Source organism: Ignisphaera sp. (assembly GCA_038735125.1).
Taxonomy (GTDB): domain Archaea; phylum Thermoproteota; class Thermoprotei_A; order Sulfolobales; family Ignisphaeraceae; genus Ignisphaera.
In genome coordinates this window covers 1-57,671 of the sequence record JAVYNU010000008.1, presented here as the reverse complement: position 1 = coordinate 57,671, position 57,671 = coordinate 1, and the positions used below count along the sequence as shown (strand labels likewise).

Annotated in this window: 64 protein-coding genes (1 of these 64 running past the window's edge); 29 read left to right on the top strand and 35 right to left on the bottom strand. The window is 41.7% G+C overall.

From position 1 onward, the window contains the following. Both QW284_08350 and QW284_08345 read left to right on the top strand, forming a co-directional pair. Nucleotides 1-467, top strand: the 3' portion of a protein-coding gene (locus QW284_08350) for a hypothetical protein (protein MEM0339676.1). The gene continues 178 nt to the left of window position 1, outside the view; 467 of the gene's 645 nt are visible here — the last part of the coding sequence; the start codon falls outside the window, past its left edge; its stop codon occupies nt 465-467. A 60-nt stretch (nt 468-527) separates the two neighbouring features. Beyond that, nucleotides 528-1,262 (top strand): 7-cyano-7-deazaguanine synthase, encoded by a 735-nt coding sequence (locus QW284_08345; GenBank protein ID MEM0339675.1) that lies wholly within the window; start codon nt 528-530, stop codon nt 1,260-1,262. Between the two features lie 14 nt (nt 1,263-1,276). Here the strand turns inward: QW284_08345 and QW284_08340 are convergent, their stop codons facing one another. The 3 genes from QW284_08340 to QW284_08330 all read right to left on the bottom strand — a co-directional run bounded on the left by QW284_08340 (nt 1,277) and on the right by QW284_08330 (nt 3,155). Continuing rightward, nucleotides 1,277-1,852, bottom strand: a complete 576-nt coding sequence (locus QW284_08340) for a hypothetical protein (protein ID MEM0339674.1) — start codon at nt 1,850-1,852, stop codon at nt 1,277-1,279. Further along, the gene (locus QW284_08335; GenBank protein ID MEM0339673.1) at nt 1,809-2,546 is read right to left on the bottom strand and encodes an ABC transporter ATP-binding protein; all 738 of its coding nucleotides are present in this window, start codon (nt 2,544-2,546) and stop codon (nt 1,809-1,811) included. The genes QW284_08340 and QW284_08335 overlap by 44 nt, the downstream gene beginning before the upstream one ends. Nucleotides 2,547-2,627: 81 nt before the next feature. Beyond that, nucleotides 2,628-3,155, bottom strand: a complete 528-nt coding sequence (locus QW284_08330; GenBank protein ID MEM0339672.1) for a QueT transporter family protein — start codon at nt 3,153-3,155, stop codon at nt 2,628-2,630. A 94-nt stretch (nt 3,156-3,249) separates the two neighbouring features. On the opposite strand from QW284_08330, the gene QW284_08325 reads away from it, so the two are divergent. Then, a complete protein-coding gene (locus tag QW284_08325) occupies nt 3,250-4,269 on the top strand; it encodes a hypothetical protein (protein ID MEM0339671.1) in 1,020 nt (339 codons plus the stop codon). Here the strand turns inward: QW284_08325 and QW284_08320 are convergent. The 14 genes from QW284_08320 to QW284_08255 form a co-directional block, all read right to left on the bottom strand. Continuing rightward, entirely contained in the window at nt 4,262-5,716 is a 1,455-nt protein-coding gene (locus QW284_08320) for a THUMP domain-containing protein (protein MEM0339670.1), read from the bottom strand. The two genes, QW284_08325 and QW284_08320, sit on opposite strands and share 8 nt — an antisense overlap. 88 nt (nt 5,717-5,804) lie before the next feature. Beyond that, the gene (locus QW284_08315) at nt 5,805-6,449 is read right to left on the bottom strand and encodes a class I SAM-dependent methyltransferase (protein MEM0339669.1); all 645 of its coding nucleotides are present in this window, start codon (nt 6,447-6,449) and stop codon (nt 5,805-5,807) included. Nucleotides 6,450-6,451: 2 nt separating this feature from the next. Then, entirely contained in the window at nt 6,452-7,435 is a 984-nt protein-coding gene (locus QW284_08310) for a complex I subunit 1 family protein (GenBank protein ID MEM0339668.1), read from the bottom strand. Then, nucleotides 7,435-7,773 (bottom strand): hypothetical protein, encoded by a 339-nt coding sequence (locus QW284_08305; protein ID MEM0339667.1) that lies wholly within the window; start codon nt 7,771-7,773, stop codon nt 7,435-7,437. The genes QW284_08310 and QW284_08305 overlap by 1 nt, the downstream gene beginning before the upstream one ends. 9 nt (nt 7,774-7,782) lie before the next feature. Further along, on the bottom strand, nt 7,783-8,286 hold the full coding sequence (locus tag QW284_08300) for a Na+/H+ antiporter subunit E (protein ID MEM0339666.1): 504 nt from the start codon (nt 8,284-8,286) through the stop codon (nt 7,783-7,785). 2 nt (nt 8,287-8,288) lie between these two features. After that, a complete protein-coding gene (locus QW284_08295; protein MEM0339665.1) occupies nt 8,289-8,690 on the bottom strand; it encodes a sodium:proton antiporter in 402 nt (133 codons plus the stop codon). Then, on the bottom strand, nt 8,683-9,489 hold the full coding sequence (locus QW284_08290) for an MnhB domain-containing protein (GenBank protein ID MEM0339664.1): 807 nt from the start codon (nt 9,487-9,489) through the stop codon (nt 8,683-8,685). The genes QW284_08295 and QW284_08290 overlap by 8 nt, the downstream gene beginning before the upstream one ends. Then, the gene (locus tag QW284_08285; protein MEM0339663.1) at nt 9,476-9,724 is read right to left on the bottom strand and encodes a DUF4040 domain-containing protein; all 249 of its coding nucleotides are present in this window, start codon (nt 9,722-9,724) and stop codon (nt 9,476-9,478) included. The genes QW284_08290 and QW284_08285 overlap by 14 nt, the downstream gene beginning before the upstream one ends. Next, nucleotides 9,721-10,095, bottom strand: coding sequence for a monovalent cation/H(+) antiporter subunit G (mnhG, locus tag QW284_08280; GenBank protein MEM0339662.1), 375 nt, complete (start codon nt 10,093-10,095; stop codon nt 9,721-9,723). The genes QW284_08285 and mnhG overlap by 4 nt, the downstream gene beginning before the upstream one ends. Beyond that, complete coding sequence (locus QW284_08275) at nt 10,092-10,376, bottom strand: monovalent cation/H+ antiporter complex subunit F (protein ID MEM0339661.1); 285 nt, start codon at nt 10,374-10,376, stop codon at nt 10,092-10,094. Before QW284_08275 ends, mnhG begins: the two co-directional genes overlap by 4 nt. A 7-nt stretch (nt 10,377-10,383) precedes the next feature. Continuing rightward, the gene (locus QW284_08270) at nt 10,384-10,845 is read right to left on the bottom strand and encodes a 4Fe-4S binding protein (GenBank protein ID MEM0339660.1); all 462 of its coding nucleotides are present in this window, start codon (nt 10,843-10,845) and stop codon (nt 10,384-10,386) included. Between the two features lie 5 nt (nt 10,846-10,850). Continuing rightward, nucleotides 10,851-11,966 (bottom strand): NADH dehydrogenase subunit D, encoded by a 1,116-nt coding sequence (locus QW284_08265; GenBank protein MEM0339659.1) that lies wholly within the window; start codon nt 11,964-11,966, stop codon nt 10,851-10,853. Continuing rightward, complete coding sequence (gene nuoB, locus QW284_08260; GenBank protein MEM0339658.1) at nt 11,944-12,999, bottom strand: NADH-quinone oxidoreductase subunit NuoB; 1,056 nt, start codon at nt 12,997-12,999, stop codon at nt 11,944-11,946. The genes QW284_08265 and nuoB overlap by 23 nt, the downstream gene beginning before the upstream one ends. Beyond that, nucleotides 12,989-14,515: a proton-conducting transporter membrane subunit gene (locus QW284_08255; protein MEM0339657.1), complete on the bottom strand. Its 1,527-nt coding sequence runs from the start codon at nt 14,513-14,515 to the stop codon at nt 12,989-12,991. Before QW284_08255 ends, nuoB begins: the two co-directional genes overlap by 11 nt. Nucleotides 14,516-14,717: 202 nt before the next feature. Here QW284_08255 and QW284_08250 point away from each other — a divergent pair, with 202 nt between their 5' ends. Further along, nucleotides 14,718-15,110 carry an aminopeptidase P family N-terminal domain-containing protein gene (locus QW284_08250; protein ID MEM0339656.1) on the top strand — a complete coding sequence of 131 codons (393 nt, stop codon included), beginning with the start codon at nt 14,718-14,720 and terminating at the stop codon, nt 15,108-15,110. A gap of 57 nt (nt 15,111-15,167) precedes the next feature. On the opposite strand, the gene QW284_08245 is transcribed toward QW284_08250, so the two are convergent. Further along, a complete protein-coding gene (locus tag QW284_08245) occupies nt 15,168-15,311 on the bottom strand; it encodes a hypothetical protein (protein ID MEM0339655.1) in 144 nt (47 codons plus the stop codon). A gap of 75 nt (nt 15,312-15,386) precedes the next feature. On the opposite strand from QW284_08245, the gene QW284_08240 reads away from it, so the two are divergent. The 3 genes from QW284_08240 (at nt 15,387) to QW284_08230 (ending at nt 17,764) form a co-directional block, all read left to right on the top strand. After that, entirely contained in the window at nt 15,387-16,616 is a 1,230-nt protein-coding gene (locus tag QW284_08240) for an RNA-guided endonuclease TnpB family protein (GenBank protein MEM0339654.1), read from the top strand. 57 nt (nt 16,617-16,673) lie between these two features. Beyond that, nucleotides 16,674-17,375, top strand: coding sequence for a M24 family metallopeptidase (locus QW284_08235; protein ID MEM0339653.1), 702 nt, complete (start codon nt 16,674-16,676; stop codon nt 17,373-17,375). A gap of 176 nt (nt 17,376-17,551) precedes the next feature. After that, on the top strand, nt 17,552-17,764 hold the full coding sequence (locus QW284_08230; GenBank protein ID MEM0339652.1) for a hypothetical protein: 213 nt from the start codon (nt 17,552-17,554) through the stop codon (nt 17,762-17,764). Between the two features lie 672 nt (nt 17,765-18,436). Here QW284_08230 and QW284_08225 read toward each other — a convergent pair. Further along, the gene (locus QW284_08225) at nt 18,437-19,297 is read right to left on the bottom strand and encodes a hypothetical protein (GenBank protein ID MEM0339651.1); all 861 of its coding nucleotides are present in this window, start codon (nt 19,295-19,297) and stop codon (nt 18,437-18,439) included. Nucleotides 19,298-19,566: 269 nt separating this feature from the next. Here QW284_08225 and QW284_08220 point away from each other — a divergent pair, with 269 nt between their 5' ends. The 5 genes from QW284_08220 (at nt 19,567) to QW284_08200 (ending at nt 23,862) form a co-directional block, all read left to right on the top strand. After that, entirely contained in the window at nt 19,567-20,037 is a 471-nt protein-coding gene (locus QW284_08220; protein MEM0339650.1) for an NUDIX hydrolase, read from the top strand. Nucleotides 20,038-20,359: 322 nt separating this feature from the next. Continuing rightward, a complete protein-coding gene (locus QW284_08215) occupies nt 20,360-21,025 on the top strand; it encodes a biotin transporter BioY (GenBank protein ID MEM0339649.1) in 666 nt (221 codons plus the stop codon). Further along, nucleotides 20,967-22,283 carry an ATP-binding cassette domain-containing protein gene (locus QW284_08210; protein MEM0339648.1) on the top strand — a complete coding sequence of 439 codons (1,317 nt, stop codon included), beginning with the start codon at nt 20,967-20,969 and terminating at the stop codon, nt 22,281-22,283. The genes QW284_08215 and QW284_08210 overlap by 59 nt, the downstream gene beginning before the upstream one ends. Continuing rightward, entirely contained in the window at nt 22,280-22,885 is a 606-nt protein-coding gene (locus QW284_08205) for a hypothetical protein (GenBank protein MEM0339647.1), read from the top strand. The genes QW284_08210 and QW284_08205 overlap by 4 nt, the downstream gene beginning before the upstream one ends. Nucleotides 22,886-22,902: 17 nt before the next feature. Then, nucleotides 22,903-23,862, top strand: a complete 960-nt coding sequence (locus QW284_08200; protein MEM0339646.1) for a biotin--[acetyl-CoA-carboxylase] ligase — start codon at nt 22,903-22,905, stop codon at nt 23,860-23,862. A 297-nt stretch (nt 23,863-24,159) separates the two neighbouring features. Here the strand turns inward: QW284_08200 and gltA are convergent, their stop codons facing one another. Then, on the bottom strand, nt 24,160-25,536 hold the full coding sequence (gltA, locus tag QW284_08195; protein MEM0339645.1) for an NADPH-dependent glutamate synthase: 1,377 nt from the start codon (nt 25,534-25,536) through the stop codon (nt 24,160-24,162). A gap of 3 nt (nt 25,537-25,539) precedes the next feature. Further along, on the bottom strand, nt 25,540-26,385 hold the full coding sequence (locus QW284_08190; GenBank protein MEM0339644.1) for a sulfide/dihydroorotate dehydrogenase-like FAD/NAD-binding protein: 846 nt from the start codon (nt 26,383-26,385) through the stop codon (nt 25,540-25,542). A gap of 238 nt (nt 26,386-26,623) precedes the next feature. On the opposite strand from QW284_08190, the gene QW284_08185 reads away from it, so the two are divergent. Together QW284_08185 and QW284_08180 are read left to right on the top strand one after the other, a co-directional pair. Beyond that, entirely contained in the window at nt 26,624-27,700 is a 1,077-nt protein-coding gene (locus QW284_08185; GenBank protein ID MEM0339643.1) for a hydantoinase/oxoprolinase family protein, read from the top strand. Further along, nucleotides 27,697-28,350, top strand: a complete 654-nt coding sequence (locus tag QW284_08180; protein ID MEM0339642.1) for a hypothetical protein — start codon at nt 27,697-27,699, stop codon at nt 28,348-28,350. The genes QW284_08185 and QW284_08180 overlap by 4 nt, the downstream gene beginning before the upstream one ends. Before the next feature lie 15 nt (nt 28,351-28,365). Here the strand turns inward: QW284_08180 and mch are convergent, their stop codons facing one another. The 10 genes from mch to QW284_08130 all read right to left on the bottom strand — a co-directional run bounded on the left by mch (nt 28,366) and on the right by QW284_08130 (nt 39,863). Then, entirely contained in the window at nt 28,366-29,337 is a 972-nt protein-coding gene (gene mch, locus QW284_08175) for a methenyltetrahydromethanopterin cyclohydrolase (GenBank protein MEM0339641.1), read from the bottom strand. Further along, nucleotides 29,334-30,182 carry a formylmethanofuran dehydrogenase subunit C gene (locus QW284_08170; GenBank protein ID MEM0339640.1) on the bottom strand — a complete coding sequence of 283 codons (849 nt, stop codon included), beginning with the start codon at nt 30,180-30,182 and terminating at the stop codon, nt 29,334-29,336. The genes mch and QW284_08170 overlap by 4 nt, the downstream gene beginning before the upstream one ends. A gap of 5 nt (nt 30,183-30,187) precedes the next feature. Then, nucleotides 30,188-31,909 carry a formylmethanofuran dehydrogenase subunit A gene (locus tag QW284_08165; GenBank protein MEM0339639.1) on the bottom strand — a complete coding sequence of 574 codons (1,722 nt, stop codon included), beginning with the start codon at nt 31,907-31,909 and terminating at the stop codon, nt 30,188-30,190. After that, nucleotides 31,906-33,633 (bottom strand): formylmethanofuran dehydrogenase subunit B, encoded by a 1,728-nt coding sequence (locus QW284_08160; GenBank protein MEM0339638.1) that lies wholly within the window; start codon nt 33,631-33,633, stop codon nt 31,906-31,908. Before QW284_08160 ends, QW284_08165 begins: the two co-directional genes overlap by 4 nt. Before the next feature lie 6 nt (nt 33,634-33,639). Continuing rightward, nucleotides 33,640-34,569, bottom strand: coding sequence for a formylmethanofuran--tetrahydromethanopterin N-formyltransferase (gene fhcD / locus QW284_08155; GenBank protein ID MEM0339637.1), 930 nt, complete (start codon nt 34,567-34,569; stop codon nt 33,640-33,642). Between the two features lie 17 nt (nt 34,570-34,586). Further along, entirely contained in the window at nt 34,587-35,498 is a 912-nt protein-coding gene (locus tag QW284_08150) for a methylene-tetrahydromethanopterin dehydrogenase N-terminal domain-containing protein (protein ID MEM0339636.1), read from the bottom strand. A gap of 908 nt (nt 35,499-36,406) precedes the next feature. Further along, entirely contained in the window at nt 36,407-37,522 is a 1,116-nt protein-coding gene (locus QW284_08145; protein ID MEM0339635.1) for a sugar phosphate isomerase/epimerase family protein, read from the bottom strand. Nucleotides 37,523-37,844: 322 nt separating this feature from the next. Continuing rightward, the gene (locus tag QW284_08140; GenBank protein MEM0339634.1) at nt 37,845-38,855 is read right to left on the bottom strand and encodes a hypothetical protein; all 1,011 of its coding nucleotides are present in this window, start codon (nt 38,853-38,855) and stop codon (nt 37,845-37,847) included. A 7-nt stretch (nt 38,856-38,862) separates the two neighbouring features. Continuing rightward, nucleotides 38,863-39,162, bottom strand: a complete 300-nt coding sequence (locus QW284_08135; protein ID MEM0339633.1) for a hypothetical protein — start codon at nt 39,160-39,162, stop codon at nt 38,863-38,865. A 110-nt stretch (nt 39,163-39,272) separates the two neighbouring features. Continuing rightward, the gene (locus QW284_08130) at nt 39,273-39,863 is read right to left on the bottom strand and encodes an adenylate kinase family protein (GenBank protein MEM0339632.1); all 591 of its coding nucleotides are present in this window, start codon (nt 39,861-39,863) and stop codon (nt 39,273-39,275) included. Nucleotides 39,864-40,036: 173 nt separating this feature from the next. On the opposite strand from QW284_08130, the gene QW284_08125 reads away from it, so the two are divergent. From QW284_08125 to QW284_08105, 5 genes are all read left to right on the top strand, one after another. Beyond that, nucleotides 40,037-40,699, top strand: a complete 663-nt coding sequence (locus QW284_08125; GenBank protein ID MEM0339631.1) for a Snf7 family protein — start codon at nt 40,037-40,039, stop codon at nt 40,697-40,699. A 134-nt stretch (nt 40,700-40,833) separates the two neighbouring features. Further along, the gene (locus QW284_08120; GenBank protein ID MEM0339630.1) at nt 40,834-41,112 is read left to right on the top strand and encodes a 50S ribosomal protein L35ae; all 279 of its coding nucleotides are present in this window, start codon (nt 40,834-40,836) and stop codon (nt 41,110-41,112) included. Between the two features lie 132 nt (nt 41,113-41,244). After that, nucleotides 41,245-43,053 carry an ATP-dependent DNA ligase gene (locus tag QW284_08115; GenBank protein ID MEM0339629.1) on the top strand — a complete coding sequence of 603 codons (1,809 nt, stop codon included), beginning with the start codon at nt 41,245-41,247 and terminating at the stop codon, nt 43,051-43,053. 95 nt (nt 43,054-43,148) lie between these two features. Continuing rightward, nucleotides 43,149-44,495: a Glu-tRNA(Gln) amidotransferase subunit GatD gene (gene gatD, locus QW284_08110; GenBank protein MEM0339628.1), complete on the top strand. Its 1,347-nt coding sequence runs from the start codon at nt 43,149-43,151 to the stop codon at nt 44,493-44,495. Nucleotides 44,496-44,573: 78 nt separating this feature from the next. Then, nucleotides 44,574-45,611, top strand: a complete 1,038-nt coding sequence (locus QW284_08105; GenBank protein ID MEM0339627.1) for a thioredoxin domain-containing protein — start codon at nt 44,574-44,576, stop codon at nt 45,609-45,611. 35 nt (nt 45,612-45,646) lie between these two features. On the opposite strand, the gene QW284_08100 is transcribed toward QW284_08105, so the two are convergent. Beyond that, nucleotides 45,647-46,411, bottom strand: a complete 765-nt coding sequence (locus QW284_08100; GenBank protein ID MEM0339626.1) for an ATP/GTP-binding protein — start codon at nt 46,409-46,411, stop codon at nt 45,647-45,649. A gap of 330 nt (nt 46,412-46,741) precedes the next feature. Here QW284_08100 and QW284_08095 point away from each other — a divergent pair, with 330 nt between their 5' ends. Genes QW284_08095 through QW284_08050 form a run of 10 tightly spaced genes read left to right on the top strand, consistent with a single transcriptional unit; the run spans nt 46,742 to nt 56,181 of the window. Further along, nucleotides 46,742-47,563: a 1-deoxy-D-xylulose-5-phosphate synthase N-terminal domain-containing protein gene (locus tag QW284_08095; GenBank protein ID MEM0339625.1), complete on the top strand. Its 822-nt coding sequence runs from the start codon at nt 46,742-46,744 to the stop codon at nt 47,561-47,563. Further along, nucleotides 47,553-48,509: a transketolase family protein gene (locus tag QW284_08090; protein ID MEM0339624.1), complete on the top strand. Its 957-nt coding sequence runs from the start codon at nt 47,553-47,555 to the stop codon at nt 48,507-48,509. Before QW284_08095 ends, QW284_08090 begins: the two co-directional genes overlap by 11 nt. Continuing rightward, entirely contained in the window at nt 48,502-49,548 is a 1,047-nt protein-coding gene (locus QW284_08085; protein MEM0339623.1) for a bifunctional chorismate mutase/prephenate dehydrogenase, read from the top strand. The genes QW284_08090 and QW284_08085 overlap by 8 nt, the downstream gene beginning before the upstream one ends. Further along, a complete protein-coding gene (gene aroF, locus QW284_08080) occupies nt 49,533-50,525 on the top strand; it encodes a 3-deoxy-7-phosphoheptulonate synthase (GenBank protein ID MEM0339622.1) in 993 nt (330 codons plus the stop codon). The genes QW284_08085 and aroF overlap by 16 nt, the downstream gene beginning before the upstream one ends. Then, nucleotides 50,522-51,595, top strand: a complete 1,074-nt coding sequence (gene aroB, locus QW284_08075) for a 3-dehydroquinate synthase (GenBank protein MEM0339621.1) — start codon at nt 50,522-50,524, stop codon at nt 51,593-51,595. The genes aroF and aroB overlap by 4 nt, the downstream gene beginning before the upstream one ends. Next, nucleotides 51,583-52,386: a shikimate dehydrogenase gene (locus tag QW284_08070; GenBank protein MEM0339620.1), complete on the top strand. Its 804-nt coding sequence runs from the start codon at nt 51,583-51,585 to the stop codon at nt 52,384-52,386. The genes aroB and QW284_08070 overlap by 13 nt, the downstream gene beginning before the upstream one ends. Beyond that, complete coding sequence (gene aroC / locus QW284_08065; GenBank protein ID MEM0339619.1) at nt 52,364-53,536, top strand: chorismate synthase; 1,173 nt, start codon at nt 52,364-52,366, stop codon at nt 53,534-53,536. The genes QW284_08070 and aroC overlap by 23 nt, the downstream gene beginning before the upstream one ends. Next, entirely contained in the window at nt 53,509-54,306 is a 798-nt protein-coding gene (locus tag QW284_08060) for a shikimate kinase (protein MEM0339618.1), read from the top strand. The genes aroC and QW284_08060 overlap by 28 nt, the downstream gene beginning before the upstream one ends. 5 nt (nt 54,307-54,311) lie before the next feature. Continuing rightward, entirely contained in the window at nt 54,312-55,538 is a 1,227-nt protein-coding gene (aroA, locus tag QW284_08055) for a 3-phosphoshikimate 1-carboxyvinyltransferase (protein MEM0339617.1), read from the top strand. Then, nucleotides 55,528-56,181, top strand: coding sequence for a type I 3-dehydroquinate dehydratase (locus tag QW284_08050; GenBank protein ID MEM0339616.1), 654 nt, complete (start codon nt 55,528-55,530; stop codon nt 56,179-56,181). The genes aroA and QW284_08050 overlap by 11 nt, the downstream gene beginning before the upstream one ends. On the opposite strand, the gene QW284_08045 is transcribed toward QW284_08050, so the two are convergent. From QW284_08045 to QW284_08035, 3 genes are all read right to left on the bottom strand, one after another. After that, the gene (locus QW284_08045; GenBank protein MEM0339615.1) at nt 56,139-56,375 is read right to left on the bottom strand and encodes a hypothetical protein; all 237 of its coding nucleotides are present in this window, start codon (nt 56,373-56,375) and stop codon (nt 56,139-56,141) included. The two genes, QW284_08050 and QW284_08045, sit on opposite strands and share 43 nt — an antisense overlap. Nucleotides 56,376-56,784: 409 nt before the next feature. Beyond that, nucleotides 56,785-56,955, bottom strand: a complete 171-nt coding sequence (locus QW284_08040) for a hypothetical protein (GenBank protein ID MEM0339614.1) — start codon at nt 56,953-56,955, stop codon at nt 56,785-56,787. A gap of 67 nt (nt 56,956-57,022) precedes the next feature. Continuing rightward, nucleotides 57,023-57,671: ABC transporter ATP-binding protein (locus QW284_08035; GenBank protein ID MEM0339613.1), on the bottom strand; the 649-nt coding region annotated here is incomplete at its 5' end.

Below are 57,671 nucleotides of genomic sequence, written 5' to 3'. Positions count from 1 at the left end.
TTCTAAAGGGTATTCAGGATCTGAGGAAAGCAGGGTTCGACACAAGCTACAGCATTGTAGCTGTTCTTGCAGGGTCACAGAATACCCCGGATCTGCTTAGGCTAAGCCAGGAGATAAAAACTGTTAGGATATCTGATGAAGAGATATACGAAGCGCTGAAAACGCTTGCCCAAAGGGGTATCAAAGCCAAGCCGATATCAGCTATAATCTACTACATAGCTGAGAACATAGGCAATTCTATAGCTATACTCAGTGGCGGGATAAAACATGTTGTGAGGAGTGGGAGGCACAGTTTATTGAAGAGCCGTATAATAGAGACTCTCTCTAGGAAATCTCTTGCAACTGCCTATGAGATTTGGAAAGAGAATGGAGAGTACACATTAAGGGGTGTTTACAAGGCTCTAAAGTCTATGGAGAAAAACGGAGAGGTGTGCTACGAGGTTATGTCAAGGGGAAGAGAAAGATAAAGCTTTATAAGCTATGCTAAACATGAAGACAGGACTGTATCAGCTGGGGTGGCCACGTTTATGAAGACAAAGGTTATAGCTGTTGTTAGCGGCGGGCCAGACAGCTTCTGTAGCATGGTTTTCTGGTTGTCAAAAGGGTTCAACGCAGAGGTTCTCTACTTTGACTATGGACACAAAGCTAGGTTTAGGGAGATGGAAACTGTCAAGAGACTTGTTGACAAGGTTAATAGGGTTGCAAAGGAAAGGGGTTGGGGAACAGTTGAAAAGATCCATATACTGGACATGTCTTTCATGAAGAGGCTTTGGAGGGGGACACAGCTAACAGATGAGAGTGTTACTGTCGAGGAGGAGTATAGACCTTCTGTTGTAGTGCCAATTAGAAACGTTGTTATGGCGACTATAGCAACAGCATATGCATACACCGTTGCAGAGGAAGAGGATACAAATGTCGTTGTTGTTCTGGGCTCTCAATACGATGATGTTGCTCCCGCAGAAGACTGGGGACCTAAATACCCAGACTGCGCTCCAGAATGTTTCCACTCTCTCCAGGCCGCGTTTAGAATCTGCCACTTTAGAAAGTACTCCTCTAGGGTATCCATATGGACCCCCAGCATAGAGATGATGAGGAAGAGAGATGTTATAAGAAAATGCTATGAGCTTGTCGGGGACTTGATATTTGAGACGTGGAGCTGTTACCAGGGTTTTGAGAAGCATTGTGGTAAGTGTGAAAGCTGTTTGAATAGAAAGAGAGCTTTTAGAGAGGCTGGGGTAGAGGACAAGACAGAGTATATGTGATAGAATAAATGTTTCTACTCCGTGACCTCAATCCCTCTAGCCTTTAGTGAGTCCACAAGCGTGCTTGTCCTAGCTATAGCCATTGCTATGGAAGCCACCACAACTTGTAAAACGTATCTTAGCCCCCTGGAGCCCCTAGCCCTATAAACAGTTGCAATATCTACAACCTCTTTCAATGTGTTTGCAAAAACTATTGAGAATAGATATAGAGTTGGCCACCTTCTAAGCATCGATGGCTTTGTTGTCGATGCTATTAGTATTATTGTTGATAGCGATGATGAGGCCAGCAGAGTTAGCCTAGTTATCCTCTCCAAGTCTCCGTGGAATAGAAAAGCAGTGGAAAACATTATTAGATATAGGATTGCGGCTGTGAAGACGGTGTAGACAGCGCTTCTTCTAAGCCCCAACACAGCTAGGAGTATCACAAGAGATGTTACGAGACCAAGCGAAGCAGCTGTTGGCGCTACCACTGGAACCACTATAGATAGTATAAACAGGACTATCTTCGCTATTGAGAACCACTTTGAAAACGCAATTCTTGGTGCCTTAACCCTGTACCCCAAGACCTCTTGGACCACAGAGAGTATCACATATCACACCCCTTGGCACTAAACCCGCTTTGACCAGCTCATCATCGCTGAGACTGCTCCACCTACCAAAAAACTTTATTGTGCCACCATCTATGATTGCATATGTGTCTGGCTTTATGAGATTGGCGTAGAATATCTCGTGGAGTGTAACAATTATTGTCTTCCCCCTTCTCCTCCCATAGTCGATGAGGTTGGCAACAGCTTCAACACCATCTCTATCAAGATATGTGAACGGCTCGTCTAGAAGCCATATGGGCTGGTCTGCAACTAGTATAGAGGCCATAGAAACCCTTTTAGCCTCTCCACCGCTAAGTGTCGATGGATCTCTATCCATGTACTCTCTAGGCACTAGAAGCTCGACTATTCTCCAATCACCTGAAACCCCAAGTATCCTAGTGATAGCCTTTATCTCATCCTCTACAGTTGCCTCTACAAAGCCATAGTATGGATTTTGCCAGCAATACCCAATCAGCATAGCTATCTCTTTTCTACTCATCTTCTTAACGCTCCTACCCCCAGCAAGCACATCACCATCGAACCTCACTAGATTGGCCAAAGCCCTCAAAAAAGTTGTTTTGCCAGCTCCATTCCTACCCAATACAATGTGGACACCACTATCAAAAACTATTGAAATGCCCCTCAATATCTCGATGCTGTTGAAAGAAACCCTAAGGTTCCTAGCCTCTATAATCAATTAAACCACCTATTCACTAAGGCAGGAAATTCTTTGCTTAAAAGCTGATAGAGGTATTACTATAGACAGCCTCTTAACAATTTACTTCACTAACCTCTGGTAGTATTTTCTAATGAGTGGAACAAGCAGGAGAGCTCCAGGCATGGTGGCTACGAGGTTTTCGCCTGTCAGCAAAGCGAATAGGTATATGGGCTCGCCAGCATTGTATACAACGCCAAGTAGGATAACCCCTATGAATATCCCTACAACAAGAGCGTCCACCAATGCTACTACAGGTAGCAGCCATTTTCTATATCCAAAGACCCTGCCAAGCAACCAGTTTATAGAGCTGAAAACAAATGTGCATAGAGTACCTATAACCATATCAAGAATCCCATAAGGCGATACAAAATTTCCGATTAATGTGCCTAGAGTCAGGCCAAGAACACCCTCAAATCCTGTGACATAGGTTATAGGAGATAGCATGTCGGCTACTCTAATCTGGATTGGGCCAAAGCTAATAAACTGTAGCACTATGACTAAAGATGAGTATGTTGCTGCAATCACTATTGCCGTAATAAGTTTCAAAGATATCTTGTACTGCATATAGGATCTAATGGGAAATTGCATAGGCCAACATAAAAAGTGTTTTATCTACATGCCTATGTATGGTTAGATAAACTGAAATAACTCTAAAATTTTTAGAATTAGTTTGGGAGAGTCTATGCGTAGTGTCACCATAGTATCTTCTGCTAGAATTCACTTCGGCTTCTACAATTTTCTAGATGATAATATTGCTTGGGGTGGGGTTGGAATAGCCATCGACAACCCCAGAATCATTGTGAGGGTTTCTGAGTCTGAAGAGATTAAGGTGGATAATAGAACAAATATTGATGTTTCTGATGTTGTTAATGCTGTTAGGGATGGTCTAGGGGTAAAAGGGTTCAGTGTAGAGGTTCTAGAGGCTTATCCTAGACATGTTGGACTTGGTTCAACAACACAACTAGCACTAGCAATAGGTTATGCTGTCTCTCTTCTATACGACCTTGGACTCGAGATTAGGGATGTCGCATTTAAGCTTGGTAGAGGCAAGTACTCAGGCATTGGCATAGCCGCCTTTGAGCTCGGTGGTTTTATAGTTGATTCTGGAAGGGTGGTTTCATCAGAAGGTGTGGTAAGTCCTCCCTCCAACGTAGACGATGTTCCATATCCGATATATAGACAAAGGATTCCGAAGGGATGGATATTTGTGGTCTCTATAATCAAAAATGCGAAGGGATGTGGCTTGAATAATCATGACAAGCTCCTTGAAAAACCAGTGCCACTTCCAAAAGATACACAGCTAGAGTTCTATAAAACGCTCATGCTATATATATTGCCATCGATAGCCAGAAAAGATCTTGGAACATTCGCAGTTGCCCTCACAAAGTTTCAGAGAATGGTTATAGAGAATCTTGAGAAGGTGCTGGAAACTTCGATACAATGTGAAGAAGCGAAAGGTGTGATGGACATAATGGCTAGGCATGGTCTGATAGGTGTTGGTCAGAGCATCTGGGGGCCCATGGTATACGGCATCTATCCATATCACTATAGAAAAGCTCTCGGAGTTGCAAATAGCATTACTAAAGAGGCTAAGTGGAGGGGGTATAGGATAGAGAGTTTTGTTGCAGAGCCTAGGGCAAGCGGTGTTGAGATAACTATTGCGAGGAGCCGCTCAAACAGAACATGGAGATTGATTAAGTAGTCTTGGAATTTTCTGCAAAAACTTTGCAAGCCTTTGCTCCGCCGCGAAGACTATAGGCCTTAAAGCCTTTTTCCCTAAGTTCTTTCGCAATTATGTAGCTTAGACCACCTGTATCACATATGATGATTATTGGCTTGTCTGGGGGGATGCTACTAAAATCTACCTTGTTAAGAGGTATAGCATTACCTATAGGCAATTCGCCTACGCCAGTCTCCTTCCTAGCATCAATAATCAGCGCATTGCTTGGTATAAAATCTATTTCTATATCTGTTTCTGGAATCACATCCTCAGACCTGGCTTCTAACACACTAACAATTATCCTCTTCTTCAATGCTTCCTCAACAACTTTCATATCTATAGATCCAAGCCTCTTAGATAGACCATCAGATGTTGCAGCTGTCACCACCTTTGATGGAGCTATTGCACAAGCCTCAACAACCTTTGAAGACAACTCATATAGTCCGAGCCTCCTTGACAACTCTATAATCTCCTCCTTATCAAATGATATCAAAGGTCTTAGAATAGGTTTAGACATTCTTATGCAGCTCTCTATAGCCGCTATATTCTTGAGTGTTTGGCTAGATGCCTGACCAAGAGACTCGCCAGTTACAATAGCGTCGTAGCCAAGCTCCTCAACTATCTTTGATGCGGCTAAATACATTAGAGCTCTTAGGACAACCTGTCTATAGCTCCAATCAACCTTCTCCACAATCTCCTTCACAACATCTCTAAAGTCTATCGCTATGAACTTCGGCCTGTAGCCATAGAGCCAATCGAAAGACAGTTTCTTGGCAACAACAAATGCATTGTATGTTGATTCTAGAGGCCCTAGTATGAAATGTAGAAAGCCTATCTCAACACCTCTTCTAGCAGTGTACCAAGCTGCTACGGGGGAGTCGAAGCCCCCTGAGAAGAGCACAAGGGCCCTTCCCTCAACCCCTGTTGGGAGACCGCCAGGCCCTTTGACAGAGTCTCTATAAAGAAAGGCTTTCGAGCCCCTCACCTCTACCTCAACAACAACCTCTGGGTTATCTAGATCAACACCAGATGAAAACGGTTTGAGAAGAGCCCCAACCTCCCTGGCAACATCAATCGATGTGAAGCTGTGAACACCGCTTCTCTTAACCCTTACAGCGAATCTTCTCCCCACAACAACGTCCTTGGAGTTCTCTGCTACCCACCTAGTCAAGTCGCTTAGATCCCTAAACTCGTATACAAGAACTCTGCCAACTCTATAGACCCCAAAAACCCTGGAAATAGCGTCGATAGCATCGACATCTGTTACAAGATGTATCTTAGCCTCGACAACATCAATGCTAATTACCCTGCCACCAGCTCTCGAAACAGCGTCGGAGATGTTTCTAATCAGAGCATTGAAAAACTTTGGCCTAGACCTACTAGACTTGAGTATAGCCTCGCCAGACACAGTAACGAGGTAGTTTGGCAAGTGTTGGCACCGCAAAAATTACTCAATGTGCTCTTCACCATTACTGTGTCCATACTTAGCTAAAAAGTTTTGCATAGCTCATAAAAACTCATTCCTTTGCCGCTTCATAGCATACAAAAGACCCTTTATCACCCTCGACAGGCTCTTCGGCGACAGGCTCCAAGCCTGTTTTTGTTAGTGTGTTTGCAACTCTCAGTATCCTTAGGTTTAGACTTGTCAGCATTTCTACCAACTGGCTTTTTGTATAGAATGTGGCGTAGCTATAGAATACACTCTCTTTTGTTATCTTCTTTCTATGGTATGTCAAACCAAGTGACGAATCCAATGGTATTATGCATACCACTAGCCTCCCACCCTTCTTCAACACCCTTACAGCCTCTTCCAATACCTTATGCGGGTTTTCGACAAAGCATAGTGTCACTATTATGTATACCGTTGAAAAGCTCTCGCTTCTAAATGGGGTCATCTCTCCAAAGCCCGAGGCTACAAGAACACCTCTTCTGTGGGCTATCTTCAACGCCTCTACAGATGGGTCTAGACCAATCTCTACATCTAGTGGCTGGGCAAATCTACCTGTGCCAACACCTATCTCAATACATGGTCTTCTGCATGGAAAGAACTTTCTGAAAAGAGAAATCTCGTTTTCATAAACAATTCTGTTTCTGTCAAACCACTGATCATATTTAATAACATTCTCATCGAATACAACATAAGATGGCTTCCCAACATCCATAGCTACTTCACTATCACCAGCAAGAGGCTTGCTATAGACATTGGATAAATATATTTCAGTATGAATGAAACGGCTTGGTCCGGTCTATACCTCGGCAATATAGAGTCTACAACAACAGTAGCTACAAACACTATGAGAGTCTTTAGATATACCGTCAATGCATTTGCAAACCAGTTAAATGAGTTTGTAGGCCACACACCCCCCAGAAAAAGCGCTGCATATATCATTGGGAATAGTATCCTCTCAGCAAACTTCATGAAAAATGCTAGTGCCAGTCTAGGCCCCCCAACCTCTGTGAACATACCCCAGTAAATCTCTGATTCAGCTTCCGGAGCATCAAAAGGCTTTAGACCTAGGATGGCAAACATTGATATGAAGCCTGCAATGGCAGATAAAATCATTGCGATTGTTTTAAATGGATCCACGGCCCAAAGAAGATGAGATACAACACTAGTTCCATATATACTATATTCAGTGCCAAACCTTTGAGAAGCTATCAGCACAGGCACCAGAACACTAATTGCAAATGCGGGTTCAGCGACAAACAATATTGCTAGGTATCTGGCAACACCTATAGTTGTATAGGGATTTGGATGCCCAGCAGCTAGATAGGCTAGTGCAAATGGTGCCAACAGCAAAAAGTAGAGCAATGCAATAACATCGAAAGATGAGTATATAGGTCTATAGGCTACGGGGAGAAACAGCTGTGCAACAACTATGAACCCCGTTGCAATTGAAACTAACACAACTGGGCTTACACCCATGGAATACCTGTTTACAAGATCCCTCTTAAGCACAAGCTTAAATAGATCAGCAAGCGGCTGGAGAAAGCCGGCTGGGCCTGCATATACCGGCCCCCTCCTATACATTATTCTAGCAGACAGTTTCCTAGCTATCCACTGTGTAAACACTATGAAAAATATTGTTGTGACAAGCCCTGGATAGATAAGGGATTCTAATATTAGATCCAGAGCCTCCAAATCCATCACCCAAATAAATACGCTAATACAACAACTATTGCAAGCAGTATTAACGCTGCTATGTACCAGATGCTAAAGTTTCTAGACAGTTCGTAGAGCGATCTCGCTCTTTGTGCACCAAGAGATCTTTTTATTATGTCTCGAATGATTCTGGTCACCGATGTTCTCGGCAATTCTGCATATATGAAGCCTCCCATGACAGGAAGCTCTGAAACCTCATCCCGTTGTGTAGGAGCTCTTCTCTCTACATAGTATTGCATCGCAAGGTAAAATACTGCGTATATAACCAACCCTGTTAATGTTCCAAGGCCTGTGTACAAAGCTATTAGAGTGTATATATCCATTCTATACACCTACTCAAAAATCTTCTTTATATAATCCTCAAACTCTTGTGAAACACTCTTCTTAGCCTCTTTATCCTCTATGGCCATGGCATCTATCCAGTGAACATAGTAGTACTTCCGCTTTTCATCAATATCTATAACAACAGTGCCAGGCGTGTTGGTTATCGAGTTTGCTATAAAGACTATTGAATAGGTGTTGCTAACATCGTAGGGAACCCTCACAATAGCTGGGCTATACCTAGCTTTTGGATTCAGTATCAGTTTCAATACACCCATATGGGCATTGTACTCTATTATGGTAAAGTATTTGAGCAGATAAAACAGAGCATAGCCCAATCTCTTAATAGATATTTTGCTGTAGTCCTCTATCAAATCAGCCGCAAAAATATATGCTACTGTGGCCCCGGCTACAACGGCTATTAGAGCCTCTAGCAGGTTGTATGATCCTGTATACACCATGTATATAGCTGCAAAGATTATTGTGAATATAGCTATCGACAAGCTTTTCCTCATTGTCACTCACCCTCATCTATTTTATTCAGCATTAGAGTGCCCTTCTCCTCTACCATTCTAATCGATATTATTACCATGAGTATGAACACTGCCAAGCCAATCACAATCGCTGTAACTATTAAAACCTGTGGAACGGGGTCGACAACAGTCTTAGCGAATTGCTTTAATGCTGAACCCGATGGAAGTTCAGGGTTTGCCAGGCTTCCATTTGGGTAGACAGGAGGGTTGGTAGCACCTATTGTGTAGCCTAGGTACACAAGTAGAATGTATACAGCATCGCCTATTATCGTAAATAGAGTCAGCTTTTTCACAATGTGAGGTCTGCTTGCAATACCGTAGGCTGCAACAGCTATGGTTAGCGAGACTATCACTCCTATATAGTACCACAGAGCCTCCTCAAGCACTGTCTCCACCCTCAAAATACTTTGTTAGGTAGTACAAGGCTATGGTGAAACCCGACAGCACTGCTATGTACTCCATGGAATTGAATATTATTAGCGTTCCCGATAACAACATAGTGGCAAACCCGAGATATATTGTTGCAGGGTATGTGAAGACAGAATCTGGCTTAGCGAGGTTCTGGAATAGATATGCATAGTTAGATGCTGCAATATAGTATATCAGTGGGGCAAGTCCTGTGAGAGCTATTACAGTAACACCCAACCCCCTCATAAATAACATTCTATTCTCTTTCAACTCCCTCCCAGATATATAGCTACTTGAATAGGCTAGCATTAGTAATAATGGGGCTATTGCAAATACTGACCCTCCCTGGAAGCCTCCACCAGGGGTTATGTGACCATGCAAAGCAATGGAAACGCTAACAACTACAACAATTGGCGCCACCAATCTTGATATAAGCCTCACTATAATTGTTGATTCTCTATAGTGTATTAGACGCTCTTCAATCGCCTTCCCAGCTTTTGTGGCAACACCTACGGCAGCTATAATCGCTATGTAGAGCACACTAGTCTCAAAATAGGTGTCAAAGCCTCTCTGATCCCATATAACAGAGGTGACAATTTCAAAGCTCTTGGATGTGAATGGCGATTGTGAATCGGGAACCAGCTGTGCATAGAGTTGTGCAAGTGTTGTCAGCTCTTTGTCTATTCTAAACATGTCTGTGTAAAACATTATAGCATATAGTGAAAGCCCTATAGCTATTGGAATTATGATCTCTAGAAATGTTCTATATCTCTTCATATCTCTCACCCTTTGAAAGGAGGTAAAGAAGCAGTACAGTGTTCATGCCAAGACCAATAGCTATGTAAGCTATTAGGAGATCTGGTGCTAGGAAAACAGACAAAACTATTGCATAGAAGGCAGACTCTATCCCGCCTATTACAACAGCTTTGGCAACATCCTTTGTGCGCACCACAACAACGGTTGCCACAAATGCTAGGGTAGAGGCTATAGCGGCTAATATGAGGGGTATCACTCCATATCACCCCTCTCCAAATCCTCCTTCAACCTATCCACAGACACCATCGGCTTTGCCTCCCCACTTCTATAAACAGCTCTTGCAAGTATGTGAGAACCGGCTGGAACACCCAAGGCAACCAATAATGCAGTAATGAATGAGACTCCTGCGAAAACAGCCTTCATGTAGACATCTGTGTCAAGTCCTAGAACCATTATAGCTATTCCAATTAGTGGATAGAAGCCACCGCCTATAGTCGCTATAGTAGCTGCATGGAGTCTTGCATAAAACTCCTTAAATTTGAAGAACCCTATGGCAGCAATAACATTGAGTATACCTCCAATAACCAGTATTGCAGCACCTAGATACACAAGAATCAAATCGATCATCTTCTACCACCCCTCTTCTCTAAATACCTTGAAACAACAAGATCTGTGAGGAAGATCCATGAGGCAAGTGGTATAGCGCCGATTAGAAGCATCGAAGATCTGTAGTACAGTGCTATGAGTATAAGTATGACCACTAGAGTCGATGTGAGTGCATCAATGGCTAGTGTAACATCTCCAAGGTTTTTTGCTGTAAATGCTCTTATAGAGTATGTAATCATTGCTACTGTGAACATAGACATTGCAGCAGTTACAAGAGGCTCAATAGATTCGAAGGTGACCATAACACAATCACCTTGCGGCTTGTCCCTTCTTCTGCTTTTCGTAGGCACCCAAGAAGAGTTCTCGCGAAACTGTAATGGTCTTTACATCGCCTTTGAGCTGTGTAGGCTCTTTAAATGTTTTTGATTTGTCTGTGGTGAACAGTTCAAAGCCTGTTGCCATTGTCATGAACAATGCGTTGAAGGGGCAGTACTCAACGCATAGACCACAGAATGTGCATTTGCTCTGATCTATTCTCGGAAATCTCTTCTTCGGATTCTGGGGATAGTCGCCCTCTACAACAACAAAGTCTATACATGCAGCTGGGCACATAATCTGGCACATACCACAACCTGTACACTTGTTCATATCGAGTATGTGGGCACCTCTCAAAACACTTGTTTTAAACGGCTTGTCTATTCTTGGTACCTGCCTAGTATAAGGCCTTGCCACCAAATACTTAATCGATTTAGCGAATGTTGCCCAAACCACTCTAATCACCTATCCAAATCTGGTGCACATGGATCTAGAGAGGCTAGTAAAACGGGGAAATCAGCTATGGTGATCTCCTCTTTCCTAATAATATGGTCAACAACTGTTGTGAGCAAGGGCATTGAGACGCTCTTCAGTCTGACCCTATATGGGTTTCTACCCCCACGGCTTATAATATGAATCATATATTCTCCACGAGCGCTCTCAACACGTGCTACTCCCTCGCCTGGCGGAGCGGCCATAGGTACCTTAACTCTCAGCGGTTCACCAAGTCTTATGTTTTCCAATGCCTGTCTTATTATCGAAATAGACTGGTATATCTCCTTGAACCTTACAGCAGCTCTGTCATAGGAGTCTCCACTTGAACCTGTTGGCACATCGAATTTCACCTTATCATAGTTGAGGTATGGAACATTGAGTCTAGTGTCATATTTTAGTCCAGTTGCCCTTAGAACAGGGCCTGTGACACCCAGTTGTATGGCCTCATCTGGTGTGAGCCTCCCCAATCCAACTGTTCTAGCCCTGAATACCCTATTTTTAAGCAGAGCGGCTTCAACATCTCTTGTCCTCTCTTCCACAAACTCCAAAACCTTTAGAGTATCGTCTACAAAGTTTTCTGGGAGTTCATATCTAATCCCTCCAGGAACACTGATGTTGTGATATATTCTATGTCCCGATATCCTGGCAAACCACTTCAGAATCTCTTCTCTAGCTGCCGAAGCCCAGAAGGCGGGGGTTCTCAAACCTGTGCTCCCAGCCATGAAGTGAACCCAGAACATGTGGGAGGCTATTCTACTCATTTCAGACTGTATCATTCTAATCCATTTTGCGTTCTCTGGGATACTAACCTTGAATATCTCTTCTACGGCAAGCGCATATGCAATCTCTAGGTTGTCTGGGTCTTCAACACAGAATCTGTAGCTTAAAACGATGTTCATCTCCCACGTTCTGTTCTCCAACATTTTCTCGAATCCTCTATGCAGAAAACCTGGTATTAGCTCGGCTCTCACAACCCTCTCACCATCTAACCACAGTTTGTAGGCTATATTACCTGGTGCTCCTGGGTGTTGTGGACCGAAGTATACTACGGTATATTCCCTACCTTCCATACCTATAGCCATTGTACATCACCTTCACAACAAAGTCAGCAGTGTTAACGTCTTTTCTAAGTGGTGGTGGGCCCTCCCAATTACCATCTAGAATCCATTTCCTGAGGTCTGGATGACCTTTGAATACTATCCCCATCATTTCGTATACTTCCTTCTCTATGTAGAATGCCAATGGGGTTAGATCGTGTATAGTGTCCATCTCGGGGTTTGTCCTTGTAACAAAAGTCTTTATCCATATTTGCTCGCCTGAATAGGGATTCTCAAATATGTAGTAAATTTCTATAACGTTTTTCTCTGGGTAGTCAACAGCGTTGATATTCACCAATATTTTGTATCCTTTTTCAAGATAGTATTTAACTGCGTCCCTTACCCTATCTCTTTCAATGCTTGTCTTACATATTTTACTCTTCTCTATTCTCTCATAACATTCTGGAAACGTTGACTTGAATTGATAGTCTATGGGCTTCTGGCTTGAGGCAGCCAGCTTTTCCATGTATTCCTTTAGAAACCTCTTCTCAAGCTCTTCGTAAGTTGCTATCTTATTGAATGCTTCAGGCTTTATCCTAGAAATTACCTTTGCCTGGTCTGATTCGCCAATTCTGTTTCTCAGATACTCTATTAGGCTGAGGTAGTCGTCTGGCATTGGCATGCATCCTGGTACCCACCCCTCAACCTCAACAAATTCATCCAACCTCTTATAGGTTGCATAGCTATCCCAGTAAAGCCCGCCTGTTGCAGTACAGTTACACCCAGCGGCAACATATCTCGGTTCGGGTATCTGTCTATACATATTCAAGACAAGTTTAACTGTTTTCTTAGTCAGATATCCCATGCCGATGAATATATCTGATTGCCTTGGTGTCGGCGCTGGCATATAACCATATCTCTCCCAGTCAAGCGGAGACATCACAAGCATTGGGAACTCCACAGCGCCACAAGCTGAGCAGTAGTGAAGCATCCAGATGCTTCTACTTCTAGCCCACCTTGCCAAAGCCTCAATAACCTTTATAATTATGTCGCCCAAGCCCATTTTGCTATCCACCATAGAGAAAACCTTTAATTATCTGTAGGTAATAGTCTCTACCATGTACAAGAGCATCAGAAGTATATCTAGTAACAGGTTCGAGTATCCCGCTGTAGAACAGACCGAGGACTATGGCTAGCACAGCGAAAACAGCTATATAGGCTCTTAGTGTAAATGGCGGAGATAGCTTTACCTCATTCTGCGGTGGTGCAAGAACAGTTGATGCAATCAGCTTTGCGAAAGCAGCCAAAGCTAGGGCAGAACCCATAAATGCCACGGCTAGCGCTATAGGTATTGTGAAATCCTTTGACAGCAAAGTGAAGAGAGATTCGTAGACGCCAAGCTTAGCTAAAAACATGATCGTTGGGGGCACGCCGATAACCGAGAGAGCGGCTATCAAAAGCCCCATCTGCATGATTGGAGAGCTTCTCAGAGCGCCTTGGATGTTCTCGAGAGAGTCGTCAGCATACATCTTCTTTATCCATCCACTTGACAGGAATAGAATGGGCTTTACAATCATATGTGCAACAATGTATGTGAGAGCAATTTGGATAGCGCTTGGCCCAAGAGATAGTGCAAGTGCTATGTAGCCTGTGTCTAGAACCACGGTGTAGGAGGCTATATAGCTAAATCTGTTGGAGTATAGAGCACCAAGCCCACCAACAACAATTGTTGCCATGCCTAAGATGCGAAGCATGTACTCTATAGCTGGGCCCAGCCCATTTAGCACTGTATAGACAATTCTTAGAAGGGCGTAGTATGCTATTCCCTCAGAGACCCCGGCTAGAAGAGAGGCTACAGCTGGGTTTATAGAAGAGTATGCAGGTGGGAGCCAGAAATGCAGGGGGGTCAGAGCCTCATCAACTACAAGACTCCACATAAGCATTGAAACAAAAATAGTCATGGCTGTAGCCACATTAGCTGTGTAGCCTCTATATGAGGTGCTTAGACCGCTTAAGATGAGCCCAAGATGACCAATGTTAACAGTGCTGGTGGCAAAATATATTAGAACCACTCCCATAAAGAAGAAAAGACTTGAAACACTTGCAACAATCATGTAGTTGAAAACTGCTTTGTAGTTATTTCTCGACCCTGTCAAGACCATAAGGCTATAGGTTGATATAAGCGTAACCTCTAGCATAACAAACATGTTAAATAGATCGCCTGTGTATAGAATCCCAGTAAAACCTGCTAACAAACCAAGGTAGCTAGCCATGGTATACTCATCAACAGATTCAGAGAAAATCAGTGTAAGTGGAAACAGAGCTAGTGCCAACAAAGTTGTTAGAAATGCTATGAAAGATGAGAATTCATCGACAGCATAGGTAATGCCTATTGGTGGTGGGAAGCCACCAAGAAAATAGTATAGAAGTCTACTTGAAGTTGCATCAACATAGATTATAGCGGAGAAAATAGTTGCTAAGGCGAGGAAAAACAGTGTATAGATGGCAGAATATATCTGCTTTACCCTAAAAACCTTAAAGAATATCAGTGTGAACGAGCCTAATATGAGCAGATATGGAGTCAATGCAATCAAGGCGCTTGACTCAGCTATAGTTCAACCCCCTGCCTATACGAAATTCAACAAATTATTTGACTAGATCATTTTTAAATTTGATTATGTAACACTATGGCTTTGAATACCTTAGTTTTTCATTACCTAGATTATGTAGACTCAGATTTGTTATGACAAAGTTTATTAGTAACTTCTATGTGTAATATTGGTTGGTGCTACATGAATGTCTCTATCTCCATCCATTTTTAAATCTAGGGTTGAAAGGCTTCAGTGCTTGCTTAGGGAGAAGGGGATAGACTGTGCCATGATTCGCACACTATCAGATTTCAAGTACCTTGTTGGTGTTAAGTGGCTTAGACCCGCGCTCTTAATTCCTTCTGATGGCAATCCAAAGGTTTTTGTGGCTGTAGGTGAGGAGGAGGGGTTCTTGTCTCTATCGAAGCTCAGGGAAGTCGATGTTGTTGCATATACCGATGGCGGAGACCTCATGAACAAGGTTGTAACGAGTATAAAGTCTTTAAAGGCTAGGAGAGTTGGCATGGTGTTTGGCACTGAAAGAGATGCCTACATACTATTCTACGAAATGTTTAAGAGAGCCGTAGCAAAATTTATATGACTGCATATAAAAGCATATGCTCTTCGTGGCTTAGCTTATGTTCCCATCTGATTGTTTTTAATCACTTTCTTCTATTACCACTACCTTAACCTTCTTTCCGTGTAGCTTTGATAGCTTTTCTTGATATTCTTTTGGTGGGTATATCAGGTATTTCCTCATGGTTTTAACAATCTTTGCTTCAAACACATATATAGAGACCATCACTTTCACCATATAGGTAATAGAGTGTAAAAACTTATAAATTTGCACTCTGAATAACTAATGTTGTGAGCTCCGATGAAGGCGTTTATCCGCCTAGGCTGTAGGTGGATGTCTGAGGGTGCATATCGCAAGGCTCTCAAGACAGGGGCTGAGGTGGTCGAATGTAGTGTTAGTGATTTGCTGTGGGACTTGGCGGTATATAGGTATGCTCTGCAAAAGGTTGTAGACGCTCTATGGGATTTGGATGGGCTTCCAAAGAAAAGCCAGTTGCATCAAATGTTCTACCCAATGCTTAGAGAATATGGCTTTAGAGCACACGTAGCTAGAAATATCTACAGCTATGCGCTAGCTCTAGTGAAATCGGCTAGGAATAGCAATGGCGACAAGCCGAGTGTCAGAAAACTATCTGCTAGACTAGACTACCAAGATGCAAGAGTTGAGTTAGACAAAGGAGTTGTCAAAGTTGTCTTGAGAGACAAGCAATATACTCTTAGATTAAAGCATAGGAGGGAGTACATCGAGAAATTCAAAAACTTGAGGTGGAAGGAAGTTCATGTAAAGTATGAGAACAAGAAAATCTATATCAGTATAGTCTTCGAGGTCAGGTACAATCCATATGCTCCAAAAGGCTTCACAGCAGTTGATGTGAATCTGAGAGCTGTTACAACATTCGATGGCTCTGAGGCTAGAAGGTATAGAACAAGATTTGTCGAGGCATTGAGCAAGAGGGCTAGAGCCGAGGAACTTCAGAAGAAGTATCCTAAGAGGTGGAGATACAACGAGAGGATTCTAAACAGGGTTAGAGCTCTCCATAGAAGAGCTAGGAACATCATCAACGATTTCTGCTGGAAACTAGCAAAGGAGGTTGTAGTTAAAGCATATAGAAGAGGACACGCAGTTGTACTAGAGGATTTAGAGCATCTGAGAGAGTCTATCAATGGCAAAAACAATGGTGTTAGGTGGAGGCTAACGCTATTTGCCTATAGAAAGCTTCAACATACTATTATAGCCAAATCCATTGAGTACAACGTTCCAATACTCATTATAGACCCAAGAAACACATCATCAACATGTCCAAGGTGCGGCACAAAGTTAAACTACATACATAGACTGGCAATCTGCAGGAAATGCGGATTCAAAAGAGACAGGGATTTTGTTGGAGCAATAAACATCTACCTACGGGGGATGTGGGGAAGCCTTGGGTCTTCCCCCAACGGGGATGGAATGAAGAATGAAACCCGACAAACCACCCCAAACGGAAATGAGCCGATGACCACCTATATAAAATCATATACAAGCATATAAAGAGGTGAACCCAATAGAGATGTTGAGGTTGTTGATATTGGGCCGATATTAACTGAGATGAGATCTATTAAGGATAGCCACGAAATTGAGGCTATATCGAAGGCTGCTGAAATATCGACGAGGGTTCTCGAAAAAGCTATGAGCTTTGTTAAAGAGGGTATGCCAGAGCTGGAGCTGGCTGCGGAAGCATATAGCACAGCTTATAGGCTGGGATCAGAAGAGCCGCACATATACATAAATGTGGGTCCACATCCTAGAATACATGCAGAACCACTTAGAGGTGTCGTAATAGAGAAAAACGTTCTTGTATCCATGGTAATTGGTGCAGACTACAATGGATATTACGCAAATTGCTCAGCATCAATATTTGTAGGCGATTCAAAACCAGATAAAATTAGAAAAGCTTTCAACTGTGCTAAGGAGATCTACGAAGAAGCTGTCTCCATGACTAGACCTGGCACAAGATTTATTGATGTGATGAAACGCCTAGACTCTATCTACTCTAGGTATGGACTCCTAGACAAGAGGATTGTTGGATATATCCACGGTGTTGGACTGCAAGTGGAGGAGTATCCAATAACAACAATAGTCCCTGCACACAGAGCTGCAGATGCTAGGGCAAATATGGTTGTTGCAATGGTGCATTCACCACTTATGCTACCAGGCTATGGAAGTGTGAAGGTAGAAGACGCTTTTGTTATAAAAGAAAGTAGATGCCAAAGACTGAGCAAAGCTATTGAACTTATTGATTGGAGCTAAACAATTTTTGTATAAATTCAATCAAATATGCAAATTCGAATAATGTTGCCTACTCGGTTTAGATACAGACTTTATCCGGGTATACTGTGACTAAAGCTGTATATAACTGATAATAATTTTATAGGAGGCAAATTTATTAGAGTGTTAGCAGTATAACTAGACTTGAGGTGAAAACTGTGAGATTAGACCTAGGTATACTCAGACTAGTTAGAAACATCAGAAGAGAGTACCTGGGCAAGCATGCTGTGGAAAATAGTGAGGTAGATATCAACAATAAGGCTGACAACGAAACTATCAGCAATAATGGTGGTAAAATAGTCTGTACATATATGGTCAACTCTATGCTATGCTATAGAAAACTTGAAAACGGTTTAATAGAGGTACTGTAGCTTTTTGAAGACATAGAAACCCCTGTATCTAAGTAACTAATCGATACTTACCAAGATATTTAATAAGAGTCGCTTATCTAAGTCTCAAGACTTTTAATGTTAAACATAGTCATATTTTTCAACTGTTTCTAGCTCCATCTGCTTATCGATAGCACAGCACTCTTTAGTCTATAAGCATTTTATTTTGATTGGAAGATACATGGTATTTGAGACCTCGTTGCACTACTTTCAAAGTAGTGAGCTTTGTAGTCCAGGGGCAGAAACAATATTTAGGGTTGTTTAAGTTCTTTTAGGGCTATGAGTTATGCTGATGCCATGTGCTTATCTAATCCACATCTCTTTATTACTTCATTGTGTTTTTCGGAGTTTGTTGTTTTCTTTGGGTCTAAAGGCATATCCTGAACTTGTACCTCATAGCCGTGACTAAGACAGAAATATTTATTAGGGTGGTTTAGTTCGGTTTGGTATTGACTAGAGCCCGCCTAGGCTTGGAGCGTTGCTCCCATCGCCTAGGCGGGTCTACCCTAGATGGGAGGTGCGTTCCATTCACCTCGACAGCCACTCATGAGCCCATGAGATGGGCTGGGAGAGTCCTCTGGACGAGGTAGAAGCCCCTAGAGGCGACCATAAAAAGCCATAAAATACATGGGATGACCCTCTAGAGACAAACGGCTACATACCCAGCTGTGTTCTCTCTTTGCCTGATTCAATAACCCATATACCTAGTCTGCTAGCCTCTTCTATGGCATCTGGTGTTGCTCTCATACAGTATATCACTACAATTGTTTTTCCTGGAAATTTCTCTGGCTGAATTTTTCTAGCTTCCTCAACTCTCTCAATAAGTTTTCTAGCAGTCTTAGCCCCTGCCCTTGTCTTAGCCTCTCCAACAACCGTTATAACACCATTAGTTCCATAGACATCAAATTCTCTTTGACCAATAACACTAGGCTCAGTCTTTATATCTATTCCTCTTTGCTTTAAGAGGTAACTAATAAACTCGTTTGCCTCATCCTCAATAGATATGGCAAGTCTATTAATAGTTGTGTCAATTCTCTGAATAGATTTTTTGACTGATCTCATATCGCGTTTCAATACATCGACATCTTTTTTCAACGTTACAACATCTTTTCGAAGATCTTCATAATCTTTTCTCATTAATTTTATCTCTTGCCAGATCTTGTGGATCTCCTCCCAAATCCTCCTACTCTCTTCCCAAAGCCTCTTCTGATCCTCTCTAAGAGCCTTCAACTCATTTTCTATAGCCTCAAACCTCTTGTATGCCTCCTCCCACCTCTTGCTGTTTTCCTCCCATTTTCTGTTATTTTCTTCCCAACGCCTATTATTCTCCTCCCACCTCCTCTCCTGCTCCTTAACGAAAATGAGAAAGTCTTCTCTTAGTTTTTTCAACTCGCTTAGGATAGTGTCTAGGCCAAGCAAACCAGCTACAGCATACCTAAACTCCTCATCTTCTCTAAGCAAACGTAGAAACCCGCTCTTGAGGCTACTGTTGCTAGTAGTTGATGCTGCACACATCTAGCACAGCCCAACAAACCCCACAACTTATAAAATGAATTAGCTTCTTAGAAAAATAAGCATTTTGCTCACCACAGCCACTGCAATACTGAGCTGTGGTATATTGATTAATGTAAGCAATGGAATTTGTGTTGGCTCCGTAGCATCTATGAAGATGTGTGCATTGTGAGCATCTGATCTAGAGAATTTTTGGGTTTAGGGTTGATATGGATAAGAGTTTAAAAGTCTAGAGAGATTATTAGGTGCGTTGCCGTGATTTGGTGTTGATTGTGATAAGCAATAGAGTCTATCCGCATTATGCTATTGCAGCAGTTGGATGTGTTGTTATTAGAGATGGCAAGATTCTTCTTGTTAAAAGGGGTTATCCACCGAGAGCAGGTTTTTGGTCTGTACCTGGTGGGGCTATAGAGGCTGGGGAAGACATTGCTGAGGCAGCTGTTAGAGAACTTGAGGAAGAGACTGGCATAAGGGCTAAGCCCATAGGTATTATAGATGTTTATAACGCTGTTACAAAGGATGAATTTGGGAGGGTTCAGTATCACTACGTCATTCTAGATGTTCTATTTGATCAAAACAGTATCCAAGGTGAGATAAGGCCAGGCGGAGACGCTGTTAATGTATCCTGGACCCCTCTAGAAGATGTTTTGAGGAGAGATGATGTAACCATCACAACAAAGACTCTTGTTAAAAAACTTATCGAGAAAGAGAATTGTTTTCTTCCTTTGCAACAACAATTATAAAAATGTTGTGAATGATAATCAATAGAAAGGGATACAATACTGTTTCTGTTGTCGGCTATCATTTGCATAGCCGAGGTTGCACAATCTTTGGTGGTACTGCTTTATAGTTATGTTGTAGTTATGTTGCTGAGCCCTCATATACAATGTTGTGACATGCCATGTGGTTATTGTGCGACTAAGCCCCGGCTTTAGCTGTACTGGGTTTGGCTTATCGTAGTACTACTTCCTATCTGTTCAATTTGAAACGGTTTCATCTATACATTGATATACTTTCGAAAGTCTTATATATCTCCATCTTGAACTGTTTCATATAGTGATACCAATGAACGACAACAGAACAATGTCTATAGGTGAGAAGGTCTACTACCTTGTTGTATCTGTTGTGCTAGCTGTTGTAACTGGTATAATGGCTCAGGCAAGTTTCTATCTAGGGCCTGTCCCATACACCATGCAGAATGTGGGGATTATCTTATCTGGTCTGCTTCTGCCACCAAAATACGCATTGTTTTCCCAGTCTCTGTACATTCTTTTGATTGCTGTTGGCCTGCCTGTTGCAGCTGGGTTTAGAGGTGGACTGTATGTTTTGATTGGGCCTACAGGCGGCTATATAACTGGTTTCCCAATTGCATCTCTCTTGATGAGCATCTTATCGAGGTTCTATCTTAGGAGGAGAAGCATTAGATTGAGCGATATCGGTTTTAGAGATGCTGTTTCTCTGGTTTTGCTATCTGCTGTGGCTGTCCTACCAGTCTATATCCTGGGTTTTGCTGTCTTCACATGGTATGTCCTATCCAATGCCAATTTGTTTAATTGGGCTTCGAAAATTGCTAGCTTTGTTGGTGTTTCTGGAAACAAGATTCTAGTACTGTTCATTGCCACAGTAGCTGTTTTTGTTCCGCAGGATATGCTCATGGACCATGTGATTGCAGTTGCCGTTGCAAAGGCTTTGGCTAGATATTTCGAGGGCAGGGGCATTGTCTTCGGGTAGAATCCTCGATGTTAACAATCTGTCTGTTTGGTTTAGAGAAACACAGATTTTGAAGGAGGTCTCGCTAAGTATTGGCGAAGGTGATGTTGCATGCGTTTTTGGTCCAACAGGCTCCGGCAAGACAACTCTTCTCAAGGTTGTTACAGGTGTTTTGCAGGAGCTGTACAAAGGGTTTAGAGTTGAAGGTAGTGTCAGAGTCTGTGGGCTGAGCCCGTCAGAGGCTTTGCGTAGAGGGCTTGTAGCATATGTTCCCCAAGATGTTTACAGTTTCTTCATAGCTTCTACCCCTAGAGAAGAGCTTGCAATCCTAGGGATAGACAAATGCGATTGCGGTCCTAATCTAGATAGAGATATTAGCAGGCTTTCTGATGGCCAGCTATACAGATTCCTACTCTACTCGGCACTGGCAGGTGGTGCTAAGCTTATAGCCATAGACGAGCCATCTTCACATATCGATTGGTGGAGCATAGAAGAGGTCTTCAACTACTTAAAGGTTTTTGCTAAAAGGAATGGCGTCGCCATAATGTTGGTTGATCATCGGATAGACCTCGTTAAGAGGTTCTGCAACATCTTTATAGAGATTGGGAAAACACCATTTACATGCAGTGGAAATACGATTCTTAGAGGCGTTGGCACAGGAGATGCAGTTATATCGGCCGAGAACATAGGTGTTGTGCTCAGCGGCAGACATATTCTCAAGGGGGCCAGCATTTCAGTGGGTCTTGGGGAGGCTGTGGCAATTGTTGGTAGAAACGGATCGGGAAAAACAACACTGTTAAATGTGTTGGCCGGCATCATAAAGCCGTCTAGTGGTAGGGTGGCTGTCTACAGAGAAAAGAAGATTTTTGTTATTCCTCAAAACCCTGTCTACTGGTTCCCAAGCGACACTGTAGAAGGAGTTGCAAAGCTTTTCGCCAATAGACACAGGTTTAGAGATAGCGTAGAAAATGTCTTGGAGATGTTTGGACTAGGCAATGAAATGTATAGAAATGTTTACAGTCTTAGCATTGGAAAGGCAAGGCTATTGTCGCTGGCACTAGCATATATATCAAAAGCCGATGTGATTATAGTTGACGAGCCCACGCTAGGGCTTGACTGCATAGCTAGGGAGTCTATGCTAAAATCATTTAACAACATGCTTGAGGAAGACAAGGCAATTCTTGTGGCATCACATGACCTAGATTTTGCGAAGAGGCTTCACAAGGTTTATATAATTGATGATGGTGTTGTAAAACCATTGAATGGGAATGGTAATTGAGCGGCACTTCCTGTAGAAAGACTCTGCATCCAATACAAGCAATATCTGTTGCAGTTGCGATAGCAATAGCTGTATCGATGCTTAGCAACACACAGCTTCTACTCGCCATCCTCGTCGCCGTCATCGTATCGTCGATCTTTATAAATCTAGGGGCGCTAGCCAGTGTTGCAAAGGTTGTTACACCTCTTGCTACTATCTACACGCTACTCGCATCTATCATTCAATTCATTGTGATCGGCTTTGTAGATGTCAGCATTATCCTTATAAACATTCTCAGAATTGCTGCTGTTGCAACAGTATCAATATCTTTGATAAGCTGTGTAAACATACCGAAGCTCTTAGAGTTTTCATATAGGCTATCCCCAACGTTGGGCATATCCCTAGCACTATCAGTGAAAATGCTGAAGTCTCTTCCCATGCAGTGGACATTTATATACAGGCTATACAGAAATAACCTGCCTTGCAACTCCTATCTAGATAGGATTGAAACTTTTGTATTATCTGTAAAGGCGTTTCTATTCCTGGCTCTCTACTCCTCTATACAGAGTGTAGAAGCTATTTTAACGAGGTCAAAAATTCTTAGATTAGACAGGCAAAGATAATATCTCGGGTTTGGTGCATGGCGATTGAGGACGAGGTTTTGAGGATTCTTCTGATGAGCAGAGGTTATGTATCTGGAGCCTCGATAGCCAAGTACCTGGGGGTTTCAAGAGCAACTATTAACAGAGCTATTAAGAGGCTTATCTCCAAAGGCTTTATAGTTGAGATTCATCCGAAGCTCGGCTATAGACTTGCCGACCTCGACAATATTTCACATGCACATAGATATGTCGAGTTCATTGACACAAGCCTTAGATACTATATACACTATCTAGACTCGTGCGACTCAACACAAGATGTAGCACATGCCCTAGCGTCTAGTGGTGCTCCAGAGGGTACTGTCGTCATTGCTGAGGAGCTTAAGCGTGGAAGAGGCAGGATGGGCAGGCAATGGATAGCGTCTAGAGGGGGGCTATGGCTCTCAATAATTCTCAAGCCAAAGCATCTTAGAAACATGCATCTACTAAGCCTTGCCTCATCTGTTGCTGTTGCAAAGGCTATAAAAAGTCTGCTTGATATCGAGGCAAGGGTTAAGTGGCCAAACGATGTTCTGGTTAGTGAAAAGAAGGTCGCTGGAATACTCATAGAAGGTGTTTTAGAAGCTGATCAGATTCGCCATATAGTTCTTGGCATAGGTGTCAATGTCAATAATGATCTTCCTCACCACCTCTTGGACACGGCAACAACATTAAAGAAGGTCATGGGTTCTGACATACCCAGGATACCACTTCTAATCAACATAATCAAGAATACTGACATTGTCTATACAAGGCTTAGACAAGAGGAAAAAGAAATTTTAAATGAGTGGAGAAAACTCTCATCAACAATAGGTAGAAAAGTAAAGGTAATATCATTTAATCAAGAAATAGAGGGCGTTGCAGAAGATATAGAGGATGATGGAGCTCTAAGAATAAGAACGAAAGAGAATACCATAACCAAAGTATATGTTGGAGATGTCATACATCTGATTAATACATAGCCCAGAAAAGAAAATTATTATCATTAGTACCAACATTGAAACATGTGAATGTCTATCTTATAATAAAATGTCTGTACTATAACAATAAATTCTTAGGAACTATAGCCGATTAACACATAGAAATTTAGTGACTTCAAAGCTTTTCAAATTATAAAATCTTCTTGTTTAAAGATACCAGTTATAGACTATGATATATAGCTTCATAAAATAAGGCCAGAAGACCAATTTGCATTAAATATGTAGTTACTACATATACCTAGAATACAGAATAATGAGAAAAGGTGTTAGTGATGTTTGCTATGCTGTTGTAAGGTCTTTGTGTATTGTTTTTGCAGCAATTCTTCCCCACCCCATTGCCTCTATTACTGTTCCCTCTCCAATTACTATATCCCCTCCTGCATACACCCTAGGCATAGTTGTTCTAGCCTCTTTGTCTACAATTATCCTTCCATGTTTATCGATCTTTATCTCTGGCGTCATTTTTGGTATGAGGGGATTGGGATTAAACCCTATTGCTGTAATTGCTATGTCTATGTCTATTGTTATTGTTTCTCCTGTTGGTATTGGTCTTGGTCTGCCAGTTTCATCTGGTTCTCCAAGCTTCATCTTTTCAAGCTTTAGAGCTTCAACCTTTGACTTTCCCAAAAACTCTACTGGCTGTACTAGGAAGAGGAATTTTATGCCCTCTTCCTCAGCATTAGCGATCTCTTCTTCTCTAGCTGGCATCTCCCTTCTTGTTCTTCTGTAGACTACGTATACTTCCTCTGCCCCTAGCCTCAGAGCAGTTCTAGCAGCATCCATTGCTGTGTTCCCGCCGCCTATTACGGCAACTCTTTTTCCTCTGTGAATTGGTGTGTCGTAGGCTGGGAACATGTATGCCTTCATTAGATTGACTCTTGTTAGATATTCGTTTGCTGTGTATATTCTTCCAAGGTTTTCGCCAGGTATGTTAAGGAACTTTGGATTTCCAGCACCACTTCCAATAAACACAGCGTCGAATTCTTTTAGAAGATCATAAACAGTTATAGTCTTTCCAACAATAACTCCTGTCTCTATATTAACTCCAATATCCTTGAGGTTCTTGAGCTCCTCATACACAATCTTCTTGGGTAGTCTGAATTCTGGTATCCCATATACTAGAACGCCCCCTGGAACGTGAAGTGCCTCGAAGACTGTTACCTGGTACCCAAGTCTAGCGAGATCTGAGGCTACTACAATCCCAGCTGGTCCAGAGCCAACAACTGCAATACTTTTACCCATAAGCTGATTAGGCTTCTCGTCAATGCTTATCCCGTGCTCTCTAGCCCAATCAGCAGCAAATCTCTCTAGAGCGCCTATAGCAATTGGTTGACCGATTTTTGCAAGTCTGCACATCTTTTCGCATTGCTTCTCCTGGGGGCACACCCTCCCTGTTATTGCTGGTATTGGGCATTTCTCTTTTATAACTTTGTATGCCTCTTCAAACTTCTTCTCTCTAACAAATTTTATAAACCTTGGAATGTCTACCCCGACAGGGCAACCAGTTACACATGGTTTGTCGGGGCACTGAATACATCTACTAGCCTCCTCAACAGCCTCCTTTTCTGTATAGCCTATAGCTACCTCGTTGAAATCTTTTATCCTCTCTTCAGCAGGTCTTTTAGGGATTGGTATTCTTGTTTTTGGCTTAACCATCCTTTATCCACCTTTAACCTTCCTACTCTCTAAAAACAGCTTCAATGCATAGGACTCTTCCTCTCGATAGGCAGAAAGCCTTTGGATCAGCTCGTCCCAGTCCACATCCCACGCATCGAATTCGGGTCCATCAACGCATGTGAATCTAATCTCGTTTTTAATGCGAACCCTACAAGCACCACACATGCCCATGCCACAAACCATAATAGGATTCAAGCTGGCAATAGTCTTAATCTCAAACCGTTTTGTCACAACACTACAGCTTCTCATCATTGGTGCAGGACCAACAACCCATACAAGATTTGGCTTGAAGCCCTCTGCAAACCTTTTTTCAAGAAGCTGCGTAACAAATCCTTTGAAGCCCTCAGAACCATCGTCAGTGGAGATATGCATCTCATCGCTAATCTTTGTAATGTAGTCTCTGTATATGAGTAGCCTAGAGGTTCTTGCACCAATAAAAGACACGACAATATTGCCAGCTTCTCTAAAAGCCCTGGCAATCGGATATGCGGCCGCTATAGCAACACCACCAGCAACAACAGCGACAACACCAAATTTCTCAACATGTGTAGGGTTGCCCAAGGGTCCAACAACATGATAAAGCCTATCACCCACATTCATCATACCAAGTTTATATGTTGACACACCAACCTCCTGGAAAACGAGTCTAATCCATCCATCCCTACAGCTCCAGTCAACAAGTGTGAGAGGTATTCTCTCACACTCTTCGCATGCCATAACAATAACAAATTGGCCAGGTCTCGCAGAACAGGCAACTCTAGGGGCATGGACATCCATCTCCACAATACCTTCAGCAAGACTCTTCTTACCGATTATTTCGAAACTCATCATCTTCACCTGCACAATGCACAAGCTTGACGATACCAATTAGCTATATTCAAGAGGAGCACAAACCTTTAAATAAAAGTTTTGGTTAAAATGTTTTAAAACCAGACAATTATATTGATAATTTCTAAGAGATTTTATTAGAGACCATTATAAAGCAAAGATGTTGTTTAAACGATTCTTAAATAGCTATATTGATATAAGTTCCAAAGCTAGAAATATTTGGGGTGGGTTGTCAAAAATGATCTTCATTGGACTTGATATTGGCGGGGCTAATATAAAAGCTGTTAAGGTTCTATACGAAAATGGCTCTTTTGCCGTTAAAGATGTTGTAAGGGTATACAACCCTATTTGGATTTTGGGTCCAAGGTCTATAGCTAGTATTTTAAAGGATATTAGAATGAGGTTTGGTGTTAGATCGGGGGAGTATTATGTAGGTGCTTCAATGACTGCTGAGTTAAGCGATGTTTTTGTATCTAAAGATGTTGGTGTTATGAGTATTGCTGAATTAGTTGAAAGTGTTTTTAGCGATTCTATAGAGAATTATTTTGTGTCTCTTGACATGGATTTAAAGGTTTTCGAAGATGTTTTAAAGAATCCAATGATGTTTGCAGCTTCTAATTGGGTCGCATCTGCATGGCTTTTAGAGAGAATAGCTGTTGAGAAAGGTTATAGAAACATTGTTTTCGTGGATATTGGGAGTACAACAACCACGATTATACCAATTGTAGATGGGAAAACATTTACGAGAGGCTATACAGATCCCGAAAAGCTTGTGTATGGAGAGCTTGTTTACACAGGTGTTCTGAGAACTAATGTATGTGCTATAGTCGATAAAGTTCCGTATAAAGGATTTTTTGCCAGGGTCTCTTCGGAGAGATTTGCATTGTCAGGTGATGTACATCTTGTTTTAGGGTATATAAAAAGTGATGAGTATTCCACAGAAACAGCTGATGGAAGGGGGAGAAGCTTTGAAGAGGCAGTTGCGAGAATAGCTAGAGTTCCTTGTGCAGATGCCAAGATGCTTAGTGTTGAAGAGGTTATTGAGATAGCTAGATACATTTATGAAGTGCAAGTGTTTAAAGTCTTCGAAGCTCTTATGCAGATAAGAAGCTGGCTTGCATCACAAAAGATTAGGCTAGATGATTTTAAAGCTATTGTAGCAGGTATTGGTAAGCATATAGCTGTGGAGGCGTGTAGAAGAGCAGGCTTTAGAGAGGTTATCGATATAGACGATGTTGTTGGATATGGAATAGCATCTGTTTTTCCATCATATGCTGTAGCTGCTATGGTGGCCGAAGAGGTTTTGAATAAATGAACTGTATCGTTATAAAAATTTCAGGTCATTTAATAAAGGATGCAAATTCTTTAAAAAGTCTTGTTAAAGAAATTGAAGATCTTCATAGAGATAGAATTAGAGTTGTTATTTTGCCAGGTGGAAGCATATTTGCAGACCTTATCAGAGATATTCAAAAAGAGATCGGATTTGACAATGATACAGCCCATTGGATGGCTATAAAGGCTATGGAGCTTTACGGAACATACATAAAGAGTTTTAGCCCGTTATTTGAAGAGGCTTATAGCATAGAAGATATTAGCTTCATTCTATCAAATAATAGAATACCTATTGTAATGCCATATACAATTTTGAGAAAATTTGATGAGCTTCCACATAGCTGGAGCGTTACAAGCGACTCTATAGCAATTTTCATAGCATCTAAAATAGGGTGTGGGCTTGTATGCCTAGGAAAGGTGGTTGATGGTGTTAAGGATGCTAGAGGAGGGTTGATTAAGAGGATTAGAGCTGAAGATTTTGAGAAAATTACTCAAAATGTTGTTGACGAATATGTTGCAAAACTTGTTGAAAACCTTTGCATAAAGGTTGCAATATTCAATGTGAAAAAGCCTTGGATTTTAAAGGATATTGTCAAGGGTGTTGAGGGGGAATACACAACAGTGATGTGTTAGGCTTGGGGATGTATACTACGAATACACCTTCCTAATTATTTCAAGGTTTATAGCCCCTGCCTTAAATGTTGAGCCTGTTCTAACATTGTTTACAACTATAACAGCAGGTGCAAATATCTGCGGATCTACTTTGTATAGAAAGTCCCAGCCATATATCTTTACAAGCTCTGTAAACGACTTTCCATAGTCTTTAGATGCAGAACTCGGGGCTTTTTCAACGAATTCTCTGAGTTTTTGATCATCATCGAAGTCGACTATATAGAATGTTGAGCCCGCATAAAGTAGCATATCATTTGTTCTACCAGCCATTACAAGTGGGTCTGGATGTAAAGGTGCTATCGGGCAAACTCCAAAGCCATATCTAATGGTTTTTATGTTGAAGCCAATGCTATGCAGTTTAAATATGCCGGTTTCAACTATTCTAGCGCTAACCTGCAGGCTTCCAGCTATGCTTGCAGGAGAGACTAAGACTATATACAAGTTCTGTGGAGACACATTAACTTCATTTGATATGTATTCAACAACTTCTTCAAATGGATATCTATCTGTTTCAAGAACTATTACAGCTTCATCTGATTGCTCTACATAGCCTAGATAGTCAAACAGCTTCTTAGGCTTTCTTGCAAGAGCTCTTGCAGGTCCGCTCCCATTTGCGAAAAAGTCTTTTACTTGTATTCTCCAGCCAGCTAATTGAGATGCCATACAAGACTCTATTGGATAGTCTGTAGAGACTGCAACTGCCTGTAGAAATATGTCAGCAATTTGGAAATGCGTTGTATATACATCTGCTAATCCACCTAAGCAAATTTTTGATACAACTAAACCAGCTTCTAGACTACCAAAAGTCTTGACGCCTGCATCAATAACAGTAGCCCCGCCAACTTTCGTAACAACTATGTTAAGCTCTTTCTCTCTTGAGATAGCATCTGAAACTATCTGCATAGCTAGTTTGTTCATGGGTTTTGAAGGAATCTTAACAAGGCTCATATAGACTCCTCCAAAAGGTTTTTATATAAATCCACAAAATCTTTGTTGTCTTCATATGATATTTGCAATAATCCTCTCCCACCAGAGATAACATCTCCTATGAATGTAGCAAACGGCTTGTTAAATGCTATCCCCCTAACCTTTAGAGACGGTATAATAGAATCTATGTAGAAGCTAGGAGCCATAGACTCTATCCTACCGCCAATAACAACTCTACCACTAGACATACCAAATCCGGGATATATACCAGCAGAACCTTTAACAACAACTACAGCTCCAGCGATATCAGAGCCAACAAAGTTTTTTGCATTTTTGTCAATAACAATTGTTCCACCACCAGCACCCCACCCAACATACGAGCCGGCATTACCGTGTATGGTGATTGTTCCACCTCTCATACCTTTTCCAGATTTTTCACCATGAAGCTTACTCCCAATTCTGTGACCAGCATCGCCAAAAACCTCTATTACCCCACCCTTCATTTTGCATCCTAAATAGTCTCTAACACTTCCATGTACAACAATTGTTCCTCCACTCATTTTATATCCTGTGAAGTGTCCTGCGCCACCTTTTATGACTACCTTTCCTCCACTCATCCTATAGCCTATAAAACACAGCTTGTTTGAGCCACCCTCAATTGTTATCTCAATAGATTTAATATCTTGAGGTGCTTGAGACGGCCCATCAACATCGAATATACTTTCTATTGTCGTTTCATAACCTCCTTCAAGTATCTTAAGCTTCTTTATCTCATTTAGAGTCTTGCCAGCAAATTTATCTGGCGAAATGTTTCTGGCGTCAACCAATACTTTTGGTGAGTATTTTAGCTTGAGGACATAACTCATTGTAATCACCTCAAATAAGTTTTAATCTTTACCTCAAATGGGTTTCTAATCTCCTTTTCCCTAATAACAAAATTCTCTAATGTAACTGTGTAAAGTTCCTTGAATCTTGGCTGCAGATAGTTCATCAGGTCCTTCTCTACATCCTCTGGAATCTCTGGCTTAACATAGAACGTTCTTCCATAAACTGTATTAACAACTTCCCCATCTTTAACAACAATTTCACCTCCCTTAATAACTATCCAAGCTCTGCTAAAAGCTTTTGTGACAACCTCATAGTTTTTAGATATATCAACCTCAAATGGATTGATATCATATATAGCTATATCTGCATCTGCACCCACACCAAGATGACCCTTTATCTTCTCTAGTCCAAGAAGTTTTGCAGGAGATGCTCTAGTAAGAATTGCGATGTCGTATAAGGTATATTCTCTATCTATAGAGGGTAGGGCAGAACGCTTCAATGCCCTTTGGTTGACTTCCTTCATCATATCCTCCCTAGCTTTTTTACTTACAAGCCATGCAAATATCTTTGGATAGTCAAAGAATGTTCCAGCATTTGGATGATCTGTTGTTATGAAAACTCTCCACAAGTCTTTTGCTAGAAGAGCTATCTCCAAGCCTATAACCCACTGAATGGTGTTGACATAACTCTTCTTTCTATACCTATATGGGACTATGCCAGATGCAGCATCTATTTCAGTATCGCTGCTAGCCCATTTCCATCTAGTTAAATGGTACAATACAAATTCAAATGGTGCATCAGCTGTCATTGTTGTTGCTGTTCTTCCCAATATTACCTGCCCCAAATCCAATGTTATATCAGGATTTTTGTTCAGCTCTTTTGCTATATCCTCGCCACCGCTTTCTAGTGTTGCCCAGGAATCTCCTTTGTATCCTGTGAATTGTACATGTGTTATGTGCATTGATGGTCCAGGAGAAATTTTTCTGATTGTTGAAGAGATGTTCACGGTTTTTAGCGTTGTTATATAGTTTCCTGGATACCCAAGTCTGTTACAGTGTATGTGGACTTTGTGGGGAATGTTCAATATCTGTGCAGCTTCAGCTATAGATGCTATTATATCTTTTGGTGTCATGCCGTAGTGCGGTATTTCCTCATCTATGTCTATACCTCTTCCTCTGAGAACCCATGAAACATCAGAGCCAGGGTCAACAAGCTTTAATGCATATGTTTTTGTTGCGTAGAGAAGCCATGCTAAATAGGCTGTTAGAAGATCTTTTTTCTCCTCTTTAATTAAGTCTAATGCAATCCAGTTAGAGTCTACAAGAACATATGCAGCTTTGTCTATGATTGGAATAGAGTTGAGCTCGTGATGTGTGTGTCTAGTTTTTATAGGTGGTGTTGCGGGCTCTACAACAAATGTGTAGCCAAGTTTTGCATAACCATAGCCAATTCTATATACATTTGGTACTGTGATTCCTGTTTCAGCTCTTCTATAAGGTAGTCTATGCGGGTTATTAGTTAAATAGTGGTCTTCTGGTCTTATCATCCTACCAACATTGACTTTTGGCCCAGCAATATGTGAGTGGATATCTATTCCACCAGCCATGACAACCTTGTTCTTAGCGTCTATAACAATGGCACTTTTTTCATCGATTTCCTTTGGATCAACAATTTTGCCGTTCTTCACTGCTATATCCATTACTTCTCCTTTAATGTTATTCAAGGGGTCAAATACAATGCCATTTTTTATAAGTAACATACTCATGTCCTCAGCCCCTTCAACTCCTTAATCTTTTCAAGAAGCATCTCAAGAACTTCCCTATCGCATAAAACTCCTGGTGGCGGATCTAAAACCTTCTTCATGTATATTGTCATGCCATCCATTCTATATGCTGTACCCTCACACTCTATACCAGTTAAACCAGCTGGTATAACAACATCTGCAAATGATGTAGTGAGAGACCATTTAGCATCAATAACCACTACAGATATTTTGGAAAGGTGTTCAATGGCTTTCCTTGGAAAGTGCGCAGCGGGGTCTGAAGCTATTATCAAAGCAGCGTCTACATCCCCATTGGAGAGCAAATCAACTGCAGATGTAACGCCTATGTACATTCTTGGGAACCCTCTTGTAAAGTCAACTGAATAAGGGTAACCTGTATTCCATAGAAGAACCTGATTAGCTCCAGTAACATTGAAGTGCCCTCTCATTGGGAGTAGAACAAATTTTGTCCATTCATTAAGATCTTGAACAAGCTTTATTGCCTCCTCAATATTCTTATACCTTGCATCATTTTGCGTGAGACCCATGCCAAAGAATACAACACCGTATCTAGCTGTCCTTAAAATATCTGCCAACTCTAGCACCTTTTCCTTTGGAACCCCCGCAACAACAGGAGCCTCTATCTCAAGATCTTTTATAGCCATTCTCAAAGCCCTTAGAAGCTCCAGGTCTTTTCCAGGCTCAACTTGTATGAACATATCTGCTAGTTCTGCTGTCATAGTCTTCCTAACATCTATTACTATAATCTTTCTCTGCTTCCTACCCTCAATAAACCTCCCCTTAGACATTACAAGCCTTGTGATATGGTTTTGATGAGCCTCTCTAGGATTACAGCCCCAAAAAACTATTACATCTGCTAGATGAAGTATTGGTGCAAAAGTTGATGTGACAGTACCTGTTTCCTGAGCAGCTAGAATTGTTGGGCCGTGACAAACAACTGAAGTGTTGTCTATGGCTCCGTGGACAACCTCTGCAATTTCTACAGCAATATCTATAGCCTCTACACATGTATTTGAAAGACCGTAGATTAGAGGATACTTTGAGTTTACAAGAATTTCAGTTGCTTTCTCAATGGCTTTCTCCAAATCTACTTCAACGAATCTATTGTCATTCCTTATATATGGCTTTAAAATTCTGTGTTTGTAGTAGTTAAGAAACTTTGCAATAGATATTGAGCATCCACCAACATTCCTAATAATTTTTGTTCCACTAACCTCTATAGATAGATAGTCACAAAGATCTCCACAGAATGGGCATGTAACATTGTTGAAAACTTTCTTCTCACCTAATCTAATCTCTAAATCTGTCATTGGAACCTCTAGAACTTTGGCATTAAGATTTTTTAGGATATCAGCTAAGGTCGTTTTTGGCTCTTGGGAAGGTTCCACAACAACTTTTGTACTTTTGAAATACGGTATGCCAGTTCCATCTGTATCTGAATCTACTATAAAGTTTGCCCAAGGACCCATCGGTATGAATACTGCTCCTCTCCTCACTTTATCACTGGGTTTTACAGATAGCACTATTGATCCATAGCTAGATGTTATCTTGATTGTATCTACCGCCCCAAGCTCCTTAATATCATCTGGATTCATCTCGGCATATGCTACAGCATCTCTATACTTTTCTGACCATTTACCTTCACTCTCCATCCAAACTCCTTGACCTATGGTTCTACCTGTAACTAAGGTATATACTTTTGGCATTGCCATCTAAACCCTTACATCAACATTTTTGACCATCTCCAAAGCCTCTCTCAGATATAATGGATAAGGCCCTAACTTACCTCCATAGTTACCAGCATCTATTTTCACCACTCCTGGAACTGTTGAGGCAGCCTTTATCGCTATGCCCATTGCCTTAAGAACAAATTCTCTCTTTAAACCATTTATCACGATCTCATATACGCTGTTAACCTCTGGTGGAACCTTAGAGTCTTTAACAATGTTTTTAAGTGTTGGGCAGTACAGATGATTTGTTGTTGCTCTAAGCTTTGGGTATTTTAACGACCCTACCTTCGATCCTGATCTAACTATCCCTCCTGGGAATGGCGTTATAACACCTCTGACATATTTTCTAATGGCTTTAACAGCTTTTACAGCAGCCTCTAAACCTGCATCACTATCTTTAGCAAGGATAAGTATATTCCCACCAGCAACCCCTTTTACAATACCTATGCTATCCTCAACTATGAATTCCCCCTCCATAACAGGTATTCTCCAAACTTTTCTACCATAAAGTGTATCCTCTTTTTCAAAACCGTCGCCAAATTTTGCAAGAGCTTTTCCAATACCCATTTTTCTTTTAGCTTTTGGCAAACCGTTGAATACAGCCGTTGTTGGGGCTGTTAAAATGCATTGCCCTATTCTAGTAATTGTTACCAACTTAAGATTTGCAGGATCTGTATGATATATTTGAATTGTCACACCTGGTCTTGAATCGGGTGTTATTCTAGGTGATAGAATTGTTTCTATACCACACTCTCCAGGAGATGCTATGACAGATGTGCCAAAACCTGTTGCAACTCTGGCAGCTGTTAAAGCCCATCTAAAACTTTTTGCTGTGATAATAACCCTTGTTGCATACATTGGAAATGCTTCTGCAAATGTATCTTCAATAACTACAGAACCTATCTGAAGCAAATACCACACCAACTACTTTACTTACTTACAATCAACTGCTTTGCTATTTCCCAAGCAGCTTTATGTTCAAAAAAGCCCTTCGGCGCTTCTACGGCTCGTTTAAACAACTCAGCCAATATCTTATTCTTTAAAGCTCCTATTCTCAAAGCGCCAACACCATAAACACCTGGAACAACCTCTTTATCCTCATCATTTGGCTCCAATCCCTCAATACCTGTTGGAGGAACAGCATTAACATCCGCAACAACCCTCACCCTCTTTCCACAACCTTTAAGGGTATCAAGATTCAAAAGCCTGACACCAGCAGCTCCACCAGCTAAAACAAGATCTGCATTCTCAATAGCTTTGCACATCTCATCTTGGCTATGAGCTTTAACACCATATACCGCCTCAAATCCAAGCTCCTTATTAACCCTATTTGCAACAGCAACTGCCTTTTCTAAGCTACGAGAAGTTATATAGACCTTGGCACCCTCAGTACCAAAAATAGATGCTGCAACCATTCCAACAGGCCCTGTCCCAGCTAGGATTGCAACATTCTTGTTTTTAAAATCTCCAAATCCATGTTTAATACAAATTTGATATATTTTTGCAATGGCTGCGGCTGCTGTTGTGTTAGCTCCTCTAGGGTCTATAACTACGGAGAATTCGAAGGGTGGGAACATAGTTTTTTTGACTGCCTCAACAATTTTCTCAACCTTCTCCACATCATATCCACCTATAAACATTTTAGTGAATCTAACACCTTTTGGACCCCTGGGAAACATAGCGTCTTGAACAATTCTCTGAACATCCTGCGGCTCTACACCACCATATAGTAATATATGTGCATCTGGAAATAGATCTACGACCATTAGAGGCTCAAAAGGACTTACATGCTTATCTGTATCCAGAAATAGGAACACCAACTTTGGTTGCTGCAAAGACATAGACACACCTAGGTATGGTAATCAATAATTATTATGATAGTATTTAAAAATTTTGCTGTTTAAAAACTAGAAACATCTATTGTACTATTGTAACTACTATTTAATGGTTCTGCCCCTTCACTAAGCATTTCAATAAATTTTGTAAACACTAAATCACGAGCCATTCCACAATATTTTCCAAAGTTCTAAACACATATGGCATTTGTTGGACGTGTAACTATACAGCTTGGTTCTAGCCGTTCACCCGAGAGTGTTTGTTTATGGTGTTTTATGGTCATTTATAGCCACCCTCAGGCTCATCACGGTTTTTCATCCCCTTCTCCCCGCCTGCGGGAGTGTTTCACTGCACTCCCCTCGGCGAAGAGCGGTTCATCTAGAGGTCTTATAAATGGTATACTAGCTTTGCTCTAGCCTTTTTATTATGTGGTATATAACCATATCTTTATATCTTAGCTAAAAATCTTTTCACCCTAAACTCGGCTAACTCTTCCTGCTCCAACTTTCTAATCTTAGCAAGTTTCTGTGGAGCTAGACTTGTATCTGAGGTTCCTAAAGAACTATCACTTACGATGCATAGAAAATATTTTTCTTTAAATACTTTAAAAGCATAGCAAACGTTTCACCAGCACGATACTCACAGTAATCTGGATGAGAAGTTGCACAATACTTTTTATGAGATCTCAAACGTCTTGTCGAAACCAGTATCAATAAACTTTTTTAACGAAAAATTTTAGGTATCTGAATCTGACGCTGATAATGATACAAATTCCATATAATTCCTCCAAGAAATAACGCACACCGATCAGCCGAGAACATGCTGTTTAGCTAACATTATCCAAACCTTTTGTACTTGAATTTAAAAATATATTGAATTTCACGGTCTAATTAAGATAATTAATAGAGCTTGTTTAGAGGTTGTACAGAATTTTTCCTACCATTTCTAAAATTTTTGATTGATCTCCAATCTCCCTAGCCTTCTCAAGCTCATCTCTGTGTCTGTAGATCTCTAATGCTTTTTTCATAGCATTTACGAAGAACACTTTTGATAATTTCATACCGTCTACGGGATTCATTCTGTATGTGAATTGATCTAATATGTACCATCCATTGTATCCTGTATCTATTGTTGCATAGAGAAAATCTATAAACATCCATACATCGCCTGTTCCAACAACCCTATCCTCATCGTTGCTATGTGTTTTAGCTGTATTTATATGAATTGATAGTAGAGGAACGTTAAAGTATTTTGCAAGATACACCGTATACGCTGGCTCGACAGCGTACATAAGCTCATGGCCGTAGTCTATTGTTATTCCAACAACATCTTTACCAAAATCTTCATTTATCTTCTTTGCGATTACCATAGCTACGTGTGTTGTGGGCATAATCATGTTGCCTTCTTTAGGCTCTTTAAGCTTTGCCTCTATACAAAGCTTTAAACCCCTCTTTAAAGCCTCTTCTCCAAGCTCCCTCAAACCATCCATAAAAACGGCAAGCTTCTTTCCATAGTTTACCTCAAAGCTATAATCCCAACCATCTTGACCAGGCCAGAAAGACACGACATCAACTCCAAATCTTTTTGCAATTTCCATGCTTTCAACAATGATCCTTATAGCCTTTTTCCTAAGATTGGGATCAGGATTTGTTATAGAGCCCATTTTAAGTTCTGGAATTCCTGAAAGATCTAGCGCGAGACCTGCAATAACCATATTATTCTTCTTGCTATAGTCCAAAACCCTGTCTACAAGATCCCACTTTATTTCATAGTTTTCATCAAGAAATTCAACATTTATTGGGACGAAAGCTCTTATCCCAGCCTTCTTTATTCTCTCAATTCTTGATATAACATCAGATGAAAGATCAGGGAAATAGCCTCTAGCCATAAATCTATCGCTAAATCCACCAGCAGCCCAGGTGCCACTGCCAAACTTTATGTTAAAGGTGTCTAGAAACTTATCTATAGCCTCTCCCTCTAAAAATCCTCTAAATTCATTCAATTTATTCAAAAGCTCAAACAAAGCCAATAGATTCACCTAAATGGTAATAGCAATAGAACAAAATTTTAAAGTTTTGCCTCACATGTCGAGAATTAAATAATTATGGCAAAGTTCATATGTTTGAATATGTCTTATATGTCTTGGTTATTTAGAGAAAACATTCATGTCCAAAACCTGGACTACAGCCTCATATGAGATTATGTACAACCTTTAAAGAAGCTCCCAAGGAAATTACTTAGTAAGCCTTATAGGCTTTAGAGAAAAACTGTACTACGTAATATGTTGCAGGATCTAGAGATGAAACGACCATCTATGCAAAATCTTATGCAGGTATGTAGAAATCCAATATCTACACTTCTATTACTTCATATTCATCTCTTTCAACACCAAAGTCATCAGCTATTCCCAGTAGCCATTTTCTGCATGTCTCCGCTCCATGTAATACTAGCGTTCTTGGCACGTAGTGTAAGAATATCTGCTTTGCCGTTTTGTCATATCCTAGTAGAGCTACCCATCTAATCCTTGAAACCTTGTCTTCTTGCACCTCGGCATTGACAAGCTTGAATATTATATAACCGTTTGTTTCACTGTAGTCATCTATGAATATACATTGCATGTTGTGGTCATTCGTAAAACAGTTATCTTGTCTTTTTGTTTTTGAGCTAGTTATTGCAAATATGTCGTCTCTTGCTAATAGGTATACTGAGTTGTCTCTGCATATCCTGTTTGCATATCTCTCGCTAACTTCTTTTCCAAAGAATTTTTCGAGAACTGTTTGAGTGTCTTTGTAGCATTCATAACTGGTTATGAACAGTGGTATTTCAAAGCCTTGTGGGAAATACTCATAGAATTTGTTTAGCACTTTTGCCATTCTCTTTGAGAATCTCGTATATAGTGCTTTTCTTCCTCCACTACTCAAATTGGTTGTAACTTTATTGATGTATCCCATCCAGTTATCTATGTGCTCTATGCATTTCTCTATACTATTAAGGCAACTAGATACAACATCGTTTAGTATCGTTAGATAACATGATCTGGTGTTACAATATTTATGGACAGTATATGCAAAGTCAATTAGCTTTTCAATTAAGCTAACAAGTGAATCGCTATAGCTATAAACGTAATATTCTCTACCACTATACCTATAGCTATGAATACTCTGTATCGGTAGCACAGAGAACACACTCCTAAACAGCTTATTAACAACATATGCCCTAGCTATGAATATTGCGTTTACGTATTCCCTTCTTTTCGCACAAATAGATGTTATTCTATCGCATTGCAATACCTCATAGTTTCTTTCATATGGTATGCCAAAGCCTATATGAATGAATTTCGAACCCATATCATTGGTCCTCATCAGCGGCTTAGTCAATTGGTCTAGCATCTAATAGCCAATCTCTAACAAACCTCAATTCATAGATCCCAGGCTCTACAACAACTGGAGGATGCTGGTCGTGCATCATCATTGCCTGCTTTCTTACAACAACATAGGTTCGATAACCCCTATAGACCTCTGCCTCCAGCAAATGTCTATGCCCTATCTCACTTACTATCTCAAGCCTATCGCTTACCTTTTCACAGCGAAGCATCTCTATGTTATTATTACTCAAATCCATAACTTTTTCTAATATTACATCGCCTTGTCTATAAAGCTTTCTTACCATGGCCTCACCCGCTAGCTACGTGGGGTATATATAAAGTACTTCGGCAACCAATTATTGCGTGTCTTAGTCTATCGCTTTTTACACAAATGAAGAGAATGTTAGTAAAAGAACTATTCTCTATACATTTCAATAAAATGTAGTAGTGTCTGTAGATCCTCATCTGATAGTTTTGATGTCCAGTCTATTGAGTATCCATAGTATGTTGGTTTATCACCGAAGATTATGTCGATAGCCTCTTTCGCGAGATCATCAACTGTTTTTGATGTTGAGTCGATTTCTATTACAATATCCTCTCCAAACTCTTCAATGGCATTTGCTGTACATATACCAACAAGTTCTGCCTCAACATTTTCGGCTATTTTTCTGGGGCTCCACCCTCTGTTTTCAAGTACTTTTATAATTTCGAGGGGGTTTCTTCTGAGAACTAAAGCAACTTCTAGAACATTTTTCGGTACAATCTCTATATAGTGCCCAACTATTATAATGGGCCCCTTCTCCTTAACCATCTCCTCGACTGCCATGCTCAACCTTTCCTCATCTATTATATAGCTACTTCTATTATCATCGTATGCAATCACATAGTTGTTTCTTATGGCGAACTCACTAAGCTCTACAACCTCGATACCCAGGTATTGCGATAGTCTCTTTGCAAGCTGGGATTTTCCAGTTCCTGGAACCCCAGATATGCCAATTGATCTCATAGATAACCAGCTAAAAATCGTCTATGCCTCAAAAATAGGATTTATAAAGCTTTAAGCCTTTTAACATCATCTATCGCCATACCATTCAAGAATGCTAGTGGAATAATTAGAGCAATTTGCCCAGACCCTTATATACTATAATTCATTAGTATATTGATTCTCGGGAAAAACACATGGTCTCAATGTCTGACTTCGAAAAAAGATGGGCTGGAGGCCCATCAGTTGGTGAGAAATTTAAGGATCTCTTCAGGAAGAAGGAGCCTATAAAGCAGAAGCTGGTCATGGCAGACTACAAGATAAGGGCCATGGTAAGCAGATTAGAGGTATTTGTTGAGAGGCTTAGGGAGAGAGACAGAACACTATTTGAGAGGGTTGTCGATGCCCTTACACAAGGTGATGAAGTTAGAGCAGCTATGTATGCAAATGAAATAGCAGAGATAAGAAAAATGGTAAAGCAGCTGACAATAACTCAAGTAGCACTTGAACAAGTGGCTCTACGACTAGACACTGTGATTACAATGGGTGACGTTATGTCTGGTCTAATACCTGTTGTAGGTGTTATAAGGGAGTTAAGAGGAATAATAAAGGGTATAATGCCTGAGATGTCCCTTGAGTTATCAGAGGTCGAGGAGGGTCTGAGAGATGTTGTAATATCAGCTGGAGAAGCGCTTGGACTACCAGCGGGAGACGTATACACAACGCCAGAGGCTAGAAAGATATTAGACGAGGCTAGGGTGATAGCAGAGCAGAGAATGAAGGAGAAGTTCCCAGAGCTCCCATCAGCAATTACATCAGCCGCTCAAAAAGCTACAGCACCAGCAACTGGATCAGCATAAACAAATCTAATTAATTCAATGTTTTTGAATTAGTAGCAAAGCTTTTTTCTCCTCCAAATCCATTTTCTTGTTGACACGCCCTCATCTACATCAATGTAGCTGGCACACCTCATACTAGATGTGGGTGAGCCACATTGAACAGTAGTTTGAAGGTCTTCGGAATAATTAAAGGTTTTAGGAGAGGTGGTGGAAGACAGTACAATGATCATGTTCTGGTGCAGCTCCTTGCTGATGTAAAAACGGTGGGAAGTCTAGTTGGTGCAAAGATTAGGGTTGTGGATAAATATGGAAACATTTACAATGGGAGAATAGTGAAGATACACAGTTTCAGGAACTCTGTCGCAATAGCCAAGTTCAGCAGAAACCTACCCGGCCAAGCAATTGGGGCATTAACTGAGATTGTTAAGCGCTGAGTATTTAGTGTTTGTCAGAGCAACTCTGACTAATCACATATTCATTTTTGCCGGGTTCTCATCATCCATTAAATTAGCTGTGTATCTAGTTATAAATCTGTTTGGCTATATAATACCATATGTGGTGCTTAGATGGAGTTTTCACTAGTTGCCCAAACTCTTGACATCCTAGAGAAGACTTCGAGTAAAATCCAACAAGCAGCTACACTGGCTTCGCTGTTTAAGAAGACTCCTGCTAGTGATATTGACAAGGTTGTCTACTTTATTCTAGGCATATTATGGCCTGATTGGAAGGGGATGCCCGAGATCGGGATTGCTGAGAAGGGTATTCAGAAAGCCATTGCAATGGCTACAAACACTAATGAAAGCGAGGTTGAAAAGCTTCATAAGTCTCTAGGCGATTATGGTGCAGTTATTGAGAAGCTTAAACTAGGAAAGCAGGGAAGATCAACAGGGTTGGCTGCATTTATTAAGAGTACTAAAAACGAGCAGAAGAAGCTTGACGTTGCAACAGTCTATAACACCCTTGTGAAGATTGCTATGTTGCAAGGAGAGGGCAGCAGAGATATGAAGCTTAGACTGCTAACAGCGCTTCTCATGGATGCTGATGCCAAGGAAGCTAAGTATATTGTTAGATTTGTTGAGGGCAGGCTTAGACTGGGCGTTGGAGAGGCTACGGTGATGGACGGCTTGGCATCAGCTTTTGGAGCTTCTAGAGACCTTGTAGAGAGGGTGTATAACATTTTCCCTGATTTAGGCGCAATAGCAAAGATCCTTGCTGAAAAAGGTGTTGGAGAGCTAAAGAACGTTAAGCCAACCCCTGGCATCCCCCTAAGACCAATGCTAGCTGAGAGAGGCAGCGATCCTGTAGAGATTCTAAACAAAGCTGGTTTTCCAGCACTAGCTGAGTTCAAATATGATGGTGAGAGGGCACAGATACATAAGAAGGGCGATAAGATTTGGATATTCTCTAGGAGACTAGAGGAGATAACATACCAATATCCAGATGTTGTGGAAATGGCTCTGAAACGTATAAGAGCATCTGAAGCTATTGTAGAGGGGGAGATAGTTGCTATAGATCCTGAAACAGGCGAGTTCAGGCCATTTCAAGAACTTATGCATAGAAAGAGAAAAAAGGACATTCACGAGGCTATCAAAGAGATTCCAGTTATTGTAAGATTATTCGATTGTCTGTATGTCGATGGTGTTGACCTCACTACTAAGCTTCTTCCAGAGAGGAGAGAGTATCTGAAGAAGATAATTGACGAGGGTGAAGAGTTTAAGATTGCTGAGGGAGCCATTGTCAAGGATAGTAAAGAGCTTGAGCAACTATTTCTAAAAGCCATTGAGAGCGGTTGTGAGGGGCTCGTTGTAAAGTCTCTCGGAAGAGACTCTGTTTACCAGGCTGGGGTAAGAGGATGGCTATGGATAAAATACAAGAGAGACTATAAGAGCGAACTCACAGACACCGTTGACCTTGTGGTTGTTGGCGCATTCCATGGAAGGGGTAAGAGAAGCGGAACCTATGGAGCACTTCTCCTAGCGGCATATGACCCAGATACAGACAGGTTTGTCACTGTCTGCAAGGTTGGGACAGGATTCACAGATGAGGAGCTTGCACAACTACCAAGAAAGCTAGAACCCTATAAACTGCCCCATAAACACCAAAGAGTAGACAGCGATATAGATGCCGATGTCTGGTTCGAGCCAGCTCTAGTCATGGAGGTTACAGGTGCTGAGCTCACCCTATCTCCTGTGCATACATGTTGCAAAGGATGGGTGAAACCAGGTGCTGGAATATCGATAAGATTCCCAAGGTTCATAAGATGGAGAGAAGACAAATCTCCGACAGAGGCTACAACAAGTAAGGAGATCTATGAGATGTATTTGAGGAGGCTTAAGAAGATAGAGAAGGCGGAGCCCAAGGCCGAGGAGGCCTAGACAAACAGTTGCAATAAACCAAAAACCATTTTATGTCCAGCCAGCATTAAAATTCTTCTCATCTGACAGTAGTTTTAGTTTTTTGGTGTAGAAATATGCGAGATCCTTTGCCAGGCTATGTAGGTGCTGTGCGAGAGTCTCTAGAGAGGCTTGGAGCTGCAGTTGGATGCAGAATTAGATTGTTGTTACAAGACAACATCATATTCGAAGGTATTCTAATGCCGCATCACGAGTTTAGTGAAGCAGATATAATTGTTATTAAACTAGATAACGGATATAACATTGGCATTACGATTAGCAGAGTCTCTAAAATAGATGTTGTTGAATGTAGAGAGAGGGTAGAGGCGAGAACCCAGGATATAAGCCAGCTCCAGAAGCCTGTTGTTAAAATCCTTGGATGTGGAGGAACTATAGCCAGTAAGGTTGAGTACGAGACAGGGGCTGTCAAGCCTGCTATGAGCCCTGCAGAGCTGATGGAGATAATCCCTGAGCTGAAGAGTCTCGCTGGTTATGACGTTGAGGTTCTGTTTAACATTCTCAGCGAGGATATGACGCCAGTACATTGGAAATCGATTGCGGAATCTGTTTACAAAGCTATTGTTGGTGGCGTTGATGGTGTTGTTGTTACCCATGGCACTGACACAATGGGCTATACAGCAGCTGCACTAGCCTTCTCCATACAAGGCTTGCCAATGCCCATAGCTCTCGTCGGTGCTCAGAGGAGTAGCGATAGGCCAAGTACTGATGCAGCTCTCAATCTCTTGGCAGCTGTCATAACAACTCTTAGGGCGCCTTTTGGAGAGGTTACTGTTGTTATGCATGCATCCCCATCTGATGCGGAGGCTTATGCTCATAGAGGTGTTAAGGTGAGGAAGATGCATAGTAGTAGAAGAGACGCTTTCCAAAGCATCAATGATATTCCACTAGCAAGAATTAATCTAATGAAAATGGATGTAGAGACTATCAACAGCAGATATATTCCAAGGGCTAAAAGCATAGAGGAGATAAAATACTTCGCATCATTTGATGATAGGGTTGCAATGGTTAAGGCCTATCCAGGCTTCCAGAGCGAGATAATAGATTTTCTAGTCGATAGAAAATTTCATGGAATAGTCATTGAAGGAACAGGACTAGGGCACATAGGAAGCTATGCCATAGAATCCATTAGAAGAGCTGTTGAAGAAGGAATAGCAGTTGTTATGACAACACAAACATTGTTCGGAAGAGTGAATATGAATGTGTACACAACTGGCAGAAAACTTTTGGAAATAGGCGTTATACCGGGAGACGACATGTTGCCTGAGACAGCATATGTGAAGCTCTCATGGGTATTGGCCCAAACAAGAGACTTGAAAGAGGTTAGAAAAATGATGCTTACAAACTATGTTAATGAAATGAATCCTGTTCATACACATCAGCACTATCCAATATGGGTTCACTAAGCATTTACATATCCTGTAAATCATCTCTAATAGATTTATATTGTGTGCTAGCTTTTTATAATTCTCAAGGTGCATCAATTGGATAAAACACTATTGGTTGTCGTAGTAGCTATTGTTGCTATAGTTGTAGCTGTCGTAGGCCTGCTGTATTCCATGGGTTTGATTTGGAAGTCTAGTGGTGCATGTAGAATTGAAAGTGATAACACCTTCTTTGTTGTTTACTATAGCGTTCCACCAAATGAAACTGTTTTTAAGCATTTGATGAACAGCATACAGAGTTTCATAGCCTCTAACACAAGCGGTTCATTAAACCTAACATTCTCGCTATGCATAAAGAAATATTCTGAGTTGGATGACAATACAAAGGGTATTTTGAGTCAATACAAGTCATTTCCTTTGATGGGCATCTACACATCAAAGGACCTATCAACTGCAAAGGCAAGTTCGCAGCTCTTTGATGTTAATGGGAAATACTATATTATTAAAGAGAATGCAACCATCGGCATCTATAGCTATTTAGCATATTATGGTGTTCCCATTCTTAAAGAGCCTAAGGTGTTGATAGAAACCCTTAGGGAGCCTTATATTCAGTTGAATGAAACACCTGTTGTAGGCTCTCTAAATGCTAAATACTACTTGGTTATATATGAGGATGCATGGTGTCCATATTGTGCAAAATTCTATAGCGAGTCTATGCCTATAATAGAAGATCTTATAGATAACAACACCTTTGCCATAGTTTTAAAGAACCTGCTTATACATCCAGGTGTTGAAAATATACATAGAAACGTTACGGCTTTGTACATAACTACCAGAAATGCTACAGCTGTTTTCAGCATTATGAAGGGCATCTATGCCTATGTCGCTAGAGGCACAGATCCATCGCCTGAGAACGTAACTGCAATGATAAAGAATGTTACAGGTATAAGCGAATTCAATGTTAATTTAACTGTTGTGGACAATATTATAATTAAGGATATTCAAGAGGCCCGAGAATATGGAATTTTCGGGACACCGGGGTTTGTGATATGGAATAGAGAGAGTGGTAGGGGAATTGTAGTAGTAGGCTATACCTCTGCTAGCGACCTCTTGAACATTGTCAGATCATATCTTTAGAATAAATGTTTTTCAATATTTATTCAAAATTAATTCTATGTTAGATCGCCACAGCTACATGTAAACTCATGTACAATTCTATGGAGCTCTTCAAGTCCCTGCATATTCTTTGCAGATACCTTTGGAACCCTAGTCGCTTTTGCATATAGCCACAGAATATCCATGATCTTTGCCAGCATTTCTCCATATAGCCCACTTTTCCTCAACCTCTCTGTGACGAGATCCACATCGCTTACCACATCCCCCATCAACTCCAGATTTGGGGCTATATCGCATTTGTTTATGGCTGGAATTACATCAACCCCCAGTCTGGCTTGTAAGGCAACAGACATTATAGATATGAATGCGTAGTCCTCAAATCTCTTGATAACCTCCCCATCCAGTACAAACAATGCTAGGACATTCTTGGAAACCCTTTTTATGGCCTCAAAAATTTTGGGGGCAACATCCCTAAATATGAATACCTCCATCTGGCCTGGGGTATCAACCAGAACAAAATCAGCGTCAACCTTTCTAATAGCATCCTCAACTATATCCACACGCTCTGCTAGAATATCCATAGACTTCACAAGAGCGCCATTGGGGCCGAGGCCAAGTTCCTTGGCAATTCTATGGGCATCTATATAAACCCTCACATCAAAATCTGGTACGTAGGGAATGTACTCAGCAGCTGTATCGAGATTAACCTTGTACACCCTCGCACCAATTTCTTTTTCAAGCCACATCGAATAAGCAGAGACAAGAGTGGACTTGCCGGAGCCAGCAGGACCAACAAAAACTACGGTAACCTTGCTCAACACATTTCCACTCCCTTGTGGGGGTCTTTCTAACGATTAGATTTCTATATCCCGTATCTAGTCTAGAAATGTTTAAAATTTTCATCAAGAAAAATCAAAGTTTCTGTAAGGTAATCAATGATCTGTATAATTATTTCATGACTCAAAATTGCATCACTAAAAAAGACAGAACAGAAATCTAGTTATTGAAGTGTTACGAGGAAACTCAAAATCAATTATATTATGGCTTGGTATTTGTTACATTATTGTTACAGATTATTATCTTTTTTAACAGATTTATTATGTTTATGTAAAAGGATAAGTTTTTAAGCCTGTTTCATAGAAGGCTTTCTGTTGTTTGGTGGTTTTGATGGAATTCGATCTACTCCAATGGTGAAGGGAGATGCAAAGCCAATATTAAAGATTTTAAGTTTAGAGAAAGACGTCGAGATTGTTGAAAAGCTTAGTAAGGCAGCCTATGAAGATCTTCTGGTAATGTATGAACAGGATAGGCATGTGCATCTAAGATCTTCGCTGACCTGTTTAAAGATATTGTCCGTGCTTATGGCTAGGTATGTCAATAGGAATGGCAACGAAGTTGATAAGGACTGGCTCATACTGAGCAAGGGCCATGCTGTACCAGCTCTCTATGCTGTTCTCGCTGAGCTTGGCTCTATACCTAAGTCTGAGCTTGTTAAGATAAATGCTATTGGATCTCTGCTTCAGAATCACCCTGAGATATCTGTGCCAAGTGTTGATGTGTCTACAGGTAGTCTCGGTCAAGGTCTTAGCATTGGTGTTGGTATTGCTGCTTGGATTAAAAGGGCTGGTGGTAGGGGAAGGGTATATGTTGTGATTGGCGATGGTGAGCAAGATGAGGGTATTGTATGGGAGGCTATAACACATGCTGCTACACTAAAGTTGGACAATCTTATCGTAATAGTTGATTGGAACGGTTTCCAACTTGATGGAAATACAGAAGAGATTAAGCCGAAGAGTTACATGCCTCTTGTGTGGAAGATTGTTGGCTGGAGGGTTCTATGGGCTAATGGAGTAGATGTTGTTAGCCTGATAACAGCTTTGGAAGAGGCTATGGATTCCGACAAACCAGTTGTGATATTTGCTCAAACAGGCAATGTGATAGAGTCTAGTGGGGCTATAAACAATGCTCACTAGTGTGAAGAACTTTAGAGATGCCTTAGGGGAGCTACTTGTTGAGATAGGTGAAGAGGATCAGAATGTCGCTGTTGTCACAGCCGATGTAGGTAAGTCTACAAGGGCTATAAAATTCGGCGAGCTTTTCAAAGATAGATATTTCAATGTTGGCATATCAGAGCAGCATATGATCACATTTGCAGCAGGGCTTGCGAGAGCAGGGGCAAAACCTGTTGTAGTTGCATTTGCAGCATTCATTATGAGGGCCTGGGAGCAGATAAGAAATAGTGTTGCCAGAATGAACCTAAATGTGAAGATAGTTGCTACACATGCTGGCTATAGCGATTTTGCAGATGGCTCTAGCCACCAGATGCTAGAGGACATAGCACTAATGAGAGTATTGCCAAACATGAACGTTGTTGTACCAGCAGATGTGGGTGATCTTAGGAGATGTCTGAAGAGAATTGTTGTTGAGGTGAAGAACCCTACATATGTAAGGATAGGCAGAGACTATTCACCACCTGTAACAGAGGATATGGACTATAGATGCGAGCTTGGCAAGGCCTATGTGTTGAGAGAGGGGCACGATGTCGCTATAATGGGCTCTGGACCAATACTATATGAAGCACTTCAAGCTGCAAAGGAGTTGGAGAAGATGGGTATTAGTGCAGCTGTTGTAAATGTCTTGTCTGTTAAGCCCATAGATAGAGAGGCTATTGTGAAAACTGCCAAGAGCGTCGGTAGGATAGTAACTGTGGAGGAGCATATGGTTTTCGGTGGGGTGGGGAGCGCAATTGCAGAGGTTGTCGCTCAAGAATATCCAGTTCCGATGAAGATGATTGGAGCCACAACATTTGGTAGATCAGCTAGGAGTCAGCAAGAGCTCCTAGAGTTCTTTGGACTGGATAGAAAAGCTATTGTGAAAGCGTGTTTGGAGGTGGTTAAGAATAGAGATAGAAATGCTTAGGGAGGAAATAGATAGGATAGACGATGAAATTGCCGAGCTCATTGGAAAAAGAATTGAGCTTGTTAAGAGAATAGCCGAGTTGAAGAAGAGAAGAGGTGTGGCAATAACAGATATTGAGAGGGAGGCGGAGGTCATTCTAAAATGGAGAAAGAGGTTAGCAAAACATGGTGTGCCAACAGATGTTGCGACATCAATAGCGAGAGATATTATAGCATCTTCGAAAGCTGTTGAAATAAAAGCGATGGTTGTTGACCCACCTAAAGACAGGGATATATGCATAGTTGGCTACGGTGCTATGGCGAAGACCCTTGCGCTAAGCTTTAAAAACGAAGGATATAGAATCACAATAACAGGTAGAGATGTAGAGAAAGCTACGGCTGTTGGAAGAGAGCTTGGAGTAGATGCAAAACCAATACATAGTGCGCTAGACTGTTGCAGTATTTCAATTCTAGCTCTATCGATGGACGCCTTTACAAGCGGCTTTATAGACTCTATAGCCGGCTATATGAAGGGGAAGATCGTTATGGACATTTTCTCATCTAAACAGAGGGTGTTTAAACATTTGGAGAGTTTGTCAAAGGATATCGGATTCAGATATATCTCTACACATCCGCTCTTTGGACCATATTCTTCTCCCACGGGTGAGAAGGTCGTGTTGATACCAAGTGAGACAGGGTATAGTGCAATAGATGAGGCAATGTCTCTTTGGCTCTCGATAGGTGTAGAACCGGTTGTAGCAACACTGGATGAGCATGAAAAGGCCATGGCAGTTGTCCAAACTTTGACGCATTTTCTTCTAATGGCTTATAGCAAAGCTGTTGAAAAGTTCTCAAAAGAGATGGGAGTCGATGTCACAAGATTTGCTACGCCAACATTTAGAGATGTGTATGCTGTTGTGGCTAGATTGAAAAAGATTTGCAATACTGTTGAGGAGATCCAGAGGGAAAATCCATATGCACAGGAAATCAGATCACGTTTTTTGGATATATCAAGAGAACTGTCTTTTAATGCTGGTAGAGGTCTATGCTCTTCATCCTAAAAAGCAATTCAGATCCATCGCAATTGGTAGAGAAGATAGTGGCTAGATCAGCATCTTATAGAGTGGTCGACCTATATGGAAGGAGAATAGTTGTTGCATGGCCAGATAAGCTAGTTGAAGACATTGTTGATGACAGTGTCGAGGTGAAGGTCAAGCCCTCTAGACCATACCAGCTAGCGTCTAGTGAGTGGAAGAGGGATAAAACCGTAGTCGATGTTGACGGTGTTGAGATTGGTGGTAGAAGCGTTGTTGTTGCTGCAGGACCCTGCGCGATAGAGGATGAGGAGCTAGCTATAGAAATTGCAAAAGCTGTGAAAAGAGCTGGCGCAAAGATGTTCAGGGGTGGAGCTTACAAGCCTAGGACAAGCCCATACAGTTTCCAGGGTCTTGGGGAAAAAGGGCTCGAGATTTTGAAGAGAGTTTATGAGGAAACTGGGTTGCCCATAGTGACAGAGGTTATGGACACTAGAGACGTTGAGAAGGTGGCTAGATATGCCCACATGCTTCAGATAGGCGCTAGAAACTCTCAGAACTTTCATCTGCTTAAAGAAGTTGGGAAAAGCCGCAAGCCAGCGCTACTCAAAAGGGGTATGGCAATGACCGTTGAGGAGTGGTTGTTGGCGGCAGAGTACATGCTTCTAGAAGGGAATGGAAATGTGGTTCTATGTGAGAGGGGGATAAGATCATTTGAGAAAAGCACCAGATTCACACTTGACATAGCGTCGGCTGTATATACGAAGACCGTTACACACCTACCAATAGCTGTTGATCCTAGCCACCCTGCTGGAAGAAGAGACTTGGTAGAGCCTCTGGCCCTAGCAGCTGTTACAGCAGGAGCGGATATGCTGATTATAGAGGTTCATCTATCACCTGAAAAGGCTTTGAGCGACAATGAACAGCAGCTAACAATAGAGATGTTCGAGAAGCTTATGACAAGGTTAAAAGCTGTTGCAGAAGCTGTTGGAAGATCGGTATGAGGGTCTTAAGCAAGGTTTTGTGCTGTCAAGAGACGAAGGCGTTTATAGGGAGGGGGGCGCTGGAGAAGGCTGCTGAGGAGATTCCGGAAAAGGCTAAGATACTTCTCGTCAGACAAGATGTTTTAGAGCCCTCGCCCATTCTAAAGGTTTTTAGGAACATTGTTGACGAAGTTGTCTTGAAAGGTGGTGAAGAGGCTAAGGATATAGAGGTTGTATTGAAGATTGTAGAGAGAATGCATGAAGCAGGCATTCAAAGAAGTGACTATGTGGCGGCCTTTGGGGGTGGGACGCTAACAGATGTAACAGGATTTGCGGCATCCATATATCTTAGAGGCGTCAACTTTGTTGCCATACCAACAACCCTTCTTGGCATGGTAGACGCTGCTATAGGCGGGAAGAATGCTGTAAACTTTAAAAATGTGAAGAATGTTCTTGGCACATTCTACCAGCCTAGAATCATAGTGGCCGACACAAGGTTTCTTGATACACTTCCACAGCAGGAGTATGTAAACGGCTTAGCTGAGGTAATAAAATATGGGCTCGCCTTAGACAAAGAATTGTATGAATTTCTCAGGGGCAATAGTGAAAAGATTCTTAGCAGAGATGAGGAGGCGCTTGAAAGAGTTGTTGAGAGGTCTATAGCTGATAAACTGTTTGTGGTGGAACAGGATGTTTTTGATGTTAAGGGCATTAGAATTGTGTTGAACTTTGGACATACTGTAGGCCATTTAATAGAGTCTCTATCAGGCTTTTCTATAAGCCATGGAAAAGCTGTGGCAGTTGGCATGGCCTACGAATCTCTGGTTTCAGCTTTGATGGGCCTCTCAAGCTATGATGTGCATAGAGAAATAGTTGAAATGCTCAAGATGTATGGTCTGCCGGCAAGTCTTAGAGACCTTGGCATCGAGCTACCTAGAGACCCGAGTGTCCTGAAAAGCGTTGTGGCTAGAGATAAGAAGGCTGGTTGGAGAGGTCTAACAATACCAATTGTAACAGAAGTTGGTAGGTGGAGGTCTGTAACAGTAGATGTGGATAGCTATGTAGAGGCTCTGGTAAAATGTTTTGGATAGACTCTTCAACAAAAATATTCGGTATTTTGGGAAGAAACATAGGCTATACACTCTCCCCAGCTATACACAACTACATCTTCAGAGAGGTTGGCTACAACGCTGTTTACCTCGTTTTTGATGTTGCTGAAGAGAAGTTCGATTATGTTGCCAGGGCCCTTATAGACATTTGCGAGGGGCTCAATGTAACGATACCGTATAAAGAAAGGATTATGCAGTATCTAACCTCGTTCGACGCTTCTGCAGAGAGGGTTGGCGCTGTCAATACTGTGTATAGAGGTAGGGGCTACAACACAGACTACATAGCATTGAAAAAGCTTGTCGAGCCCCATAAGGAGCTTCTCGAGAATGGGGTTTGCTATGTTTTTGGGGCTGGGGGAGCAGCTAAAGCTGTTGTATTGGCACTGGGAGAAAGGGGCTGTAGGATAAGGATTGTCAACAGATCTAGTGATAGAGCAGAGAGGCTGGTTAAGGAGCTTAGAAAATATGTTGATGTGGAGATGTCCAGTGCTTCAGCATGTAGAGAGGCAGCTGTAGTTGTTAACGCTACCCCAAACCCAGACTTTGTACCGGATAGCTGTTTCCATGGGGGCCTCAAGCTAGCTATAGAGCTTGTCTATAGACCTGTAGAAACATCTGTTGTTAGAAGAGCCAGAGGCGTGGGGGCAGCTGTGATCAATGGGCTGGAGATACTTGTTGGCCAGGCTCTTGAAGCACAGAGGATATGGCTTGGAATAGACTTTCCAAGCGAAAAGGTTGTGGCGCACCTCCATGCCAGGAAACTCATTTGGTAAAATGTTTAGAATTACAACATTTGGCGAAAGCCATGGGCCGCTAATAGGGGTTGTCGTAGATGGTGTTCCAGCTGGTCTGCCAATATCAGAAGATGACATAAACTTTGAGCTATCATTTAGAAGACCTGGCTATGCATATACATCGCCGAGAAGGGAACAGGATAGAGCTAAGATTGTCAGCGGGGTCTTCAACGGCAGAACCACTGGAGCGCCAATAGCAATTGTGGTTGAGAACACAGATGTTGATTCTAGTTACTACGAAAAGATGAAATACACCCCGAGGCCTGGGCATGCAGATCTTCCATACATATTTCGCTATGGCTTTGAGAACTGGGATTATAGAGGTGGTGGAAGGGCTAGCGGCAGAGAGACTGTGGCAAGGGTTGCAGCAGGAGCTATAGCCAAAAAGCTTCTCATGTTGCTAGATACGAAAGTGGCTGGCTGTGTAGAGGCTGTTGACGGCACTAGAATCAAAGAGGGTATAACATTTGAAGATGTTCTCAAATCTAGATGCAGAAGATTCAGGGCTTGTAAGGAGGAGTATGAAGTGACATTCCAAAAGATTTTGGAAGAGGCCATTAAAGAAGGTGATAGTGTGGGGGCGCTAGTTAGAGTGGTTGTAGATGGTGTTCCAAGGGGTCTGGGGGAACCCGTTTTCGATAAACTCAAAGCCGATCTAGCCAAAGCAGTCATGTCAATACCTGCTGTTATCGGCTTCGAACTTGGTATAGGGTTTGAAGCCGCCTATAAGAGGGGTAGTGAGGTGTCTGACGAGCTCATAGTCGTTAACGGCGATATCAGGTGGAGGAACAATTTCTATGGGGGGATAGTAGGCGGTATATCAACTGGGGAGCAGATAGTTTTTAGATGTGTCTTCAAGCCGACAAGCTCGATCAGAAAACCGATAAAGACAGTCGATATTAGAACACTTGAGGAAAAAACCATTGTTGTTGAGGGAAGACACGATCCGTGCATTGGTATTAGAGGTGTTGCTGTTGTAGAGGCCATGACTGCTATAACCCTGGTCGACCACGCTATCAGATCTGGTCTAATACCTTCGACACGGCTTAGCCAAAAAGATGCTGATGTTGTTGAGGATAGGTGGAAGAGGTATAGGGAGATATGTCAGCATGGGGAGGGATATCAATAGTTAATGCCATACCCTCTGGCCTAGGATCGGCAGCGGCCATAGATATGAAGACACGGGTAAAGATTAGATCTTGTGGCGATGCTGCGACAAATACATCGAGACTTGTTGAAACAATAATAAACTATTTCACAGCTAGATATGGATTGCCCAAGGTGTGTGTGGAAATAGAATCTGATGTGCCGATGGGAAGCGGTTTAAAGAGTAGTAGCTCGGTGGCGGTAGCGCTAATAGATGCTCTGAGAAGACACTTTTCGCTAGAAGAGCTTGATGTTCCTAGACTTGCAGCAGAGCTATCGAAAATAGCGGGAGTGTCTATAACGGGCGCCTTAGACGATGCAGCTGCGGCGTACTATGGTGGAATTGTATTCACAGATAATACAAACATGAAGATTCTGAGGGTTGTAGACAACAAATCCGAGCTTGCAGCAGTTGTTCTTCTACCAAAAAATGTTCAAAGACCTCAAATAGATGTTGAGAAACTTAGAAGGTTTTCCCACATATTTGTAGAGGCCTACAACATTGCTGTGCAGGGGGAGATACTAAAGGCCATGACCATAAATGGGCTTGCCATAGCCAGGCTTCTAAACTATCCAGAGGATATCCCGAGGAAGGCCCTCGAACTCGGTGCTCTGGCAGCAGGGGTCTCGGGCAACGGCCCTGCGATCTTCGCTGTTTGTAGGCTTGGCGACGAAGGGCCTGTGTTAGATCTCTTTGGCAGGTATGGTGAGGTATATATGCATAGATTTGTTAGACTAGGTGAAAAACCTTGAGGGCTGTGATAAGAAAGTCTATCATACGTGGAAAAGTCTCTGCACCACCATCGAAAAACTATGCAATTAGACTAGTATTCTCATCGCTATTCACAGACATTGCTCTTGACAACCTTATGCTATCTGACGATGTTGCAGACGCATTAGATGCTATATCTGTTTTTGGTGTTAGATTCGATGGGAGGAGATTCATAAGGCCAGAGAGAATTGCTCTGCACAGTGATAGGATATATTTAAGGGGTTCTGCAACTGTTTTAAGAATGCTGATACCGATTGCAGCTGTTGTTGGTGGTAAAATCTATATAGATGGCGGTGAGTCGCTTAGGAGGAGACCCATCAAGGCTGTGGTAGAAGCTTTGTCTAGCAGGGGGGTCGCGTTTTCAAATAATTCTCTGCCTACTGTAATGGAGGGGAGGCTTAGAGATACGTACATAGAGATTTCTGGTCATGAGAGTAGCCAATACATAAGCGGGTTTATGATAGCATTTGCTATGGTGGGCGGCGGGACAATAAAGATTATCCCGCCTTTGGCTTCAAGGAGATACGTAGAGCTGACGGCAGAGGTTCTAACTGTCTTGGGGGTGGATGTCAAGATGTATGAAAATAGAATAGATGTTAATGTTGCTGAGAAGCTGAGGGGGTACACAGGTAGTGTGCCAGGCGACTACCTGTTAGCATCATTCTATGTATCCTCAGCCCTTTTGACAGGAGGTGAAATAGCTGTTGGCAACCTAGCTAATCTGGCTGGCGATGCAAAGCCCCATAGGGTGGTTGATGCTTATAGAGAGATGGGTGGATATAGCCTGTACAGCAATGGGGTTTGGCATGCAAAAGCATCTGACGACTATTCGGGTATAAGAATCAATGTTTTCGATGACCCGGATCTAGCAGTGTCTATAGCGCCTCTAGCGGCTGTGGCAAGGGGTGAGACTGTTATCGAGGGTATAGAGAATTTGAGGATAAAGGAAAGTGATAGAGTCGAAACTATAGTGTCGACGCTTAGAGCCTTTGGCGTGGATGCGTATACAAGGGGCAACGCCATTCATATAATTGGTGGGGAGCCTCGCGAGACAAGCATCTATTGTCCTGACGACCACAGAATCGCCATGATGTTTGCAGCAATAGCCCTTAGGGCTGGGGGCTCCATAGACAAGGCTGAGTGTGTCAATAAAAGCAATCCGGGCTTCTGGAGAGACTTAATATCGTTGGGTGGAAATATAGATGTGTTCTAGCAGGGTAGGTGCATCAACTAGACGCCCACTTGTTGTAGCATCTATTCCCATAAAAAGCCTAGAGGATCTCGAGACAGCTCTCTCAATCAGCGATGCAGACTATGTCGAGATTAGGCTAGACTACTTCGATAACCCTAGCAGTATAGACTACACCGTGTTCAGGGGTAGGAATGTCATAGCAACTCTCAGGGAGTACAGTGAGGGGGGTGCAAAAATATTTGATCCAGAGTTGAAGAAGAGGTTGATAAGGCTTTGGAGAGAACTTGGCATACTATACGATGTTGAAATAAGCTTTGTGGAGAGACATGGCATCGAATATGAAGACGCTATTGTGTCTATCCATCTATTTGATAAACCGAGGTCGCTTCTCGAAATAAAAAACAGTGTAAAAAAGTATGTTGACAAGGCATTTGCTGTAAAGATAGCTACAACACCTTTCAAAGGCTATAAAAAGTTCTTGGCCAGCCTACTTGAGTTAGGCGACAACATAGCTGTTATGCCCATGTCAACAGACCCTGTAGAGAGAATAGCTTTCGCATTACTAGGCTCAAAACTTGTCTACGGCTATGTGACAGAACCTACAGCCAAGGGTCAGATGCATTACAGAAAAATCCTAGAGATAATCAAAACTCTGTTTACATAGTCGTTACCCACAGCACCAACCACATACGCTTCAACACCTAGACGAGCACACCCAACAGCCCGATTCGCCTCCTGCCCCAGATAAACAGCGTAGCCATCGCCAACAACAGTTTCATCTAGCCGCAGAAACCTCTTCACCTTAACATAGAAACCAGCGTGTATACTGCCGACAACAGCTAGCCCCTGCTCCTGCAATAGCTACAGTTTTCTAGTCCACTAAAACATAAAGCAGATGTCTTGCAATCCAGTTAAACTGTTTTTTTATGGAGAAGATAATTCTTTGGCGTGGCGACCGGGATTTGAACCCGGTTAGAACTGCTATACAATCAAAGTTCCTAGGATGTATGAGATCTTTACAAGAGCAAGCAATAAGGTTTTCTCAAAAGTTAAATGCTTTATTGTAGTCTACGACCCTAAGTGAGAATTTCTAGTTCATGCAAAGTTTTGTAATTTATCATGTCTTCTTAGAGAGAATGGTCTACCGTGGGAAAGAGCTAATGAAGAAAGACACTATGCCTCCTAGATCTAAAGAGGCGGATCTAAATGAATATAGGAGGTGTAGAGATGCTTAATCTATGGGATGACATGTCAAGGTCTCTCCAAACTATTTAGCCCTCTTCTTTTTCTCAAACCTTTGTACTATTGGCATTACAATAGACATAAACGCTGCCCACACAAGGGCTTGAAGTATTGAGTAGTTGAGTGGCTGTGGCTCTATATACCTCACATAGTGTGGGAGAATACTTAATACTAGCACATAAACAGGAATTGCCACAATAAGACCGCTAATAAACCACAAAACACATAATTTGATATATAATTTTAATTGAAAAAGCTTCACCTTACCACCTCAGCCAAGCGGGTAGCTTAGCGAATATCCTAAGACCACCAAGCCAACCACCAATTTTAGCGAGTAGAGGACCAGTAGCGGCGCCTATTGCAACATCTCTATCGTATTTTTTAATCAGGTCTCTAACATATATGCTTTTCTCAACGTCTAGTCCGGTTGTTGGCTCGTCTAGTATTAGGAGTTTTGGTTTGGAGGCTAGAACAGTTGCGACGGCGAGTATTCTTTTCATGCCCTTGCTATATGTTCTAATAGGCTTTTTCAAAGTGTTTCCGAGATCGCATATTTTGGCAGCTTCTTCAACAGCTTCTTCAAGCTTTGTACCACCAAACCTTAGGGAAAGCATAAACTTTATGAAGTCATAGCCAGTCAAATCCCTGTATGCACCAGCCTCTTCAGGCAGGTAGTTGATCATAGACCTAACACGAAGAGGCTCTTTAACAACGTCAACACCATAGACATAGACACTACCTCTAGTAGGCTTAATCAAAGTAGCTATAATCCTAAGAGTAGTTGTCTTACCACTCCCATTAGGCCCAACCAAAGCATATATCTCACCATCGCCAACAGTAAAAGAAAGGCCATCAACACCTACAGACCCCCTACCATAGACCTTAACAAGATCCCTAACAACAACAGCAGAC

What these genes read in the sequence shown, in the direction of transcription:
- QW284_08345 (MEM0339675.1), top strand. Translation starts at nt 528, where the DNA reads ATGAAGACAAAGGTTATAGCTGTTGTTAGCGGCGGGCCAGACAGCTTC.
- QW284_08330 (MEM0339672.1), bottom strand. Translation starts at nt 3,155, where the DNA reads ATGCAATTTCCCATTAGATCCTATATGCAGTACAAGATATCTTTGAAA.
- QW284_08325 (MEM0339671.1), top strand. Translation starts at nt 3,250, where the DNA reads ATGCGTAGTGTCACCATAGTATCTTCTGCTAGAATTCACTTCGGCTTC.
- QW284_08315 (MEM0339669.1), bottom strand. Translation starts at nt 6,449, where the DNA reads ATGGATGTTGGGAAGCCATCTTATGTTGTATTCGATGAGAATGTTATT.
- QW284_08310 (MEM0339668.1), bottom strand. Translation starts at nt 7,435, where the DNA reads ATGGATTTGGAGGCTCTGGATCTAATATTAGAATCCCTTATCTATCCA.
- QW284_08305 (MEM0339667.1), bottom strand. Translation starts at nt 7,773, where the DNA reads ATGGATATATACACTCTAATAGCTTTGTACACAGGCCTTGGAACATTA.
- QW284_08300 (MEM0339666.1), bottom strand. Translation starts at nt 8,286, where the DNA reads ATGAGGAAAAGCTTGTCGATAGCTATATTCACAATAATCTTTGCAGCT.
- QW284_08290 (MEM0339664.1), bottom strand. Translation starts at nt 9,489, where the DNA reads ATGAAGAGATATAGAACATTTCTAGAGATCATAATTCCAATAGCTATA.
- mnhG (MEM0339662.1), bottom strand. Translation starts at nt 10,095, where the DNA reads ATGATCGATTTGATTCTTGTGTATCTAGGTGCTGCAATACTGGTTATT.
- QW284_08275 (MEM0339661.1), bottom strand. Translation starts at nt 10,376, where the DNA reads ATGGTCACCTTCGAATCTATTGAGCCTCTTGTAACTGCTGCAATGTCT.
- QW284_08265 (MEM0339659.1), bottom strand. Translation starts at nt 11,966, where the DNA reads ATGGCTATAGGTATGGAAGGTAGGGAATATACCGTAGTATACTTCGGT.
- nuoB (MEM0339658.1), bottom strand. Translation starts at nt 12,999, where the DNA reads ATGGTGGATAGCAAAATGGGCTTGGGCGACATAATTATAAAGGTTATT.
- QW284_08250 (MEM0339656.1), top strand. Translation starts at nt 14,718, where the DNA reads ATGTCTCTATCTCCATCCATTTTTAAATCTAGGGTTGAAAGGCTTCAG.
- QW284_08245 (MEM0339655.1), bottom strand. Translation starts at nt 15,311, where the DNA reads ATGGTCTCTATATATGTGTTTGAAGCAAAGATTGTTAAAACCATGAGG.
- QW284_08240 (MEM0339654.1), top strand. Translation starts at nt 15,387, where the DNA reads ATGAAGGCGTTTATCCGCCTAGGCTGTAGGTGGATGTCTGAGGGTGCA.
- QW284_08235 (MEM0339653.1), top strand. Translation starts at nt 16,674, where the DNA reads ATGAGATCTATTAAGGATAGCCACGAAATTGAGGCTATATCGAAGGCT.
- QW284_08225 (MEM0339651.1), bottom strand. Translation starts at nt 19,297, where the DNA reads ATGTGTGCAGCATCAACTACTAGCAACAGTAGCCTCAAGAGCGGGTTT.
- QW284_08215 (MEM0339649.1), top strand. Translation starts at nt 20,360, where the DNA reads ATGAACGACAACAGAACAATGTCTATAGGTGAGAAGGTCTACTACCTT.
- QW284_08200 (MEM0339646.1), top strand. Translation starts at nt 22,903, where the DNA reads ATGGCGATTGAGGACGAGGTTTTGAGGATTCTTCTGATGAGCAGAGGT.
- gltA (MEM0339645.1), bottom strand. Translation starts at nt 25,536, where the DNA reads ATGGTTAAGCCAAAAACAAGAATACCAATCCCTAAAAGACCTGCTGAA.
- QW284_08190 (MEM0339644.1), bottom strand. Translation starts at nt 26,385, where the DNA reads ATGAGTTTCGAAATAATCGGTAAGAAGAGTCTTGCTGAAGGTATTGTG.
- QW284_08185 (MEM0339643.1), top strand. Translation starts at nt 26,624, where the DNA reads ATGATCTTCATTGGACTTGATATTGGCGGGGCTAATATAAAAGCTGTT.
- QW284_08180 (MEM0339642.1), top strand. Translation starts at nt 27,697, where the DNA reads ATGAACTGTATCGTTATAAAAATTTCAGGTCATTTAATAAAGGATGCA.
- mch (MEM0339641.1), bottom strand. Translation starts at nt 29,337, where the DNA reads ATGAGCCTTGTTAAGATTCCTTCAAAACCCATGAACAAACTAGCTATG.
- QW284_08170 (MEM0339640.1), bottom strand. Translation starts at nt 30,182, where the DNA reads ATGAGTTATGTCCTCAAGCTAAAATACTCACCAAAAGTATTGGTTGAC.
- QW284_08165 (MEM0339639.1), bottom strand. Translation starts at nt 31,909, where the DNA reads ATGAGTATGTTACTTATAAAAAATGGCATTGTATTTGACCCCTTGAAT.
- QW284_08160 (MEM0339638.1), bottom strand. Translation starts at nt 33,633, where the DNA reads ATGCCAAAAGTATATACCTTAGTTACAGGTAGAACCATAGGTCAAGGA.
- QW284_08150 (MEM0339636.1), bottom strand. Translation starts at nt 35,498, where the DNA reads ATGTCTTTGCAGCAACCAAAGTTGGTGTTCCTATTTCTGGATACAGAT.
- QW284_08140 (MEM0339634.1), bottom strand. Translation starts at nt 38,855, where the DNA reads ATGAGGACCAATGATATGGGTTCGAAATTCATTCATATAGGCTTTGGC.
- QW284_08135 (MEM0339633.1), bottom strand. Translation starts at nt 39,162, where the DNA reads ATGGTAAGAAAGCTTTATAGACAAGGCGATGTAATATTAGAAAAAGTT.
- QW284_08130 (MEM0339632.1), bottom strand. Translation starts at nt 39,863, where the DNA reads ATGAGATCAATTGGCATATCTGGGGTTCCAGGAACTGGAAAATCCCAG.
- QW284_08125 (MEM0339631.1), top strand. Translation starts at nt 40,037, where the DNA reads ATGGTCTCAATGTCTGACTTCGAAAAAAGATGGGCTGGAGGCCCATCA.
- QW284_08115 (MEM0339629.1), top strand. Translation starts at nt 41,245, where the DNA reads ATGGAGTTTTCACTAGTTGCCCAAACTCTTGACATCCTAGAGAAGACT.
- gatD (MEM0339628.1), top strand. Translation starts at nt 43,149, where the DNA reads ATGCGAGATCCTTTGCCAGGCTATGTAGGTGCTGTGCGAGAGTCTCTA.
- QW284_08090 (MEM0339624.1), top strand. Translation starts at nt 47,553, where the DNA reads ATGCTCACTAGTGTGAAGAACTTTAGAGATGCCTTAGGGGAGCTACTT.
- QW284_08085 (MEM0339623.1), top strand. Translation starts at nt 48,502, where the DNA reads ATGCTTAGGGAGGAAATAGATAGGATAGACGATGAAATTGCCGAGCTC.
- aroF (MEM0339622.1), top strand. Translation starts at nt 49,533, where the DNA reads ATGCTCTTCATCCTAAAAAGCAATTCAGATCCATCGCAATTGGTAGAG.
- aroB (MEM0339621.1), top strand. Translation starts at nt 50,522, where the DNA reads ATGAGGGTCTTAAGCAAGGTTTTGTGCTGTCAAGAGACGAAGGCGTTT.
- QW284_08070 (MEM0339620.1), top strand. Translation starts at nt 51,583, where the DNA reads ATGTTTTGGATAGACTCTTCAACAAAAATATTCGGTATTTTGGGAAGA.
- aroC (MEM0339619.1), top strand. Translation starts at nt 52,364, where the DNA reads ATGCCAGGAAACTCATTTGGTAAAATGTTTAGAATTACAACATTTGGC.
- QW284_08060 (MEM0339618.1), top strand. Translation starts at nt 53,509, where the DNA reads ATGTCAGCATGGGGAGGGATATCAATAGTTAATGCCATACCCTCTGGC.
- QW284_08050 (MEM0339616.1), top strand. Translation starts at nt 55,528, where the DNA reads ATGTGTTCTAGCAGGGTAGGTGCATCAACTAGACGCCCACTTGTTGTA.